Source organism: Calidifontibacillus erzurumensis (assembly GCF_013303125.1).
GTDB lineage: Bacteria > Bacillota > Bacilli > Bacillales > Bacillaceae_J > Calidifontibacillus > Calidifontibacillus erzurumensis.
Map to the genome: position 1 here is coordinate 1 of NZ_JABTTE010000029.1, position 40,541 is coordinate 40,541.

Consider the following 40,541-nt stretch of genomic DNA (forward strand, 5'->3'; position numbering starts at 1 on the left):
AAATTTGATGTAAGACAAATCGTTTTTAAGTTAAAACTAGTAAATACACCACGTTCATTCCTTTTACTAAAAAAAGAAAAAGTACCCACTCTTATGACCTGCATATTTCAACTGGCTTAGGAGGATTTTCATGGATGAGGATGTTTTGCTGCAAACATTCAAAGTGAAGGAGCGAAATTTTTTTGAGCAGCCTACACTAGAACTTGCTCAAAGTTTGCTAGGATGTTTATTAATTAAAAAAACAGTGGAAGGCATTTCAGCCGGCTTCATTGTCGAAACTGAAGCATATATTGGACCCGAGGATCGGGCCGCCCATAGCTATCAAAACCGACGCACAAAAAGGACGGAAATCATGTTTCATGAAGCAGGTCATGTCTATACGTATCAAATGCACACCCATTGTTTAGTCAATGTTGTCAGCGGTAAAAAAGATATGCCCGAAGCTATCCTTATTCGTGCGGTAGAGCCTTATCATGGCATCGACCTAATGAAAAAAAGAAGAAAAATAGATGATTTGAAAAATTTAACGAATGGACCAGGAAAATTAACGAAAGCACTTGGAATAACAATGGAAGATTATGGTCGCACTTTTTTACAGCCACCGCTAATGATCGCTGATGGTTTTACTCCCGATTCTATTTCACAAGGAAAAAGAATTGGAATTGAAAATACTGGCGAGGCAAGAGATTATCCTTGGCGCTTTTGGGTTACAGGAAATCCGTTTGTATCAAGGCATAAATAATTATTGTAGGAAGCGTGTTAACAAATCCCTGCTTGCAAATCTTATAGATTTTAATTACTTTTAGGTTAATGAAAGAAAGATCGCATGTTCTTATATGAAAATTAATCATTCAAACTATAAAAGACTACTCTTTCAAGTGGAGTAGCCTTTTATTTATGTTTTCCTCTATTGTTGATATTCGCTTTTCCCCGCTATCTTTTAAACAAATGTTTAATAATTGAAATAAAGCTACAATTTTTTGTGAATGCGGCCACTTTTTTGGACAAATACGCCGATTTTTTGGCGTAAAATTCTCTTTCCCCTCCCCCCTATGTATAAAGAAATTTTTAAAACCTGCTAGAAACGCCTAGTAATTCTAATGTTTATTTTTTATTTTCTTATTTTTTCGAATTTTGGCATGATTGTTGCATCTATATTTAGCGAATTCAAAAAAATTTATTTTTTTAAGGGGGAGACTTTTCTATGGCAAATCAAAAAGTTTATGGCTTCTTTATGCCAACGGTCAATTTAATGGGAGTTGGAGCAATCAATGAAGCTGGGCCAAGAATCAAAGCACTAGGATGCAACAAATCTTTACTCGTAACTGATAAGGGGTTAAGCAACTTAGGTATCGCAGAAGAAATTGCATCTATCATTCGTCGTGCTGGTGTCGAAGTTGCTATTTTTGATGGTGCTGAGCCAAACCCAACAGATCTAAACGTAGAAGCTGGGTTGAAAATGTATCGGGACGAAGGATGCGATTCTATCATTTCCTTAGGTGGCGGAAGTTCACACGATTGCGCAAAAGGTATTGGACTTGTTGCATCTAACGGCGGAACCATCCATGACTACGAAGGAATTGACAAATCAACAAAACCGATGACCCCGCTAGTTGCTATTAATACAACAGCAGGTACTGCTAGTGAAATGACTCGTTTCTGTATCATTACTGATACTGCAAGAAAAGTCAAAATGGCAATTGTTGATAAACATACAACTCCATTGATTTCCATCAATGATCCAATGTTAACTGTTAAGATGCCTGCATCATTAACAGCAGCAACAGGTATGGATGCGCTTACTCATGCGATTGAAGCTTATGTTTCTACAGATGCTACACCAATTACAGATGCTTGTGCTTTGCAAACTATCCGTTTAATTAGCCAAAATCTTCGAGCTGCAGTTGCAAACGGTGAAGATATTGAAGCTAGAACAAACATGAGCTATGCACAGTTTTTAGCTGGAATGGCATTTAATAATGCTTCTTTAGGTTATGTTCATGCTATCGCTCACCAATTGGGCGGATTTTATAACTTACCGCACGGGGTTTGTAACGCTATTCTATTACCGCACGTTGAACGTTTTAATTTAATAGCTAAACCTGAACGCTTTGTAGATATTGCTGTTGCTTTCGGTGAAAATGTAAGCGGTTTATCTACACGTGAAGCTGCAGAATTAGCACTGACAGCGATCGAAACTCTTGCAAGAGATGTAGGTATTCCAGAAAACCTAACAGTGCTTGGAGTAAAAGAAGAAGATATTCCTGCTTTAGCTGAAAATGCGATGAAAGATGCCTGCTCGTTTACAAATCCTCGTAAAGCAACTTTAGATGATGTACAAGGAATGATTCGTGCAGCAATGTAATATATCTTAAATGAGCTATAATTTTTCGCTCTAACTTACCCACTGTAATAATCTTCGGTGGGTAAATCCTATTAAACTATAAAGGGGAGAGTAATCTGTGATTTATGCAAATCCAAATACAAACGGAGCTATCGTACATTTTAAGGAAAAATATGATAACTATATTGGAGGCAAATGGACTCCACCAGTGAAAGGGCAATATTTTGAAAATATCACTCCTGTAACTGGAGAAGTGTATACGATGGCTGCCCGCTCTACTGTTGAAGACCTTGAGCTGGCTTTAGATGCAGCCCATGCAGCAAAAGACTCTTGGGGAAAAACTTCAGCAGCAGAACGCGCCCGTATTTTAAATAAAATTGCTGATAGAATTGAAGAAAATCTAGAAATGCTCGCAGTTGCTGAGACTTGGGAAAATGGTAAAGCAGTGCGCGAAACGTTAAACGCTGATATTCCATTAGCAATTGACCATTTTCGCTATTTTGCCGCTGCCATTCGTGCACAAGAAGACCGAATTACTCAATTAGATAATGATACCGTAGCTTACCATTTCCATGAGCCGATCGGTGTTGTTGGACAAATTATTCCATGGAATTTCCCAATTTTAATGGCAGCATGGAAATTAGCGCCAGCATTAGCTGCAGGCAATACCGTTGTTTTAAAACCTGCAGAGCAAACACCTACTTCTATTATGGTTCTCATGGAACTCATCGAAGATTTACTTCCTCCTGGTGTTGTTAACATCGTCAATGGCTATGGTTTAGAAGTGGGCAAGCCACTTGCAACAAGCCCGCGGATCGCAAAAGTTGCCTTCACTGGTTCAACAGCTGTTGGCCGTCAAATTATGCAATATGCATCTGAAAATCTAGTCCCAGTAACACTTGAACTAGGTGGAAAATCTCCAAACATCTTCTTTGAAGATGTCATGAGTGCAGATGATGAATTTTTAGACAAAGCCATCGAAGGATTGGTAATGTTTGCCCTTAACCAAGGTGAAGTTTGTACTTGCCCTTCCCGTGCGTTAATTCAAGAAAATATTTACGATCAATTTATGGAGCGCGCTTTAGAACGTGTAAAAGCGATTAAAGTCGGAAACCCGCTCGATACTGAAGTTATGATGGGTGCACAAGCTTCCTTGGAACAAAAGGAAAAAATCCTATCCTACATTCGTTTAGGTATTGAAGAAGGAGCGCAACTATTAATTGGTGGTGAGGAAAATCGACTTGGCGGCCATCTTGACAATGGTTATTATATTAAACCAACCATTTTCAAGGGCAATAATAAAATGCGAATCTTCCAAGAAGAAATTTTTGGACCTGTTCTCAGTGTGACTACATTCAAAAACTTCGATGAAGCCATTGAAATTGCAAATGATACGATGTATGGCTTAGGTGCTGGCGTATGGACTAGAAATGGCGATTTAGCTTACCGTGCTGGTCGGGCCATTCAAGCAGGCCGTGTATGGACAAATACTTACCATCAATATCCGGCTGGTGCTGCATTCGGCGGTTACAAAATGTCAGGTATTGGCCGTGAAACTCATGCGATGATGCTTGAACATTATCAACAAACAAAATGTATACTCGTCAATTATAATAAAAGTCCCCTTGGTTTTTTTTAAATTCGAAAGGGTGTCATAAAAATGGTAGAACGTGTTGTTGCAACAGACAATGCACTTAAATTAATAGAAAAAATCCGAAAGAAACATGGTGATCTTCTATTTTATCAATCAGATGGTTGTTGCGACGGTGCTGCACCAATGTGTTATGGAAAGGATGATTTTTATATAGGAGATTCGGATCTATATCTTGGATCCATTGGAGGCGTTCCTTTTTATATTCATAAAAAACAATATGAATATTGGAAACATACACAGTTGATTATTGATGCCATACCCGGTAGAGGTGCAACCTTTTCTCTTGATAGCGTGGAAAACATGCATTTTATTACCCGTTCCCGTGTATTCTCAGAGGAAGAATACAATGAAATTAAAAAACTGTCATAATTAATGAATAAAACACCCCTTAAGTCCTTGTTGTCAAAACTTAATTATATTTTAGGACATAACATATTTTATTCGCCTAATATGTTATGTCCTTTTTTTCAACTACCACCTTCGTTTATATTAAAAGGTTACCTAGAATTGAAATTATTTCTGATTGTTACAGTCATCCTCACCTGTGAGACTTGATCCCGTCAACTCCCCCATACTTATAGAAACAAAATGGAGGCTGATTGGGACTCTGATCTCGTATAACAAACGAAGCTATGAAACTGTTTGCAGATTTATATTCTGTTGTTTCATTCCTAACTTTATATGGTTCACGACCTTAGGAAGACATTTCTAATCCTGTTTGTTATTTAATAACTTTTCCACTTTCCTTTCTAAATCTTCAATTCTAGATACCAGTTTTATAAAAATTGTAACTATCACTGCTAACACGAATGCAATAAAAATTATTAAAACCCAAGCATTTTCTACTATAAATCCGATGAAGAAAATGGCAAACATCCAACAAATAATTATAGAAACTAAAAATATTCCAATAAATTCTTTCAATTTTAAATACCTCCTTCATTTAAAAATGTTCATTTCAGATTTTCTTACTAATGCGCACAATCTTCAGATAATTTTTGTTTTACTTCCGAAACATTTTTATGCCTAATTATATTTTCAGCAATGAACATTTCTTTTTTCCTCTGATTGAATAAATCTTCTTTGATTATAAAAAATGATTGCCAAAGCAATATCTCCGTTACTACTCTTAAAATATATCTTTTCACAATCTAATGACGAATCAGAAACAATAATACTATAATCCAATAGATTCGTATTTTGCCCTCAACATGATTTCTTATTAGACAACCTGCTCCGTTTGGTAAAATAACTACCATGATCTTCCGGCCACAACCCAGAATGAAATTACTTTCCGTCAACATTTTCACAGAAAAAGCAATTTCTTTATTTAAGCATATCCATTGGTTAAACTTTGTTCCATACACTACTCAATGGAAAATACTATTTTTTGAATCCCTAAGTTATATTGATCAACTGCTGGGGATACAGTAATTTCATATGTCCCCTTTGGGTAGCCACTTAAATGCAACCTATAGTCGATTCGTTCATTTGGTTTTAATACTAATTTTCTTGGTCTATTTCTCTTTTTTAAGTCTACATGTTCAGTTGTTCCATCGGGGGAAACTTCTTCTTTGTATGTCAAATACTGTAAAGAGTAATTATATTCCAGCCAAGTGAGGAATTGTAATTCAGCTTCATTTTTGCCTATATTCTCAAGACTGAAAATAAATTCTCTTTTTCCCTCAATAATACCGTTATCCCTTAATTCGGTTAATATTTTTGGAGTTTCTTCAGTTTGTTTATCATTTTTAATTATTAAAATAGAAATAAATCCTATAATAAAAATAATCGAAAACAGTGCTAATACCTTTTTCAAAAGGCCCTTCCCCTTTAACTAATTTTTTTTAACCAAAATCTCCGATAACCATATTTTACCATAAATACACTTTCGGTAATTTAATAATTTTTTTGCCATAAACAAACAAATATGTTATGTTCTTCTTGTTCTAATTACGCATGCCGGTTGTTTAAATATATTCCGTAACATTATTTATACTTGTAAAGGTGGAGAATTCATTGAATAGACGAAAGGGAATTGTTCTTGTTATAACGGGAGCAATTTTTTGGGGGATTGGTGGCACAGTTGCAAATAAGCTTTTTCAACAGTTTCCAATCGATGTAGATTGGTTAGTAACAATCCGATTGCTAATAGCTGGTTTTTTACTATTAACTGTTCAATTTTTCGGAGAAAACCGTTCCCAAATACTAGGTGTTTGGAAAACTCGAAGGACAGCCACTCAATTGATGATCTTCGGGTTACTTGGTATGCTTGCCGTTCAATATACCTATATGGCTTCCATTAAACATGGAAATGCTGCTGTTGCAACACTATTACAATATTTAGCACCTGTTATGATCATCGTATACTTAATTATCCGAAAACAAACGGTTCTCACAGGAAAAGATTTGTTAACTGTTACTCTGGCTTTAGTAGGTTGTTTTTTCTTATTAACAAACGGCTCTATTTCTCAATTATCAGTGCCAACACTTGCAATTATTTGGGGTGTTCTATCTGCAATAACTTTAGCATTTTATACTCTATATGCAGTTCCGTTACTGAAGCTATACGATTCTCTTGTCATTGTCGGATGGGCTATGATCATCGGTGGTTTCGCGCTAAGTTTTATCCGTCCACCTTGGCAAATGGATTTTAATAGCTTAACTTTAGAAGCTTATTTTTATTTAGCCTTCGTCATCATAATTGGTACGATGCTTGCATTTTGGTTCTTTATGAAAAGTTTACAAATACTGTCAGCTAAAGAATCAAGTCTATTAAGCAGCATAGAGCCACTAGCAGCTGTTCTGACAACGGTCTTTTGGTTAAAAGAACCGTTTGGTTTTTTTCAATGGGTTGGTACAGCTTGTATCATTGGAATGATATTATTGTTGGCTTTAAATAAAGAGTCTTCTTCAAGAACTACCCAATCTAAAAAAGAAGAGCCCCTCAAAGTTAGTTGATGAGAGGGGCTTTTTCCAATAATGCACTTAAACATCAGCCAACATAAGTGTAAATGATTCTTTATTTTTCTCATTGCGTGTAGTGTTTCTTTTCCGTTAACAAATAACGTAATTGGCGTGGTGTTATTTTCAAGAGTTTCGCTGCTTCTTTTCGATTTCCCATTGTGCTAATTAAAGCTTTTTTTATAAAAGCTTTTCCAGTTACATTCTCTAATTCTTTTATTTTCTCTTTTATGATTTCTAAAGGAATTGTCTGTTCACTTTGCCAATATAAAAGCAATTCAGCATTCCATTGATCTAAATATTTTTTTAAATTATTGAAATTAGGATCTTTCCAAGTTTTTTCGCGACTATTTATTGGATCAAGAAATGATTTTTTTACTTCTATTTTTTCTTCAATTTCTGTATTTTGGGCATTTTGTATAGAACGTGGCAAATAATCTTTCGTAATTTGTGTTGTTTCCCCTTCCGAAAGGGTAATCGCCCGCGTGACTACATTGACAAGTTCCCTGATATTGCCTGGCCAATGGTAGTTCTCTAAAAGCTCCATAGCCTCATTTGTAAATGTTAAATGTTTGGCATCATATTTCTCTAGGAAATAGTTTATTAATAGCGGAATGTCCTCTTTCCTCTTTCGTAATGGTAATATTTCCAACTTCACAACATTTAACCGATACAATAAATCTTGGCGGAATTTCTTTTCTATAACAGCTTCTTCAAGATTCACATGGCTGGCTGCAATGATTCGAGCATTTGTCCGAAATATTTTTTCACTGCCAACTCGCATAAACTCGCGTGTTTCCAAAACGCGGAGCAATTTTACTTGAATGGCTGGCGACGCTTCAGCAATTTCATCTAAAAATAACGTTCCGGAGTTAGCTAGTTCAAACAAACCTTTTCGAAGCTGCGTTGCACCGGTGAACGCTCCTTTTTCATGACCAAAAAGTTCACTTTCCAACAAAGATTCGGATAAAGCCCCACAGTTTACCCCAAGAAATGTTTCATTCGCACGGCGACTTGCTTCATGAATATATTTTGCCAAAACTTCCTTCCCTGTTCCTGTTTCCCCTTGGATTAGGACGTTAATATTTTTCTTGGCAATCTTGTATGCAATTGTAATTAAATGCTCCATCTCTTCATTATTGCCTGTAATAAAACCAACTTCTTGCGCGAGGCGCTTTGCTTCATTTTGAACTATCGATACATCATTAGAGAGCATTTCATCAATTAAAGCTTCTAACTGATCAAGATCATCAAACGGTTTTTCAATGTAATCATTAGCACCAAGTTTTATAGCTTCAACAGCTGTCTTTACTGTGCTGAATCCAGTCATAACAATGACTTTGCAATGAGGCTGCTTTTCTTTTAATTTTTTTAAAATCGTAAAGCCGTCCGTATCCGGTAATTTCACATCAATCATTGCCAATTGAAACGTATGTTGATCGATTAATAAATCACTTTGTTGCCCGCTAAAAGCTGTTTTTACAGTAAAACCTTTACTGGATAAAAAGTATTCTAAAAATGTGCATACTTCCCTCTCATCATCGATAATAAGTACATGTGTCATACAATCATTCCTTATCCATTATGGTCTTGATTACGTACAGGCAATAATAATGTAAAGGTGCTGCCAACACCAACTTGGCTTTCTACCTCAATCGTACCTCCATGCATTTTGGCAATCCCTAGGCTAACAGATAGCCCCAGTCCTGTTCCCTTGCTTTGCTGTTTTGTCGTATAAAAAGGCCGAAAAATTTCAGATAGATCGTTCTCTTTAATCCCGATGCCGTTATCTTCCACTTTTAAAGTAACAAAATGTTCTCCATCATTTTCCGCTATACCCGTTTTAATTAAAATTCTCTTATCGCGATTTGAAGTGGCTTCTACTGCATCTTTTGCATTTAATAGAAGATTAATAACGATTTGTTCAATCTGCTGTAAATTACCATCAATGGCTGGCAAATTATCAGCAAGATCAGCCACAATCTTTATATTATGCCTTTCAATTTGATAGGATATTAAACTTAATACTTGTTTTACAGCATCATTAATAAAGCATTCTCTCGGTAAATACTCATCCTGTCTAGAGAACGTTAATAAGTTCCGAATAATATTTTTGCAACGGTCGCCACAATTTTTTATGTCTTCTAATAGCTTAAAGGAAGGGTCATTTTTATCTACTTTTCGAAGTAATAACTGGGAATTTCCTAAAATGGCTGTTAACGGACTGTTTAGTTCGTGTGCTACACCAGCGGCCATTTCACCCAACGCAGCAAGTTTCCCAGATTGAATTAATTGGGCTTCGGCATGAAGTTTTTCTGTAACATCTTTCATATATAAAATGACGCCATACTTTTCATTTTTATCATTATAGACGGGATACATATAAATATCGCAAATCCGATCATTATTTAATTTAACTTGTGCATAAGTAGTCGTGTTCGTTCGCAAACTTTCTTCCAGAAGATCTTTCTCTTCCTCACCAAAAAGTTCAAAACATTTTTTTCGATAAATTTGAGAATCGGTCAAATTAAAAAACTTGCATACTGAGTCATTAAATCTTAAAATCGTACCGTCCATATCTACTACTATGATCATGTCTAAAACAGACCGAAATGTTTCTTCCCATTCTTTATTTCCGCGTAAAACTTCATTATAAAGCCTTGAATTTTCAATACAAACCGCAAGTTGATCAGCCAATTGCTGTAAAAATAAAATATCATTTTCTTCACATTCGATTACTTTTTTACTTCCGATGCTGAGGACACCAATAATTTTCTTTTTACTAATAAGAGGAAATAAAAAAACACTTTTTATTTGCAATTTCGAAAAAGTTTCTTGCTCTATAGAAGAAGCAGAATCGTTTGGAAAGCGGATTTGAGCAGCTTTTCCGGTTTCAAAAACTTTCCAATACGATGAAAATTCTTTTGGTAACGCTTCCCCAACTTTAACTATAAATGAATCTGAAGGAAAAACATTGGACAATATTAATTGGCCGTCTTCATATAGAGATAAGCTTAAACGGCTAAAGCTGTACAGCTCTTTTAACTTATTCAAAATATTTTTAAACATATCATCCAAACACATGTCTACATTAAAACTTTTCATGACATCATTAATAATTTCAAGCATCATGTTTTTCTTTTTTAGCTTCGCATTTATTATTTTTAATTCTGTATAGTAGCTCCGTTTCGATGATTTAACGCCAGTCAATAGGTCAATCATCTCTTGTTTACTTTTTAACATATTCTAAGACCCCCCACCCGGCAATTCCCACTTACGAAGTAATACGAATTTTAATCTATAGAAATTATAAGGCTAGCCTAAATAATTGCTCGATATCCTCTAATGTTACATCCCGTGGGTTTGTAATCATGCAGGCATCCTCAAGGGCAATTTTACTCATAGCATGGATATCATCCTCTTTCAAACCCATATCGGAAAGCCGCTTAGGAGCACCTATTTCCGAGGATAATACCCTTACTTTTTCAATTGCTTTTCTCCCAGCCTCCGACGGATCCATACCGCGTACATCTATTCCCATCATCGCTGCAATATCCATAAAGCGTTTTGGTGTTGCAATAAAATTAAACTCCATAACATGCGGCAACAAAATGGCATTAATATCCCCGTGCGCTAACGGAAAACGTCCTCCAATCGCATGTGACATCGCATGAACAGCACCTAGTATAGCATTCGAAAATGCCAACCCAGCTTGGAGACTTGCCATCGCCATCGCCATTTTAGCTTCCATATTTGTTTTAGAGGCAACGGATGGCCGCAAATATTCTGATACGAGTGAAATTGCGTTTTTCGCTTGAACATCTGTTAAAGGATTTGCTGCAACACTAACATAAGCTTCGATCGCATGAGCAAGGACATCCAAGCCAGTGGATGCCGTTAAGCCTTGATTTTTTGTAACTAATGTATTAGGATCTACAATTGCAATATCTGGAACTAATGATTTTGAAATGATCGTCATTTTCTTCTGTCTAATTGTGTCGACAATGACAGAAAATTGCGAAACCTCAGAACCTGAACCCGCTGTCGTGGAAATCATCACCATCGGTGGCAACGGCCGCTTAATTTGGTCGACCCCTTCATAATCAGAAATATGGCCGCCGTTTGTTGCTACAATGGCAATAGCTTTCGCAACATCCAAGGCACTGCCGCCACCTACACCAATAATAGAATCACAATTATTACACTGGTAAATTTCCTTCCCTCGTTCAACTTCAAAATCTTTTGGGTTCATAGTAATATTAAAAAATGTTGCGTAATCCAAACCTACTTGACGACAATTATGAATGACTTTTTCCACCCATCCTGCTTCCACAACACCTACGTCACTTACAATGAGCACTTTTTTCGCTCCAAGTCTCAAACAACTTTCACCAACTTGATCAATGGAACCGATACCAAAAATAATTTCAGGAGTTACAAATTTTCTAATTCCCATTCCAAAACTCCTTTTTATTAGATTAATATATCTTTTCTGTTAATCTACAAAAAGAATCTATAGAATTATCATATAAAAAGATTACTATTTTTACAAATGCGAATTTTCAGACGTTTGATAATATAGAGCATTTTTACTATTATATTCTGTTCAAATCGTATACACTTTTTTAGGCACCCTAAATTGAACTTTCGGGAAAGATGATTGAAATAGAGACAACTGTCGAAAAAATATTGTAGAAACACATCATTTGGAGAGAAAAATAATTCTTTTGTGCAAGTGAAGATTTACTTAGGAGACGGAACAATTCACCCAAATAACTCCTTCATACTATCTATTGGCTATTTCCTTATAAAAATCAATGTAACTTAAGACATTTTATAAATAGAATTTTTTACATTCCACCGTTTAATAAATTACATTTAATGTTAATAAGTTACAATTTTAAAATTATCTCTAACAGGAACTTCAGTATTCATGTATTCAAGAGATTCTATAACTCTAAAAACATCCGAGTATATACGTAGTTCATCAGCTTCTCTACTAAGATTTTTAATACTATTTCCATAACAAAATTTCCAACTTTGTAAATAATCTTCTGTATACAATATGCCAACCACAAAATTTTCATCATCATTAATTCTTTTTACATAATCCTCATAGGAAAGTTCGTTCTCACTTTCTGTAAAAGTTATAAAAGGTAAATAGGAGGCTTTTGTTCCTATAAAAAAGATAGGAATTTTACTTTGTCTATAAATTTTTTTGTTCTTGATATTTGCCGCTTCTGATAAATAATCTGGCATGATAAAAACTGCATCATAAGAATTTAAATCAGCATTATATAAAGATTCAAATGTCATTTCCTTAAATCTCACTTGTTCTTCACGTATAACAGGCATATTTCCAATAACAATAATACGCAAAGCTTTTCCCTTATATAACGTTGCATCTTTACTAATTGGTTGTTCACAGGCACTTACAAAAAAGAAGGAGGTTAAAAGAATAATTGTGAGAATTCCGCTCCATTTCATTTTTTCTTCTCCTTAACTGTTTTATAAAAAGGAAGGGAATTTATGTAACTCGTTTGAAAGTTCTTTAAAAAGTCTTTAGGTTATGCAAAACCACAATCAAAATGTTATTTCCACTTCATAACATTTAAATATAGGTGACGATTATGTGAAGGTTCCCTCCCTATATCATGCCCTTTTATACTATAAACACTAGATCGTTATTACATCCAAATCTACTAAAAACAAATTTTTTATATAAAACTATTACTAGAATAATAATGAAACCTTGGATGAAGGATTTAAAGAAAATTTTTGAAGGCTTCTCCTTTGTTTGTTCAAAAAATTTATTAAATAAAAGATTTAGAAGAAACAAGATCATAACTACTATTAAAAATTCAATAATCAGCATCGTTTGCTCCCTCCATTTCATGAAATATCTTCCAAAAAATATTGGATTTTAATTATATATGAATATTATTTTTTAGACAAACAGAATGCGTTCTATATTGAATAAAATACATTCGAATTTATTAATGGAAAATATTAACATTAAAACCATATCATAATATAATATCTTTTACTAGAACATATTTAGATAATTAAAAAAAAATTCCAACCAAAAGGAAGAATTAGCTTTTTAAAAGTTGTATGTAGGATTCTGCGGATTGATAAACTTTTTTCCAGATAAGTATATTAGGGGAAAATGGTTTCAAATACCCAAGACTACATGTAAAAGATACCGATATATATTTTTTTAAATAGAGGGAACACTAAAAACACATCTCTTCATTAGGAACTTCACGGGGGCGCGGTTCCCGTTAGCGAAAAAAAACCACTTCACAAATTCATGTGAAGTGGTTTAAGAATTGGAATTTATATTCGGCAATGATTAGTTTTCAATTTGTTTCATTGAAAACTGTTGGGATTACATCATTCCCATGCCGCCCATGTCAGGCATTCCTGGGTTATTTTCTTTTTCAGGAATGTCAGCTACAACTGCTTCAGTAGTTAAGAACATAGCAGCTACAGATGTTGCGTTTTGTAATGCTGAACGAGTAACTTTAGTTGGGTCAACGATACCAGCTTCAATCATGTTCACCCATTCACCAGTTGCAGCATTGAAACCAATGCCAAGTTCTTCTTTCTTTAGACGTTCAACGATTACAGAACCTTCGAGACCAGCGTTTGTTGCGATTTGACGAACTGGCTCTTCTAAAGCACGCAATACAATGTTCTTACCAGTTTCTTCATCGCCTTTTAACTCAAGTGCAGCAACTTTGTTGTATACGTTAACTAATGCAGTACCACCGCCAGCAACGATACCTTCTTCTACTGCAGCACGAGTAGAGTTCAATGCGTCTTCGATGCGAAGTTTCTTTTCTTTCAATTCTGTTTCAGTTGCAGCACCAACTTTGATAACTGCTACTCCGCCAGCTAATTTAGCTAAGCGCTCTTGTAATTTTTCTTTATCAAACTCAGAAGTTGTTTCTTCCATTTGTTTGCGGATTTGATTTACACGAGCTGCAATAGCTTCAGAATCGCCAGCGCCTTCTACGATTGTAGTATTTTCTTTAGTTACTACAACTTTAGAAGCACGACCTAATTGTTGGATAGATGCAGATTTAAGCTCTAAGCCAAGATCTTCAGTGATTACTTGACCGCCTGTTAAGATCGCAATATCTTCAAGCATTGCTTTACGACGATCACCGAAGCCAGGAGCTTTAACAGCAACTGCAGTGAATGTACCACGAAGCTTGTTAACAACTAATGTAGCAAGAGCTTCGCCTTCTACGTCTTCAGCAATCATTAATAATGGTTTGCCTTGTTGTACAACTTGTTCTAATACAGGCAAGATTTCTTGAATGCTAGAAATCTTCTTGTCTGTAATTAAGATATATGGATTTTCAAGAACAGCTTCCATTTTTTCAGAGTTTGTTACCATGTAAGGTGATGCATAACCACGGTCAAATTGCATACCTTCTACTACTTCTAGTTCAGTAGTGAAACCTTTAGATTCTTCGATTGTAATAACGCCGTCATTTCCTACGCGTTCCATTGCTTCTGCAATTAATTGACCGATTTCTTCGTCAGCTGCAGAAATAGCTGCAACTTGAGCGATAGAAGATTTGCCTTCAATTGGTTTAGAAATCGCTTTTAATTCTTCAACAGCTGCTTGTGTTGCTTTTTCAATACCTTTGCGGATTCCCATTGGGTTAGCACCAGCTGTTACGTTCTTTAATCCTTCACGAATTAAAGCTTGAGCAAGAACTGTTGCAGTTGTTGTACCGTCCCCAGCAACATCATTTGTTTTGCTTGCTACTTCTGCAACTAATTTTGCACCCATATTTTCAAATGGATCTTGTAATTCAATTTCTTTTGCAATTGTTACACCATCGTTAGTAATTAATGGAGAACCAAATTTTTTCTCTAAAACTACGTTACGTCCTTTTGGTCCAAGGGTAACTTTAACTGCATTAGCTAATGCATCCACACCACGAAGCATCGCACGACGTGCTTCTTCACTAAACTTAATTTCCTTTGCCATGCTAGTATTACCTCCTCAAAGATTTTCTTCTGTCTATTTTCATGCCGAAAAGGATTGGAACCTAATCAAATATGCCCGCTTATTTCCGTTTGCCTCTACGAGAAGCAACTGTACTTCACATTACTAACAGTGGATTGAGGGCGGATAATATTTGTTTACCTACGATGGTGATCTACTATGTAAAAGACTAGTAGATCTCTCTTGCGAAAAATGAATCAAAAGTGAGGTGACACACACTTCCAAATATTTTTCCGCGTCAAGACCATTAGCCTATAACTGCTAAAACGTCGCTTTCACGAATAATTAAATATTCTTTGCCGTCGTATTTCACTTCTGTACCAGCATATTTAGAGAAGATGATACGATCGCCTTCTTTTACTTCTGGCGCAACTCTTTCACCGCTGTCTAACACGCGGCCAGAACCTACTGCAATAACACGGCCTTCTTGAGGTTTTTCTTTTGCAGTATCCGGTAAAACGATACCGCTTGCAGTTTTTTCTTCAGCTTCAACAAGCTCAATAACAATACGATCACCTAATGGCTTTAACAAGTGAAACACCCTCCTAATATAAAATTTTATAATTCGACTCATTATTAGCACTCATCAATCATGAGTGCTAACACATTTATAATAATATAAAAACAATTACAATTTTGCAAGCATTAACTATAATTTTTTGTAAATATTCCCCTAATTTTTATATAGAAAAACTTACATTTCTACTATAAAAAAGAAAAAAATAGACGATTCTACTTTTTTATGCTCAACTCCAATTTCAGTATTAACAAAATTACAGAAAATATATCATCATCTTATAAGTTTTCATATATGTATGTTAAAATACAAAGGTGGATTTTATTAGTATTGGTTATGAAAAAGAAAAAGGAGTATAGGGCATTGAATAGCAGATACTTGCTTACAATTTTCGTTTATATTTTGGTTCAATTTTCTGGAATGATGTTTGGCTACGATCTTTTGCTAGCCAGTGGCGTTCCCGATGAACATGTATTGGCAATCTGGACTGTCATTAGCTTCTCGGTTGGTCTTACAATAGCTATCCTCCTTTTATTGCCTGAAATAAAAGAGCGGCATCAGACCATTGGCAGGGTATCTAGACTTAGAGCAGCAGGTTGGACCATTTATGGGATTTTTTTAGCGTTTTTTGCACAAATTATAGCTGCACAAATTGAAATGATGCTAGGCATTGAAATGGGGTCAGAAAATACAGAAGCATTAATTGAAATTGCTAAAGTAACACCTGTTTTCATGGTTGTTACTTCAGTAGCAGGACCAATTTTTGAGGAAATTATTTTCAGGCAAATCATCTTTGGCAGTCTATATAAACAATTTAACTTTTTGATTGCAGCCATCAGCAGTTCATTAATTTTCGCAGCTGTTCATTTAGATTTTAGTCATTTAATCATCTATACAGCTATGGGTATTGTTTTTTCTTATTTATATGTTAAAACCAAAAGAATTCTTGTGCCGATTATAGCTCACGTTACAATCAATACGTTTGTCGTATCAATCCGCATTCTATTTGCCGAACATTTAGAAAAGCTCGGACAACAACTTGATCAGATCCAAAGTATTATTGGAGGATTTTAATTATGAAGACAACACCTTTTACGATGGCGCTGATCTATGGACTAATGGGTGCGCTTTTTACATACTTAGCGATTAAAAGTGTACAAGATACGATATGGAATTTTTATACTATACTTCTTATGATCATCGCGACATTCGATTTTACAACTGCGCTTAGGTTTCTCTTTTATAAAAAATTTATAGAAAAACAAAAATAGCGACCGTTCCATTTTATGCGGCCGCTATTTTTTATGTGCATGCATGAGCATATATTTTCAATTAAAAATTGAATGATGCCAATTTTCCACTCAGAGTCGTCTGCTTGATAAGCATCCGTAAATTTTGAAAACCATCATCTTGCGGCAATTACAATTGCATTATTCTAAAGGATAGTGTTTTAAAAAATAAATCAGTGCTTGCAATTCCACTGCCAAATCAATATGATGAATCCGGATCTTTTCCGGAACATTAATACGAGCAGGAGTAAAATTTAATATTCCTTTAATGCCTGATGCAACAAGGCGGTCGGTTATTGGTTGAGCAACTTGAGCTGGGACTGTTAAAATGGCTACCTCTAATTCACCAGTAATTTTTTTTTCTAATTCATCCAAGTGATATACCGGAACCTCACCAACAGTCGTGCCCACTTTTGCAGGATCAATATCAAAAGCCATAACAATTTTTGAGTTATTATTTTTTAGAAAATTGTAATGTAAAAATGCTGTACCAAGATTACCAACGCCTATTAAACAAACTTTTACGATTTCATCTTGGTTTAAGGTTTGCCGAAAAAAAGACAATAAATAATTCACATTGTATCCATATCCTTTTTTCCCAAGGGCTCCGAAATAAGAAAAATCACGGCGGATCGTAGCTGAGTCAACTTTTACAGCATCACTTAATTCTTTTGAAGAAACACGTTGTTTTCCTGAAGCGTGTAAATTAGCAATAAACCTGTAATATAACGGCAAGCGTTTGGCAGTTGCTTGCGGTATTTTATTTTTATCAAAAGTCATACCATCCCCCCGTTTGTTTAATATTCTACTAACTCATTTCGTCGGTAGTCTCCGCTTTTTCCTCCAGTTTTTTCCACCAAATAAGTTGGACCGATGACCATTCCTTTATCAATGGCTTTACACATATCGTAGACCGTCAATGCTGTTGCGGTTGCCGCAGTTAACGCTTCCATTTCAACACCTGTGCTTCCCTTCGTTTTTACAGTAGCTTCAATATGCAAAATGTAGGCAGGTGATTTTTCCTCCCAAGAAAAGTTAATATCAACACCTTTTAACATGAGAGGATGGCACATTGGGATCCATTCTGATGTCTTTTTTGCCGCCATGATGCCTGCTACTTGTGCAACAGCGAGAACATCACCCTTTTTCATTTTATTTTCTTTCACTTTTGTATAAATTTCCTCATTCACTCGTATGCTTGAATGCGCGACCGCCGTCCGAACTGTTTCATTTTTTTCCGTTATATCGACCATTTTAGCACGGCCTTGGTCATTAAAATGTGTAAACGACATCAATTTCAACTCCCTAGTTCCTATTTTATAAAAAAAAAGCAGTGATGAGAATGAATTGTTTTCCTACGGGAGATTTATTGCTCGGTTTTAATCCGTTTTTTTGAAAAAAATTATACTTTCTCCTCAACATAAGATAAACTAATGACTTGAAGAGGTGAACGGATAATGATCATACTTCAAGTCAATCAACTTACAAAATATTATGGTGCTGACCTTATTTTATCCAATATTAAATTAGAAGTACAAGAAAAAGATAGGATTGCTCTTGTTGGCCGCAACGGTGCCGGCAAGTCAACATTGTTGAAAATTATTGCCGGACAAATGTCCTATGATTCCGGCGAAATTATTAAACCGAAACATATTACAATCGGCTACCTTGCCCAAGATACAGGACTAGAGTCAAACTTATCAATCTGGGATGAAATGTTGACGGTCTTTCAAGAACTTCGCCAAAAAGAAAAGAAATTGCGCGAATTAGAAGCGAAAATGGGCGAGCCGGAATATATTCAGGATGAGGAAAAATATAGTAAATTACTAAAAGAATATGATGAGCTGCAGGTTGCATTTAAAGATGAAGGCGGCTATCAATATGAAGCTGATATTCGCAACGTCTTGCATGGTATGAATTTTAGCGATTTTGATTATAATACACCGATCGCAACGTTAAGCGGTGGGCAAAAAACGCGTTTAGCAATGGCCAAGCTGTTATTGATGAAACCGGATTTGTTGATTTTGGATGAGCCGACAAACCATTTAGATATAGAAACGCTCACTTGGCTCGAAAACTATTTACAAAATTATCCAGGTGCAATATTAATTGTTTCCCATGACCGATATTTCTTAGATAAAGTCGTCACGCAAGTGTATGAATTGGCGCGGACAAACTGCCGGAAGTTTGTCGGAAATTATAGCAAATATTTAGAGCAACGGGCCGCTTTATATGAGCAAGAATTGAAACAGTTTGAAAAACAGCAAGAAGAAATAGCAAAATTAAAAGATTTCATTCAAAGAAACATTGCTAGAGCATCAACGACAAAACGTGCCCAAAGCAGAAGGAAACAACTTGAAAAAATGAAAATATTAGACCGTCCGCTAGGCGATGAAAAATCTGCTTCATTTTCATTTGAAATTGAAAAACAAAGCGGTAACGATGTATTAACAGTTGAAAATCTATCTGTTTCCTATTCCAAAACAGAAAAGCCAATATTGAAAGATATTTCGTTCCAGCTAAAGCGCTCAGAAAGCGTAGCATTGGTAGGTCCAAACGGCATTGGAAAAACAACTTTGCTGAAAACATTGACGAAAGAACTTGAGCCTCTTTCCGGTAAAATTACTTTCGGCTCGAATGTTACAATCGGCTATTATGACCAGCAACAAGCAAATGTCACATCATCAAAAACCGTTTTAAATGAACTATGGGATGAATATCCACTCAAACCTGAAAAAGAAATTCGAACTGTGCTTGGCAACTTTCTATTTAGTGGTGATGATGTGTTAAAATCCGTCTCATCATTGAGCGGCGGTGAAAAAGCACGCCTTTCATTGGCAAAACTAATGATGAAAAAAGCAAATTTGTTAATATTGGACGAGCCGACCAACCATCTTGATTTAGATAGTAAAGAAGTATTAGAAAATGCGCTAATTGATTATCCTGGAACGATTTTGTTTGTATCCCACGACCGTTATTTTATTAATCGGTTAGCAACAAAAATTATTGAGTTATCCACAGATGGGCTTGAAACGTATTTGGGTGATTACGATTATTATATAATGAAGAAAGCGGAAAAAGCTGAACTTGAAATGCTTGAAAAAGGTGCACAAGTACCTAATGAAAGTAAAGAAACAGCACCTTCATTGGAATCGGCTTCCGATAAAACGAAATTTGAACAAGAGAAAGAACAAAAGCGGAAAGAACGACAGCGACTTCGTCGGATTGAAGAAATTGAAAAACAAATTGAAGAACTAGAAAGAAAGATCGCCGAAAACGAAGAACGGTTATGCGACCCGGATGTCTATCAAGATTATGAAAAAGCAGCAGAATTACAAGAAGCAAACGATAAATACAATCGTGAACTGGAAGCACTCATGGAAGAGTGGGAACACCTTCAAATATGAAATTATAAATAATATTCTCCTAAAATATCATTTTCAAAATGGTAACATAGGAAAAGTTTGAAACAGATGTCGATCGTTTTAAATGGATATTCTCCCCCTTAAGGTAGGCAGATTAATTAATCAAATCTGAGTTACCTTAAGGGGATTTTTTATGGCAAATGAATATTTTCATTTAAGTTTTATGTTTGAAAGCCTTTTTTCTATTGTTTCGAATTTTCAAAACTATTCACACTATCCACAAGATTATTCACAGAAAAAATCAATTATAATCAGGTTTTCACGAATTTATTAACATTATCCACAAAATTATCCGATGTTATCCACATTTTTTTGTTAACAATTAGGAATCCAATTATAGTTGAGTTTATTAAAGTTATCCACTGATTTTGTTAATTGTGGATAACTTCTATCCACAGGAACGGAAGATAAATAGGAAAAATTGAACTTCCACTTTTGCATATCTATGAAGTTTTCCCCATATATTTGCAATATGAATAGGCTTGAAAAAATGAGTTTTATTAACATTTACCCCATCATATAATTCGTTGATTTCTAGAGATCTCTTTTAGACGAATGATCTTTAGATGGGAAGGCAATGAATGCCTTGATCCATAAATATTCTCATATTTACCAAGGGAGGGGGATCTTTTGCAATTTTACTACGGGCAGCAAATGCCGCTTCGAATACTTGATGAGGCTGAGTTTTGGAAACGTCAGGAAGAGGAACATACAGTTGTTATTCGGGAATTAGTTGATAATTTAGAAGAAAAATATGTTCAAGCTTTACAAGATTGGGAGAAGGTATTAGGAGAAACACGGCAACAAGTTCTACAATACATTCAAACGGTGATTCGCGCAGGCCATTATGTTCCCCAAGCTTTGCAACAGCAAGTATTGCAATTTGTTCCTTTTTGGCTAAAGCAAAGCTTGGGATTTATTGAACTATGCCGTCAAATCCAAAATCATAGTGAAGCTGTAAAAGGAAATATGACTGCAAAAGTCGTTCTCGATCATATTATCCGTGAGTCTGAGTATTTTATTGGAATAGCTCAAGCATTATTGTACAATCTGTAACAGTTATTTCCATATTCCTAGATTGAAACAGCATCGTTTGACAAAAAATCTTTGTAAGGGCGGGACGTATCGTTCATGGACTTACTAGATTATAAATTTAGACCTGGTGTCCCGTTTAAATCGAGTCCTGCTCTTTTTCCTTTTGCCAATTCAATACTTGCTGCTGCACCGATCATTGCTGCATTATCTGTACAAAGGTAAAGAGGAGGAATAACTAACTCAATATCTGTATCTTTAAATGCTTTTTCAAGCTCCGTTCTCAATCCCTTATTGGCTGCAACTCCACCGGCGAGTAAAACTTGTTTTACACGATTCTCTTTTGCAGCCTGCTTTGTTTTTGTCACTAAAACATCAATGACGCTTTCTTGAAAGCTTGCCGCTAGATCTTCTGGTTTTATTTCTTCGCCGCGCTGCTTCGCATTGTGGAGAGTATTGATTACTGCTGATTTCAACCCGCTAAAGCTAAAATCATAAGAATCTTTCTCAAGCCAAGCACGAGGCAATTCGATGGAAACTTGTCCTTTTTGAGCCAATCGGTCAATATGAGGTCCTCCTGGGTAAGGCAAATTTAACTGTCTTGCTACTTTATCATAAGCCTCACCAACAGCATCATCTCTCGTTTCCCCAATCACTTCATATGATCCGTGCTCTTTCATTAAAACAAGTTCGGTATGTCCGCCTGAAACAACTAATGCTAATAATGGAAATTCCATTTCCTTAACAAACCGGTTTGCATATATATGTCCTGCTATATGATGAACGGATACGAGCGGAATATTATGGGCAAAGGCAAGTGCTTTTGCTGCGTTTACACCTACGAGCAGAGCCCCTACTAATCCTGGTCCTTCCGTTACAGCAATTGCATCAATATCCTTAATGGTAATTCCCGCTTGAGCAAGTGCTTCTTCGAGTACGATCGTTATTTGCTCTACATGGTGCCGTGAAGCAATTTCCGGTACAACACCACCAAACCGTTTATGGCTTTCAATTTGTGATGCTACAACATTAGCAAGAATCTCTCTTCCGTTTTTTATGACTGCTGCTGCCGTTTCATCACAGCTTGTTTCAATCGCTAAAATAATTTCATCTTTTTTACAATTCATCTAAATTCACCCACATTACTAAGGCATCTTCATTGTTATCTATATAATAATTTTTTCGGATTCTCCCCGCTTGAAAGCCGAATTTCTTATATAAATTTTGGGCAATTTCATTTGATACGCGCACTTCAAGCGTTAATGTTTTTAAACCTATGGCCTTACTAAATTTAATCACTTGATCTAACAATGCTTCTCCATACTTTTTGCCGCGATAATCTGGCAATACGGCTATATTTGTAATATGTCCTTCATCAATAATCGCCCATAATCCGCAGTAACCAATCAATTTATCGTCAAGTTCCATGACGATATATTTGGCATACTCATTTTTTGTCATTTCATTATAAAAAGCTTCTTTACTCCAAGGCAAAGTAAAAGAATTAACTTCAATCTCATAGACTTGATCAATATCATTCACAGTCATTAACCGAAAATGAATCGATTTCTCCATCGGTTGTTCTCCTCAATTGAAAATTGTTGCATCAAGGCATCGGTTGCACGATTCCATTATTGCGTTGATTGCTTTGACAGAGAGGTTGTTTCTTTTTCCTTTTTCAAGGCATTTTGAGCAGCCAGCCACTTAGCTTCTGCTTCCGCCAAGCGGATATAATTCGGGACAAAAGAATGAACCTCTTGCGGCTCCTTCTCCATTCCAATGATTGCAAGTTCTGATGGTCTAGGATTAAATAAAGATGGAGAAGCAATAACCGCTTGATCTTTTAATATTTCTTTAATTGTTGCCATATGCAGTACGACATCATTTCCTAAAAACAAGACTTTATCTCTTTGCTGTTTAAGCTCCTCCAACCAGTCTTTCAACAATATGATGCGGTCATCTTGAATCGCTTGGAACTTCTCTCCACTCATGGCGTAAAGTCCGGTATAGACTTGTCCGCGACGGGCGTCAAAAATCGGAGATACAACACCGTTAAATAACTGACCGTTTCGTGCCAATACTTCAAGACTGGAAACCCCAACAATCGGAATATTTAAAGTCCAAGCTAATGTTTTGGCAACAGTAACCCCAATTCTTACCCCAGTATATGAACCGGGACCATGGGCAACAATGATACGATCTAATTGATTCGGCTCTATTCCAAGCTCTGTCATCAAATCAGAAATAGCTGGCATTAATCGAATGGAGTGGTTTTTATTTAAATTCGTAATGTATTCACCAATAATCGTCTTTCCGTCAATGACAGCTACACCCATTACGAGATTCGACGTATCAATCGCTAATGCTTTCATCCTTCCATAACTCCTCACATATCTCGACATACTGTATTCCATTAGGTTCAAGAACTATTTTTCTTTCTTGTTCATTTTCATATTTTATACTTATTTGTAGCAATTCAGGCGGCAATTGCTCTCGAATAAACTGTGCCCACTCCACCACCGTTACTCCATCACCATGGAAATATTCATCAAAACCTAAATCTTCATCACTTTCTTCCAAACGGTAAACATCCATATGATAGAGCGGCATAACTCCATCAGTATATTCTTTAATAATAGTAAAAGTCGGACTATTGACCGTACGCTTTACACCTAGGCCAAGCGCAAGTCCTTTTGTAAAAGTCGTCTTCCCAGCACCAAGATCTCCTTCAAGTGTTATGACCGAACCAGGTCGAAGTTTTTTCGCAAGCTTCATAGCAAAATCCATCGTTTCATCAGCTGAATGACTATTAAAAACAAATGGCTCCATTCAACCTTCCCCCCATTTCATTGGAAGTGTTTTAAAATATAAAAATGACTAATAGCAATAAGTCTACCAATAACCTAATCCCTAAAATGATTAAAACCTAATTTTTCCAATAAACGGTATGTCTCGGCTTCCTTTAACAACACTTTTGATGGACCGTTTTCTACATAGCCGATCTTTGTTATCAAAAAGCCTTTTTCCTTACATTTTTCTTCAACGGAAGTCCAATGTTCCTGTGGAATCGTCCCAACCAATTCATAATCTTCGCCGCCATATAACATCCATTTAAGTTGCTCTTTTTCGTCAAAAGCCTCCAGCCCTTCGCTTTTCGGTAGAAAGTCTCTTTCAATAACGATCGAAACATTGCTTGCTTCAGCAATTTCGTTCAATTCACTAGCGATACCATCGCTGACATCATTTAAAGCAACCCGAGGGTAATCAGCTAACAGTTGCCCAATTTCTATCCTAGGCTCCGGAAGTTGGTGTTTACGAACAAGAGCAAGTTCATCTTTTGTAAATGAATAATCAACTCCATACTGTAATAGGAGATGTAAACCAGCTGCAGAATCACCTAATGTCTCGGTTACAAAAACAATATCGCCTGCCTTTGCATTTTTCCGTAAAAGGTGCTTTCCTTTTTCGATTCTCCCAATTACAGTAACAGTAATGGCAAGACTATCTTTCGTTGAAACTGTATCGCCACCGATTAAATCCATTTGGAACCGTTCCGCAAGATTCTCCATTCCTTTATAAATTTCTGCAAGTTCCTCAGCCGACCAATGTTTCGGAATGGCAATCGACACTAAATAAAAGATGGGTTTGCCCCCCATCGCTGCTATGTCACTAATATTCGAAGCTAATGCTTTATAACCGATGTGAAATGGCTTCATCGTCTTTTTTGAAAAATGAATATCCTCTATCATTGTATCCAAACAAATAATTTCTTCAACATTACTATCTCCTCTATAAAGAGCAGCATCATCACCAATACCTGCCACTAAGTGCGGCTGCCTGTAAGTTTTTGGAGTAATACTTTTAATAAATGAAAATTCATCTTGAATCGTCATCTTAATTTCCTCCGAAAAAATCCTTAGGAATGGCTCCTAAGGATTGGGTTTCGTCATCTATTCCATTTTCGCATATTGTTTTCTATTTTACAAAATAGATTGATTTAATGCATCTTGAAAAACAGCTAAAATATCTTCAGCATCTTCAATACCAACGGAAATCCGGACAACACCTTCGTTTATTCCAAGTTGTTCTCTCAATTCGTTCGTTAACGAGCGATGTGATGTACCTAGAGGATAAGAAACTGATGTTTCTACACCAGCTAATGTTGGTACAATTTTAACCCATGAAAGTGATTTGAAAAATTTTGAAACATCACATTTCCCTGTAATATCAATCGTAACGATTGCTCCGTTGCCTTTTTCTGACACAAACTCCGGATAGTAAACTTTGCGAATACCAGGGTGGCCTTTTAAACCGTTTGCCAATACTTGGGCATTTTTTACATGACGCTCCATGCGAACACTTAAAGTTTTTATCCCTCGTGTACCTAACCAAGCTTCAAATGGGTTAAGATTTAATCCTAGATTAACAACTTTTGTCCGTGCTTTTGCAATTAAATCCTCATGCCCCACAAGCACTCCAGCTGTTACATCACTATGGCCTCCGATATATTTTGTCGCTGAATGGACGACAAGGTCGACGCCTTTAAGATATGGATTTAATAGATACGGAGTGGCAAACGTATTATCAACCATAGAAATTAAGTTATGCTCTTTTGCAATTTCAACAAGCTGTTCCAAATTTTCAACTCTTAATAACGGATTGGTGATTGACTCTGTATAAATAAGTTTCGTATTTGGTTTAATTTGTTTTATGATTTCTTCTCTATTTTCAAAAGATACAAATGTAACGTCAATACCAAAGTCTTTCAACTCATGTGCTAATAGAGTATATGTACCTCCATATATGTCATTTGTTGCTACAATATGATCGCCAGCTTTCACAACAGATAGGATACCTGCAAAAATGGCTGAAAGTCCGGATGATGTTGCCACCCCAGCTGGTGCCCCTTCTAAATTTGCAACAGCAGCTGCTAATTCATCTGTATTTGGATTCCCAGTACGCGTATATAAATACTTGCTTTTTCCTTGATAAAAACCTTCCAAATCTTCCAAATCGGAAAAGGTAAAGGCAGTCGTTTGATAAATTGGATTGATTTTGCTAGAACTAGTGACAAAGTTACCTTCTGACAAATGTACAGCTTCTGTATCAAAATGATGTTTCATAATTTTTCGTCCCCCTTTATTTACTATATATCATTTTAAACCTTTAATAGGGTAAAGGACAATTGATTTTTCCGTGTTTTTCTATATGATAGAAAAGGTTATTATTGTGATAAAAACGATGACGATGAAAGGACTATAGCCATGAATAGAAACACAATCCTAAAAATATTGATCATTGTTTGTGTAACGGCATTTTTAGGAGAACTAAAAATTACACCGTTTAATAGCTCTTTTCGCATCGCCTTAGGCAGTGCCGGCTTTTTCTTTTTGTTGTTATATTATAAAGATGTTCCTTATCTTTTGACAGGCTTTGTTACCGGTGTATTAACAACATTATTTCGAACAGGTCTGGATTCATTTTATTTTAACGATTTTTCTTTTATAGGAAGTTTTTTGACCCATAGCCCAATAATCGGCTATTATTTAGTATTTGCAACAATTCTTCAATTTACAAAGCGAAAGTGTGGGTCCATATCGCCACTAATGCTTGGTTTTTTCGGGGTTTTAAGCGATGGGATTGCCAATATTGCTGAACTATTGCTGCACTCTGCTATTAATGGTGTCCCTTTCATGTTTTCAAATATCGGTTATGTTTTCATAGTTGCTGTTTTTCGAAGTTTCTTTGTCATCGGCTTATATAATAGCATTGAATCGAATAAACTAAAGGCCATTTATGTGGAACAACGGAAGAAATTTGAGGAAATCCAGACGATTTTGTCCGAATTATATATTGAAGGTTTTTATCTAGAAAAAACATTGACTGATATTGAAACAATTACGAGGAAAGCTCATGACTTATATCAAGAACTGAAAAAACTAGAAATGCCCGTAGAATTAACAAGAAGTGCACTTTTAATTGCCCAAGAGGTACACGAAGTCAAAAAAGATAATCAACGAATTAAAGCCGGCCTCGAGAAATTGATCGCTGAAGGACATATCGTTAAACCTGTATCATTAAAAGAAATTGTGAACGTCAGTCTTAAAGCAAACAAAAAGTATAGCAAATCGCTAGGAAAAAATATTGAAATAGAAGCATCTGTTGACGTTGATTTAAAAGTTCAATCCATTTATCCACTTCTCATAATCTTAAATAATTTGATTACCAATGCAATTGAAGCAATCGATGAAACTGGATTCATTCAAGTAACTGTGAGGATGTTGGATTCAAATATTATAATTGAAGTGCTTGATAACGGTCCCGGCATTGATCCAGATGAACAAGATGTCATATTTGAACCAGGATTTACAACAAAATTTACAGAAACAGGCAAACCTTCCACTGGCATTGGCTTATCACATGTAAAATTAATGGTAGAGAAACTAGACGGTTCTATTCAATTACAATCATCACCAGTGCAGACTGCTTTTACAATTACATTACCAATCAAAAATCTATAAATCGCGATATGGTGTCTGACCCCACAGGCGTTACATCTGTGGCACCTTCTACAGTGAGGGGTCAGACCCTTCTGGTGTTCCGTCTCCGGCACCATCTACGGGGCGGTTCCTGACCCCTCTGGCGTACCGTCTCCGGCACCATCTCCGGAGCGGGGTCAGACCCTTCTGTGGCACCGTCTCCGGCACCATCTCCGGGGCGGTGCCTGACCCCTCTGGTGCACCGTCTCCAGCACCACTGCGGTCCCGGACACCTCTGGGGTTACTTTTATCTAAGATGCTTAGCATCTACCAAAAGGAGTGAATTTAGATGAATTTTTATATTTTGGATGATGATATTTCTACAAGAAAAATGTTGCAACGGATTATTCGTGAAGAATTATTAGGGGATGTTATCGGTGATGGAGAGGATCCGATAGAAGCTGAAAAAGAAATTATACACCTGCAGCCTGATGTTGTATTGGTCGATTTATTAATGCCTCTTCAAGACGGTATTGAAACAGTCCAACATTTAATAGAAAAACGCTTTCAAGGAAAGTTTATTATGATTTCACAAATTGAGAACAAAGAGATGGTTGCTCGTGCCTATCAAACAGGAGTTGAATATTTTATTCATAAACCAGTAAACCGTATAGAAGTGACTGCTGTCATTAGGCGTGTATTAGAAAGGATTAAAATGGAACAATCATTGCTTAAAATTAAAGAAAGTTTGAACCTCCTTCCCATTACTAGCGAAGTTAAGCAGAATCGTAAACCAAACACAATTCAACTCACTCAAGAAATTTTGTCCGATTTAGGAATACTCGGTGAAACTGGAAGCAAAGATATGATTGAAATAATGGATTATCTCCTCCACCATGACATCGACATAAAAAATATTTCATTAAAATCTTTATATATGCAAATCCTACATAACTATAATATTGATCCAAATGAAAAAAACATTAAAGCGCTTGAACAACGGTTGCGTCGTGCCATTAACCAAGCGATGACAAATTTAGCATCATTAGGTTTGACTGATTATGCCCATCCAAAGTTTGAGCATTTCGCCACAAAATTTTTCGATTTTCATGAAGTACGACTAAAAATGAATGAAATTGACGAAAAGAAAACTCCAAGAACATCAAGGGTGAATATTCGAAAATTTTTACATGCTTTATATGTAGAAGTTAAAAGCCGATTATGAAAGAAAGTTTTTTTCTGTAGTTTTCTGTTACTTTTAGTTATTAATCGTATATAGTTGAACTTGATTGTGAAAGTTTTTTGAATTATATCTTCAAAAAATTTTTAAAAGGAGGATTTCAATGAAAAAATTTCTAAGTTCGATTTTAGTTTTAACTTTATTATTCGCTCTTGCTGCCTGTGGAGGAGGCAATGGTGAAAACGCACAAAATGATGGAACAACTGAAACAGAAGAATATCTTCCTAGCCAAATCATCATTGCAACTGGAGGTACTTCTGGAACTTATTATCCACTTGGCGGTGGTATTGCACAAATCATTACTGACAACACAGAAGTAAGCGCTACCGCTCAAACAACTGGCGGATCTGTAGAAAATGTGCGTCTTTTAAACTCACAAGAAGTTGATATGGCATTCGTACAAAATGATATTGCAGATTATGCAGTAAACGGCACAATGATGTTTGATGGTGCAAAAACAGAAAACTTACTTGGACTTGCATCACTTTATAACGAAACGATCCAGATTGTTTTACCTGGCAACAGCACAATTACTAGTGTTGCTGATTTAAAAGGAAAAAGAGTTTCTGTAGGAGCACCTGGTAGTGGTGTAGAAGCAAACGCAAAGCAAATTCTTGAATTATATGGTTTAACATTTGATGATTTAAAAGCTGAGCGTCTATCTTTTGGTGATTCTGTTCAACAAATGCAAGATGGCAACTTGGATGCAGCTTTTGTTACAGCAGGAGCCCCAACTTCAGCAGTAACTGAATTATCTGCAACAAACGGTGTAAAATTACTCAATATCGAAGATGAAAAAGCTGATGAATTAATTAAGAAATATCCTTTCTATGTTAAAGAAACAATTCCAGCAGACACATATCCGGGTGTACCAGAGACAAAAACAGTTGCTGTAAAAGCAATGTTAGCAGTTTCAAAAACACTTCCAGAAGATTTTGTATATAATGTGACAAAAGCTTTATTTGAAAATGTTGATCAATTAATTGCTATTAACAAAAAGGCTGAATCTATCTCACTTGAAACTGCTGTAGACGGGCTAACAATGGATATTCATCCTGGAGCTTTAAAATATTATCAAGAAAATGGAGTAAAGTAAGATTTTTCACACTTAGTATCATGAAAAATCTATAAGTCTTTTTATGATGGCAAATTCTATACAACAACAAATAGAGAATAAAGCCCGAGGAATTGCTTAATCTCCTCGGGCTCTCATTTGAGTGTATTTTACAATTAATATTTTATTGTTAACTTTTATAAGTTTATGACCAGCTCTATAAGTTGAATAGAATATAACAACTTGTTGCTGGGTTTTAATAGTTCAAATAACTTTACATTGCAGTGATTTGACATAGTTCATAATCAACCTCGCAAACTAATATTTGGCGGTGCTTTGAATAACAATCTACTTTTTAAAGTAAAAACCACATCGCCAAAGATTCAGGAACTTTTCAAGTTAGGAGGTAAAACATGCAGAAGGAGAAAATAAATCAAGAATCTCTGCCAGAACAAGATCTGCAAGAGATTTTAAGTAAGTATGATAAAGAAGCAAGCTACCGAACTTTTACAGGAATAATGAAGTGGATTGTTACAATTGGTGCTATTTCTTTTTCATTGTTCCAACTATATACAGCAATATTCGGAAATCTTGCCTCTCAGCTCCAAAGATCCATTCACTTAACTTTTGCTTTAGGTTTGATTTTTCTTCTTTATCCAATTTCAAATAAATTAAGAAAGAAAAAATTACCAATCTACGATGTCATTTTAACAATTGTCAGCATTGTTGTAGGGTTATATTGGACCTTCCAATACGAAGAACTTATTAACCGTGCAGGCATGTATAATACGCTTGACTTTATCGTAGGTGGTTTAGCAATATTACTTGTCTTGGAAGCTTCTCGTCGGGTAGTAGGTGTTCCAATTACAATTATAGCGATCTTATTCCTGCTTTACGCTTTGTATGGAAGGTATATGCCAGGATTCCTTGAACATCGAGGAGTTAGTCTTGAACGTTTAATTAGCCATATGTATTATACGCTTGATGGTATTTTAGGTACTCCGTTATCGGTTTCTGCGACTTTTATTTTTCTATTTCTTTTGTTCGGGGCATTTCTTGAAAAATCCGGTGTAGGACAATACTTTAATGACCTTGCTTTACTTATTGCTGGGCGTTCGGTTGGAGGTCCTGCAAAAGTTGCAGTATTTTCAAGTGCCTTACAAGGGATGATCAGCGGCAGTTCCGTAGCCAATGTTGTAACATCAGGTTCTTTTACAATCCCTATGATGAAAAAATCTGGTTATCGCCGTGAATTTGCAGGAGCAGTTGAAGCTGCAGCTTCAACTGGTGGACAACTGATGCCGCCTATTATGGGTGCTGCGGCCTTTCTAATGGCTGAGTTTACTGGCATCCCTTATTGGGATATTGCTAAAGCAGCTGCTATTCCTGCTATTTTATATTTTACTGGTATTTGGATTATCGTGCATTTTGAGGCAAAACGTACTGGATTAAGAGGACTAACAAAAGAAGAATTGCCTGATAAAAAAGAAGTTTTGAAAAAACTTCATTTATTAATTCCAATTATCGTTATTATCGCATTAATGTCAATGGGCTTTACTCCGATACGTTCGGCATTGTTAGGGATTTTATCCATCATTGTAGTTGCAGCATTCCGAAAAGATACAAGAATGACAATTAAAGATATTTTTGAAGCACTTGCAAACGGTGCACGGACAGCTTTAGGTGTAGCTGCAGCCACTGCATGTGCAGGTATCATCGTTGGTGTTGTTACATTGACAGGCCTTGGACTTAAATTTGCAAATGGCTTAATTGATCTGTCTGGAGGAAATCTAATATTAACACTAGTCTTTACAATGATAGCTTCGCTAATACTAGGTATGGGGTCACCAACTACAGCAAACTATATTATTACATCTACGATGGCTGCTCCGGCAATTATATTGTTATTGTCTGACCCATCTGCATCTGAAATACCGGCAACAGTTCTATTGTCAGCCCATATGTTTGCTTTCTATTTTGGTATTATTGCAGATATTACTCCTCCTGTTGCTCTAGCCGCTTTTGCCGCAACAGGTATATCTGGAGGAAATCCAATAAGAACAGGGGTAGAAGCATCAAGGCTTGCAATTGCTGCCTTCCTAATACCATATATATTCGTATTTTCACCTTCCCTATTCTTAATAGATACTACCTTTGTACAAGCAGCAATGGTTATCATAACCTCCATCATTGGTATGACAGGTTTAGGGGCAGGTGCGATTGGTTACTTTAGATGTAACATGAATATCTTTGAACGACTTTTAGGAATCGTTGGTGGATTGCTACTAATTTACCCAGGCGGCTTCACTGATTTAATTGGATTAGGATTATTGGCCGTATTACTTGCAAGTCAAATAATGAAATCGAAGAAACAAAATTATTCACCAATGAATGCTTAAAAAGGTAAAAAGGGGCTCTCATATTGAGAGCCCCTTTCCGTTGTAGCTCTTCACTTTCTGAATTGCTATTCCCCTCCAACTTTTAACATAAAATCCCCATATTATGGGCAAATTATGAATAACCTACTTATTAAAAAATAGGTCGTTTTTTTTTTTTTTTTGACAACATTGACAAATAAAATTAAACCGCTTTTTTATGTAACCACTTTTCATGGAGCGTGGGAAATTAATTTTGTGCCCTTTATTACGCTGTAAAATGCCCTCAAATACTCTATGCCAAATAAAAAGTATTGAATATCTTAAATTGCCATATCATTCGATTTTATGACTAATAAAACAATCAAAACCTATGGAGAGAAAAAAATGATCCAAGCTGTCGCCATTTCATTTGACTTAAAAAAGCATTTTTTCAAAAACTTATATGATTTAGATATGACAAAATATAAATGGTGCTGGGTTGATTTTAATATACCAACGAATGAAGAGATTAAAGCTCTGAAAAGTTATTTTCACTTTCATACACTAGCCATTGAGGATTGTGTTCATCGCCTCCAGCGTCCAAAATTAGATTATTATGATGACTTTACCTTTTTCGTAACCCATGTAATCAATCCAGATAATTTTTCAAAAGAAGAAATTAACTTCTTCATTGGGAAAAATTATATTGTTTCTTTTCATCACCATAATTCAAACCAAATTAACCAAGTGTGGAATCGACTCATTTCTGCAGAAGAAATAAGTGAATGGGATCCATACCATTGTTTTTATGAAGTGTTAGATAAAATTGTTGATCAGTATTTTCCTATCATTTATAAAATTGAAGATGGATTAAATGAAATCGAAAACAATAGTAGAAAAAAGTCAATGGAACTCCTTTTAGAAGATTTATTTGCGATCCGCCATCAACTATTAACATTGAGACATACAGTTAACCCTATGCGCGACCTCCTTTACCGGATGTTGAACTCTCAACACTTAGAAGGAATCAAAAACAGACAGGAATATTTTTTAGATATTTATGATCATCTGCTAAAACTATCAGAAATGGTTGAGTCAAACCGGGACGTAACAACCGATATCCGAGACAGCTATATTTCTGTTAACTCACATCAAACAAATAAAATTATGCAAATACTAACAATCATCACATCAATTTTTGCTCCACTCACTTTTATTGCAGGAATATATGGCATGAATTTTACATATATGCCCGAACTTCACTGGAAATACGGGTATTATGTTTCTTTATTAGTCATGGGTGCCATTGCATTTTTAATGTTTCGGTGGTTTAAAAGAAAAGGATGGTTTTGATGTTTGCATGCATTTTAAGCAAACAATACGGAGAAGTACATCTAAATTTGCCTTTTTTATACAACATAAGAAACGAAAGATTTACCTATATGTGCTCTTCCTCATTCATAGATTATATTAGAGCCAAATGTATTTTTTTCTATGAAAATGTTGACGGAGATTATTTTCATTCTGGATTGTGGTCGAAAGATCATGGTAGTTTTCTGTAAAAATAAGCCGGAAAAGATTCTTTTCACATACAACTGTTAACGAAAGAATGTGATTATTATTTTTTGCAAAATTTTTCATTATCTATCCATAGTTTTTAGCTTCTATGTATAATTCCACAGGTATCTGAAGACCAGAAATCATCTAACTTCAATACAACCATTGGACATAAAAAGTTGTTTGCTCTTATAAAATTTGGAAAGCTCTATCGCTCATCTGCAGCATATAAGTTAATTGAAGCTTTCAGTGAATTTCAAAACACTTTTTTGAGAATATGCACCTCTTTGATAGGATTGGCGGGCACGATTTATCGCTTATTTATTTGATAGCTTACACTGCTATTAATTCAATAAGATTGTACAACTTTTATTCCAGGCATATAATTATGTAATGATTTCTTCTTTTATTCATAAATGGTACGAAAAGATTCAGTGCCTGCCCTCATTATTTATCATTGATAGGTACTCTTTAATGCTGAAGGCTTTTTCGCACCAACTCTATTATTCATGTTTCATCAAGTCCCCTATTCCTTTCATTATCCCCAGCTACCTTTACATTGTACTAATGCATTTTTTGTCTTCCATCCTTCGTTTCACCCACCAGTATGAGGTGATATAATTTTACTTTCCGTTGAAAAGCTATTGATTTTTCCCTTGTTTATGAAAAAGTAAAAGATGACTTCCAGGAAATAATTTGCAATGTACAACGTAATGATTTTTTACAAATTACCTATTTAAAGACTGGAATTTTCCATTAAATGTTAATAATTTACCCTAATCTTAAAAACTGTCAACCTCACATTTTTACAAAAATTTTGGAACCCGTTCATGATACATCCGTTTATGTATAAAATACCCAAGTGCCTGAAAACCCAATGATGACAGTACTTTTCAGCGTTTATTATCCCACCTCTAACGTAGAAAAATCAGTGAATGTAAATGCTTTCCAAAATATTCGCAAAAATCGTATGTTATTATTAATTTCGCAAGGCAGCAACACTACAAATTATATTTCAACTTCTAGGAGGTACCAAAACTATGAAAAAGAATAAAAAATTATTCGTATCTATTGCTGCAGCTGCAACTCTACTAGTAACTGCACCAGGAATAAGTAAAACAGAAGCTGCAGAACCTGTAAAAGTACAAATAAATGCATATGCTTATAAAATAAATAATGTAAATGATATTAATAGCATTTTTAATCAATTAAACTGTCAAACTAATCAATTAACTCAAAAACAAGTAAACGATATCATTTCTAAATTTTATCAAAATCTTGGAAACACTCAGTATAAAGTTCAAACACCAGTAACGCCTAAAGTAGTCCAACAACCAAAACAAACGGCAGTACAGCAGCCTGTTAAGCAAACACAGCAAGCAAAACCAACACCACAACAACCAGCAAAAATTGAGCAACCAGCTAAGCCAGCAACTCAACAACCTACTAATACGCAACAACAAGCGAAACCGACAACACAACAAACTACACCAACGACAACTTCAGTATCTTCAGCGGTTAGTGCGTATGAACAACAAGTTGTTGACCTAACAAACAAAGAACGAGCAAAAGCTGGCTTAAAACCATTGCAGCTTGATGTAGCATTAAGCAAAGTCGCACGTGAAAAATCTCGTGATATGCAGGCAAAGAACTACTTTAGCCATACAAGCCCGACTTACGGCTCACCATTTGATATGATGAAACAATTCGGTATTACGTATAAAACAGCTGGTGAAAATATTGCTATGGGCCAACGTTCACCAGAAGAAGTTGTTAATGCTTGGATGAACAGTGAAGGTCACCGTAAAAATATCTTGAACCCTAACTTTACACATATCGGAGTTGGACATGTAGCAAACGGAAATTACTGGACTCAAATGTTTATTGGAAAGTAATAGACTTTTACTGCTAAAAATCAGAAAGGGCTGTCCAAAAATAAAAAACCGCTAAATTGCGACGACCAAAGTGTTGATCCGCCAAGGGTTAAAGATGTCGAAAATACGACGTCTGGACAGCCCTTCTTTTTATATTCCCTCATTAAAAGTTTATTATTTATCTGTCTTTATTAAATTGAACGCAAAGCTATTAATAGTGCTTCTGGCTGCTTATTTTTCGGTGAATTTTTTTGGAATTATTCAAAATTTGTTCAAGTTATAGAAGAATGAACAAACAGCATCTGCAAATATTTAGTCCCATATCATTATTCAGGGATGAACAATCTCTAAAAATAGATTTGGAAAATTGATGTGTTTAGTATCACCGAATATGTTAAGCACCTCTTTTTGAATTTGGAAAATAAAAATATACTGAGTTTTTCCTTAAGCATTTGCATTAAAATAAATCTCTGATTCTGAAATTTTAATATCCTCAATTTTTATCTGCTATTATTAAAAATTCCGTTAGAGCGTTATTCCGAATTGTAGAATGTATTTAATATTTATCCTCGGCGTTGTTTTTTCTAAATTTGCCTTTTATTTTTAGAAATTAGAAATACTTTTTAATTTTCTCCTTAGCGTTTTATTACTTTTACTTTGGATTATTTTCATTGCTTTATACTTTCAAAAATAAAGTATTATCAAGGGTTCCAATTTGATTAATTAAACGTTTATTTAAACAAAAATAACCGAAACTACGAAACGGTTGGTACGTAATCTTGGTTTTTCTTTATGTTTGTGTTTAAAAAGAAAATACATATTTTACCAGAATAAATTTTCCAATTGACATTTAGAAACGAGAGTTTTTGTTTCTACGTTATAAAATTCAGCGATAAAGTTATTGTTATCTTGCTTATTTAATTCTTTCAAAAATGATTTATTTATAATAAAAGATCTGTGAGCTCTAACGAAATTACTTGGTAAGATGCTTTCAAAATATTTTAGAGAGGTACGTACTGGAATTAAGTCATGTTTACATACTATATAAGAACATTGATTGATTCTTTCAATATATAAAATTTTGTTAATAGGTACAAAAATCGTTTTGTTTCTTTTCGTAATAATAATTTTTGAAGAGTAAACGGCCACATCCACCATACTTACAGCCTCTCTGGAAAAAATATTTACAATATTTTTGGAAGAAAGCTGAATCTGTTTTTTTCATATTCGTTAATAGCTTCTTGATCTAATAAAGTAATGTCGATATCGTTTAGACCGTGCATCAGTCTATATTGAGTGAATGGATCCATTTGAAAATGAAATTTCATTTCTCCACAAGTGACGGTTTTTTCTTCTATATCAATTTCTAAATTCGTTTGAGGGTTTGATTTTACGATTGATATGAATTCTTTTACAATTGGATCTTCCAATTCAATCGTTACTAATCCGACTTTTGAGCAGTTATTTTTAAAAATATCACCAAATGAAGGTGCAATAATTGCTTCAAATCCATAATCTTGAAGGGCCCACGGTGCATGCTCCCTACTTGAACCACACCCAAAGTTTTCGCCAGCTAAAAAGATCGTAGAATCTTTAAATTCCGGCAGATTTAAAACAAAATTTGGATCTTCCCGCCAATCTCTGAATATATAGTCAGCCATATTCGTACGTTTCGAAAATTTCATTGCATCACTCGGTGCGATTTGATCAGTGTCCACATCGGAAAAACCTAATGGCAATGCTTTCCCAATAATTTTTTTGATCATTTTCATTGTGTAACCCCCTTAATAATATCTGAAGGTGAAGCGAATTTTCCCATGATCGCACTGGCTGCTGCTACGGCTGGACTCACCAAACGTGTCCGCGCTCCTTTACCCTGTCGTCCTTCGAAGTTTCGATTACTTGTAGATGCACATCTTTGACCAGGTTCCAATACATCGTCATTCATACCTACACACATGGAACATCCGGAAGCTCTCCATTCGAAATCCGCATTAATAAAGATGTTAGCTAAACCTTCTTTTACTGCTTGATCTTTCACTTTCATGGAACCAGGCACAACCATCGCTTTGACACCATCTTTTACTTTGTGCCCTTTCACGATTTCTGCCGCAGCTCTTAAATCTTCTATTCTAGAATTTGTACAGGATCCAATAAAAACTGCATCAATATTGATTTCTTTCATTGGTGTACCTGGCTTTAGTCCCATATACTCTAATGCTTTTTCTTCGTTCGGATTTTTTGGCATTGGTACTTCACTGTCTATTGAAATCGCTTGGGCAGGCGTAGTTCCCCAAGTTACATAAGGTGTTAAATTGGTTACGTCAAGTACAACTTCCTTATCAAAAACAGCCCCCTCATCTGTATAAAGCTTATTCCATTCCTGAACAGCCTTCTCCCACTCTTCCCCTTTTGGTGCATAAGGTTTGTCTTTTAAATATTCGAACGTAATTTCGTCTGGTGCAATCATACCTGCCCTTGCACCGCCTTCTATAGACATGTTACATATAGTCATACGACCTTCCATTGAAAGTGCTTTTATTGCTTCTCCCCTATACTCAATAACATGACCAACTCCACCATCGGTACCAATATTTTGTAAGATAAATAAAATTAAATCTTTCGCAGTCGTACTTTCTGGCATTTTCCCTTTTAAAATTACTGAAATTTTTTTGGTTTTTCCTGATGGAGTGTTTGAGTAGCTAATACATGAGCAACTTCACTAATTCCTATACCGAATGCTAAGGCGCCGAATGCTCCATGTGTGGAGGTATGGGAATCCCCGAATACAATAACCATCCCAGGTTGTACGAACCCTTTTTCAGGTACAATGACATGGATAATTCCTTGATCTTCTGTTCCCCAAGGATACAATTGGATGCCAAAATCTTTGGAGTTCCGAATCAAAGCGTTCATTTGTTCAGCTGCAATAGGGTCTTTAACAGGTTGATCTAAATCGATCGTAGGCACTTGGTGGTCCATTGTGGCGACCGTTAAATCAGGTCTGCGCACTTTTTTTCCATGTCTCTTAGCGTATTAAAGGCATGTGTAGAAGTCACTTCATGCATCAATTGAAAATCTACGTAGAGCAACTCTGAATTCCCCATTGAACTTTTAATGAGGTGTTTCTCCCAAATCTTGTCAAATAAAGTCTTTTTTCAGACATTTATTCGTATCCCCCCATTTAAGACTTGAAAAATCCCACAATGTGGGATATATTATCCATATAATGGATAATATAATTATAAATGACCAAGAAAAAAGTTTTAATAATAGTGTGGGGGTTTTAACCAAAATTGTTAAAATTATGGATTTTTTAACACAAAATGAGAAAGGAGATTTAAATTCCATTAGTAAAGGCACCAGGATTCCTCGTTCTACTACTCATCGATTACTAAGTGCATTGGAGGGACATCATTTAATTACCAAAACAGCGGATGGATACGTTATTGGATCAAGAATAACGGTGTGGAGTGATGCTTCTTTCTCAAAATCGATCGTTGAAGCAGCTAGACCGATATTAAAAAAATTAACGGAATCAACAAATGAAAGTAGCCAGATCTATATAAGAGAAGGTGCAAATAGGGTTTGTGTGGCTTCCGTCATTAATAGTTCGGGTTTAACAAATACGGTGCCAGTCGGTTCGATTTTTCCGATTGAAGTAGGTTCAGCTGGGCGAGTATTCAAAATATGGGGAGAAGAACTTTTAAATAAGCAATATGACGCGATCCGCAGCCAAGGTTGGGTTGAAAGTGTAGCAGAAAGGGAAGAAGGTGTAGCGAGTGTCAGCGCACCAGTATTTTCTTTCAATGGAAAACTGATAGCAGCTATCAGTGTTAGCGGACCTATTTCTCGTTTAGGGGAAAAGCCTTCTGAAAAATTAGCTAGCTATGTCGTAGAAGCAGCTCAAGAATTAAGTGGAAAACTTTAAAAACGGATTGAAAATCCAACAAACAGCTTTCAACCCGCTGTTTTTAAATGCCCTAAGATGGCTTAACTTATATGTAAAATGAGTTCGGAATGGTGCCGAACTCATTTTTATTTTGCTCTTACGCGTTTTGTGTAATACAAATATTTTCTGGTTTTTATTAAAAAATCCCGATTAATAAAAACTGCTGTGTGTATCCAACAATACCAAGGTCGCGATTGCCCTTCAGGCAAAAGAAAAAATTTGTGAAAAAGATATTGCCAAAAATCACAATGTTTCTCACTCCACTGTCATCAACAGTTTTTATGAATGCTACAAGCCAAATTATAACAACACCATTTGATAAAGAACCCACAAATAAAGATAGGATAATGGGGCAAGATTAATTGCTCCATTATCCTATCTTTTTGTGTGTTAACGATCAAAATATTTTAAAATAGGAAAGAAATAATTTTTTAATACTTATATTACAAAAGGAGCAACACGTTAGCTACTCTATTAATCCGTTTGGCAACGTCCTACTCTTGCAGGGGGAAGCCCCCAACTACCATCGGCGCTGAAGAGCTTAACTTCCGTGTTCGGAATGGGAACGGGTGTATCCTCTTCGCCATCGTCACCAAACAATGTATTCAATTGAGGTTTGTTCCCTCAAAACTAGATAATCTTCATTCACATTTACTGTCCAGCTCCGGCCTTCAACTCTCGATCACTTCGCTTTCTCCTTTCGAAGTCTGTCGACTTCTCCAGTCAAAAGCTCCAGTGCTTGTCGAGGTGATGCCTACCAGCACTGGCCTACGC

34 protein-coding genes, 1 rRNA gene and 1 pseudogene are annotated in these 40,541 nt (G+C 35.7%); 16 read left to right on the plus strand and 20 right to left on the minus strand.

The window, feature by feature from the left end:
* The first annotated feature begins 130 nt into the window (after nt 1–130).
* From HR057_RS15335 to HR057_RS15350, 4 genes are all read left to right on the plus strand, one after another.
* A complete protein-coding gene (locus tag HR057_RS15335; protein ID WP_173732320.1) occupies nt 131–742 on the plus strand; it encodes a DNA-3-methyladenine glycosylase in 612 nt (203 codons plus the stop codon).
* A 462-nt stretch (nt 743–1,204) separates the two neighbouring features.
* Complete coding sequence (locus HR057_RS15340) at nt 1,205–2,365, plus strand: iron-containing alcohol dehydrogenase (RefSeq protein ID WP_173732321.1); 1,161 nt, start codon at nt 1,205–1,207, stop codon at nt 2,363–2,365.
* A gap of 97 nt (nt 2,366–2,462) precedes the next feature.
* Complete coding sequence (exaC, locus tag HR057_RS15345; protein ID WP_173732322.1) at nt 2,463–3,983, plus strand: acetaldehyde dehydrogenase ExaC; 1,521 nt, start codon at nt 2,463–2,465, stop codon at nt 3,981–3,983.
* A gap of 21 nt (nt 3,984–4,004) precedes the next feature.
* Nucleotides 4,005–4,367 carry a DUF779 domain-containing protein gene (locus HR057_RS15350; protein WP_173732323.1) on the plus strand — a complete coding sequence of 121 codons (363 nt, stop codon included), beginning with the start codon at nt 4,005–4,007 and terminating at the stop codon, nt 4,365–4,367.
* 339 nt (nt 4,368–4,706) lie between these two features.
* Here the strand turns inward: HR057_RS15350 and HR057_RS15355 are convergent, their stop codons facing one another.
* Nucleotides 4,707–4,922: a hypothetical protein gene (locus tag HR057_RS15355; protein ID WP_173732324.1), complete on the minus strand. Its 216-nt coding sequence runs from the start codon at nt 4,920–4,922 to the stop codon at nt 4,707–4,709.
* A gap of 442 nt (nt 4,923–5,364) precedes the next feature.
* Nucleotides 5,365–5,817 carry a hypothetical protein gene (locus HR057_RS15360; RefSeq protein ID WP_173732325.1) on the minus strand — a complete coding sequence of 151 codons (453 nt, stop codon included), beginning with the start codon at nt 5,815–5,817 and terminating at the stop codon, nt 5,365–5,367.
* Between the two features lie 200 nt (nt 5,818–6,017).
* Here HR057_RS15360 and HR057_RS15365 point away from each other — a divergent pair, with 200 nt between their 5' ends.
* Nucleotides 6,018–6,959 (plus strand): EamA family transporter, encoded by a 942-nt coding sequence (locus HR057_RS15365; protein WP_173732326.1) that lies wholly within the window; start codon nt 6,018–6,020, stop codon nt 6,957–6,959.
* A gap of 70 nt (nt 6,960–7,029) precedes the next feature.
* Here the strand turns inward: HR057_RS15365 and HR057_RS15370 are convergent, their stop codons facing one another.
* The 6 genes from HR057_RS15370 to groES form a co-directional block, all read right to left on the minus strand.
* Nucleotides 7,030–8,526, minus strand: a complete 1,497-nt coding sequence (locus tag HR057_RS15370; protein WP_173732327.1) for a sigma-54-dependent transcriptional regulator — start codon at nt 8,524–8,526, stop codon at nt 7,030–7,032.
* A gap of 11 nt (nt 8,527–8,537) precedes the next feature.
* Complete coding sequence (locus HR057_RS15375) at nt 8,538–10,205, minus strand: ATP-binding protein (protein WP_173732328.1); 1,668 nt, start codon at nt 10,203–10,205, stop codon at nt 8,538–8,540.
* 64 nt (nt 10,206–10,269) lie between these two features.
* On the minus strand, nt 10,270–11,418 hold the full coding sequence (locus tag HR057_RS15380) for an iron-containing alcohol dehydrogenase (protein WP_173732329.1): 1,149 nt from the start codon (nt 11,416–11,418) through the stop codon (nt 10,270–10,272).
* A 428-nt stretch (nt 11,419–11,846) separates the two neighbouring features.
* Complete coding sequence (locus tag HR057_RS15385; protein ID WP_173732330.1) at nt 11,847–12,449, minus strand: hypothetical protein; 603 nt, start codon at nt 12,447–12,449, stop codon at nt 11,847–11,849.
* Nucleotides 12,450–13,353: 904 nt separating this feature from the next.
* Nucleotides 13,354–14,973 (minus strand): chaperonin GroEL, encoded by a 1,620-nt coding sequence (gene groL / locus HR057_RS15390; RefSeq protein WP_173732331.1) that lies wholly within the window; start codon nt 14,971–14,973, stop codon nt 13,354–13,356.
* A 265-nt stretch (nt 14,974–15,238) separates the two neighbouring features.
* Entirely contained in the window at nt 15,239–15,523 is a 285-nt protein-coding gene (gene groES / locus HR057_RS15395; RefSeq protein ID WP_173732332.1) for a co-chaperone GroES, read from the minus strand.
* 348 nt (nt 15,524–15,871) lie between these two features.
* Here groES and HR057_RS15400 point away from each other — a divergent pair, with 348 nt between their 5' ends.
* Nucleotides 15,872–16,582: a CPBP family intramembrane glutamic endopeptidase gene (locus HR057_RS15400; protein WP_407926131.1), complete on the plus strand. Its 711-nt coding sequence runs from the start codon at nt 15,872–15,874 to the stop codon at nt 16,580–16,582.
* A 2-nt stretch (nt 16,583–16,584) separates the two neighbouring features.
* Nucleotides 16,585–16,779 (plus strand): YdiK family protein, encoded by a 195-nt coding sequence (locus HR057_RS15405; RefSeq protein WP_173732333.1) that lies wholly within the window; start codon nt 16,585–16,587, stop codon nt 16,777–16,779.
* A gap of 159 nt (nt 16,780–16,938) precedes the next feature.
* Here the strand turns inward: HR057_RS15405 and HR057_RS15410 are convergent, their stop codons facing one another.
* Both HR057_RS15410 and moaC read right to left on the minus strand, forming a co-directional pair.
* Nucleotides 16,939–17,577: a redox-sensing transcriptional repressor Rex gene (locus HR057_RS15410; RefSeq protein WP_173732334.1), complete on the minus strand. Its 639-nt coding sequence runs from the start codon at nt 17,575–17,577 to the stop codon at nt 16,939–16,941.
* A 17-nt stretch (nt 17,578–17,594) separates the two neighbouring features.
* Complete coding sequence (gene moaC, locus HR057_RS15415) at nt 17,595–18,092, minus strand: cyclic pyranopterin monophosphate synthase MoaC (RefSeq protein WP_173732335.1); 498 nt, start codon at nt 18,090–18,092, stop codon at nt 17,595–17,597.
* Nucleotides 18,093–18,254: 162 nt separating this feature from the next.
* Here moaC and HR057_RS15420 point away from each other — a divergent pair, with 162 nt between their 5' ends.
* Both HR057_RS15420 and HR057_RS15425 read left to right on the plus strand, forming a co-directional pair.
* Nucleotides 18,255–20,204: an ABC-F family ATP-binding cassette domain-containing protein gene (locus HR057_RS15420; RefSeq protein ID WP_173732336.1), complete on the plus strand. Its 1,950-nt coding sequence runs from the start codon at nt 18,255–18,257 to the stop codon at nt 20,202–20,204.
* Between the two features lie 648 nt (nt 20,205–20,852).
* Complete coding sequence (locus HR057_RS15425; RefSeq protein WP_173732337.1) at nt 20,853–21,278, plus strand: DUF2935 domain-containing protein; 426 nt, start codon at nt 20,853–20,855, stop codon at nt 21,276–21,278.
* Between the two features lie 89 nt (nt 21,279–21,367).
* Here the strand turns inward: HR057_RS15425 and tsaD are convergent, their stop codons facing one another.
* The 6 genes from tsaD to HR057_RS15455 all read right to left on the minus strand — a co-directional run bounded on the left by tsaD (nt 21,368) and on the right by HR057_RS15455 (nt 26,377).
* Entirely contained in the window at nt 21,368–22,381 is a 1,014-nt protein-coding gene (gene tsaD, locus HR057_RS15430; protein WP_173732338.1) for a tRNA (adenosine(37)-N6)-threonylcarbamoyltransferase complex transferase subunit TsaD, read from the minus strand.
* Nucleotides 22,371–22,829 carry a ribosomal protein S18-alanine N-acetyltransferase gene (rimI, locus tag HR057_RS15435; RefSeq protein ID WP_173732339.1) on the minus strand — a complete coding sequence of 153 codons (459 nt, stop codon included), beginning with the start codon at nt 22,827–22,829 and terminating at the stop codon, nt 22,371–22,373. Before rimI ends, tsaD begins: the two co-directional genes overlap by 11 nt.
* 56 nt (nt 22,830–22,885) lie before the next feature.
* On the minus strand, nt 22,886–23,626 hold the full coding sequence (tsaB, locus tag HR057_RS15440) for a tRNA (adenosine(37)-N6)-threonylcarbamoyltransferase complex dimerization subunit type 1 TsaB (protein WP_173732340.1): 741 nt from the start codon (nt 23,624–23,626) through the stop codon (nt 22,886–22,888).
* On the minus strand, nt 23,607–24,083 hold the full coding sequence (gene tsaE, locus HR057_RS15445) for a tRNA (adenosine(37)-N6)-threonylcarbamoyltransferase complex ATPase subunit type 1 TsaE (RefSeq protein ID WP_173732341.1): 477 nt from the start codon (nt 24,081–24,083) through the stop codon (nt 23,607–23,609). Before tsaE ends, tsaB begins: the two co-directional genes overlap by 20 nt.
* Nucleotides 24,084–24,157: 74 nt before the next feature.
* Nucleotides 24,158–25,147 carry a thiamine-phosphate kinase gene (gene thiL, locus HR057_RS15450; protein WP_173732342.1) on the minus strand — a complete coding sequence of 330 codons (990 nt, stop codon included), beginning with the start codon at nt 25,145–25,147 and terminating at the stop codon, nt 24,158–24,160.
* A gap of 87 nt (nt 25,148–25,234) precedes the next feature.
* The gene (locus HR057_RS15455; protein WP_173732343.1) at nt 25,235–26,377 is read right to left on the minus strand and encodes a trans-sulfuration enzyme family protein; all 1,143 of its coding nucleotides are present in this window, start codon (nt 26,375–26,377) and stop codon (nt 25,235–25,237) included.
* Between the two features lie 141 nt (nt 26,378–26,518).
* On the opposite strand from HR057_RS15455, the gene HR057_RS15460 reads away from it, so the two are divergent.
* The 6 genes from HR057_RS15460 to HR057_RS15485 all read left to right on the plus strand — a co-directional run bounded on the left by HR057_RS15460 (nt 26,519) and on the right by HR057_RS15485 (nt 35,836).
* Nucleotides 26,519–27,775: a sensor histidine kinase gene (locus tag HR057_RS15460; protein ID WP_173732344.1), complete on the plus strand. Its 1,257-nt coding sequence runs from the start codon at nt 26,519–26,521 to the stop codon at nt 27,773–27,775.
* A gap of 307 nt (nt 27,776–28,082) precedes the next feature.
* The gene (locus HR057_RS15465; RefSeq protein WP_173732345.1) at nt 28,083–28,958 is read left to right on the plus strand and encodes a response regulator; all 876 of its coding nucleotides are present in this window, start codon (nt 28,083–28,085) and stop codon (nt 28,956–28,958) included.
* Between the two features lie 118 nt (nt 28,959–29,076).
* The gene (locus tag HR057_RS15470; protein ID WP_173732346.1) at nt 29,077–30,069 is read left to right on the plus strand and encodes a TAXI family TRAP transporter solute-binding subunit; all 993 of its coding nucleotides are present in this window, start codon (nt 29,077–29,079) and stop codon (nt 30,067–30,069) included.
* Nucleotides 30,070–30,440: 371 nt separating this feature from the next.
* Nucleotides 30,441–32,426, plus strand: a complete 1,986-nt coding sequence (locus HR057_RS15475; protein ID WP_173732347.1) for a TRAP transporter permease — start codon at nt 30,441–30,443, stop codon at nt 32,424–32,426.
* A gap of 363 nt (nt 32,427–32,789) precedes the next feature.
* The gene (gene corA, locus HR057_RS15480; protein ID WP_173732348.1) at nt 32,790–33,737 is read left to right on the plus strand and encodes a magnesium/cobalt transporter CorA; all 948 of its coding nucleotides are present in this window, start codon (nt 32,790–32,792) and stop codon (nt 33,735–33,737) included.
* A 1,244-nt stretch (nt 33,738–34,981) separates the two neighbouring features.
* Entirely contained in the window at nt 34,982–35,836 is an 855-nt protein-coding gene (locus tag HR057_RS15485) for a CAP domain-containing protein (RefSeq protein ID WP_173732349.1), read from the plus strand.
* Nucleotides 35,837–36,637: 801 nt separating this feature from the next.
* Here the strand turns inward: HR057_RS15485 and HR057_RS17430 are convergent.
* From HR057_RS17430 to leuC, 3 genes and pseudogenes are all read right to left on the minus strand, one after another.
* Nucleotides 36,638–36,973, minus strand: a complete 336-nt coding sequence (locus HR057_RS17430) for a LytR/AlgR family response regulator transcription factor (protein WP_173732350.1) — start codon at nt 36,971–36,973, stop codon at nt 36,638–36,640.
* Between the two features lie 26 nt (nt 36,974–36,999).
* Nucleotides 37,000–37,587 (minus strand): 3-isopropylmalate dehydratase small subunit, encoded by a 588-nt coding sequence (gene leuD / locus HR057_RS15495; RefSeq protein ID WP_173732351.1) that lies wholly within the window; start codon nt 37,585–37,587, stop codon nt 37,000–37,002.
* Nucleotides 37,584–38,922: pseudogene (gene leuC, locus HR057_RS15500) on the minus strand (3-isopropylmalate dehydratase large subunit). Before leuC ends, leuD begins: the two are co-directional and overlap by 4 nt.
* 122 nt (nt 38,923–39,044) lie before the next feature.
* Here leuC and HR057_RS15505 point away from each other — a divergent pair.
* Complete coding sequence (locus tag HR057_RS15505; RefSeq protein WP_173732352.1) at nt 39,045–39,746, plus strand: IclR family transcriptional regulator; 702 nt, start codon at nt 39,045–39,047, stop codon at nt 39,744–39,746.
* A gap of 502 nt (nt 39,747–40,248) precedes the next feature.
* On the opposite strand, the gene rrf is transcribed toward HR057_RS15505, so the two are convergent.
* Nucleotides 40,249–40,364 (minus strand): 5S ribosomal RNA (rrf, locus tag HR057_RS15510).
* Nucleotides 40,365–40,541 lie beyond the last annotated feature (177 nt).

Excerpts from the sequence above, each read along its gene's own strand:
- HR057_RS15335 (WP_173732320.1), top strand. The coding sequence starts at position 131 with ATGGATGAGGATGTTTTGCTGCAAACATTCAAAGTGAAGGAGCGAAAT.
- HR057_RS15340 (WP_173732321.1), top strand. The coding sequence starts at position 1,205 with ATGGCAAATCAAAAAGTTTATGGCTTCTTTATGCCAACGGTCAATTTA.
- HR057_RS15350 (WP_173732323.1), top strand. The coding sequence starts at position 4,005 with ATGGTAGAACGTGTTGTTGCAACAGACAATGCACTTAAATTAATAGAA.
- HR057_RS15370 (WP_173732327.1), bottom strand. The coding sequence starts at position 8,526 with ATGACACATGTACTTATTATCGATGATGAGAGGGAAGTATGCACATTT.
- HR057_RS15375 (WP_173732328.1), bottom strand. The coding sequence starts at position 10,205 with ATGTTAAAAAGTAAACAAGAGATGATTGACCTATTGACTGGCGTTAAA.
- HR057_RS15380 (WP_173732329.1), bottom strand. The coding sequence starts at position 11,418 with ATGGGAATTAGAAAATTTGTAACTCCTGAAATTATTTTTGGTATCGGT.
- HR057_RS15385 (WP_173732330.1), bottom strand. The coding sequence starts at position 12,449 with ATGAAATGGAGCGGAATTCTCACAATTATTCTTTTAACCTCCTTCTTT.
- groL (WP_173732331.1), bottom strand. The coding sequence starts at position 14,973 with ATGGCAAAGGAAATTAAGTTTAGTGAAGAAGCACGTCGTGCGATGCTT.
- HR057_RS15405 (WP_173732333.1), top strand. The coding sequence starts at position 16,585 with ATGAAGACAACACCTTTTACGATGGCGCTGATCTATGGACTAATGGGT.
- HR057_RS15410 (WP_173732334.1), bottom strand. The coding sequence starts at position 17,577 with ATGACTTTTGATAAAAATAAAATACCGCAAGCAACTGCCAAACGCTTG.
- HR057_RS15420 (WP_173732336.1), top strand. The coding sequence starts at position 18,255 with ATGATCATACTTCAAGTCAATCAACTTACAAAATATTATGGTGCTGAC.
- tsaD (WP_173732338.1), bottom strand. The coding sequence starts at position 22,381 with ATGAATTGTAAAAAAGATGAAATTATTTTAGCGATTGAAACAAGCTGT.
- rimI (WP_173732339.1), bottom strand. The coding sequence starts at position 22,829 with ATGGAGAAATCGATTCATTTTCGGTTAATGACTGTGAATGATATTGAT.
- tsaB (WP_173732340.1), bottom strand. The coding sequence starts at position 23,626 with ATGAAAGCATTAGCGATTGATACGTCGAATCTCGTAATGGGTGTAGCT.
- tsaE (WP_173732341.1), bottom strand. The coding sequence starts at position 24,083 with ATGGAGCCATTTGTTTTTAATAGTCATTCAGCTGATGAAACGATGGAT.
- thiL (WP_173732342.1), bottom strand. The coding sequence starts at position 25,147 with ATGACGATTCAAGATGAATTTTCATTTATTAAAAGTATTACTCCAAAA.
- HR057_RS15455 (WP_173732343.1), bottom strand. The coding sequence starts at position 26,377 with ATGAAACATCATTTTGATACAGAAGCTGTACATTTGTCAGAAGGTAAC.
- HR057_RS15460 (WP_173732344.1), top strand. The coding sequence starts at position 26,519 with ATGAATAGAAACACAATCCTAAAAATATTGATCATTGTTTGTGTAACG.
- HR057_RS15465 (WP_173732345.1), top strand. The coding sequence starts at position 28,083 with ATGAATTTTTATATTTTGGATGATGATATTTCTACAAGAAAAATGTTG.
- HR057_RS15470 (WP_173732346.1), top strand. The coding sequence starts at position 29,077 with ATGAAAAAATTTCTAAGTTCGATTTTAGTTTTAACTTTATTATTCGCT.
- HR057_RS15475 (WP_173732347.1), top strand. The coding sequence starts at position 30,441 with ATGCAGAAGGAGAAAATAAATCAAGAATCTCTGCCAGAACAAGATCTG.
- corA (WP_173732348.1), top strand. The coding sequence starts at position 32,790 with ATGATCCAAGCTGTCGCCATTTCATTTGACTTAAAAAAGCATTTTTTC.
- HR057_RS15485 (WP_173732349.1), top strand. The coding sequence starts at position 34,982 with ATGAAAAAGAATAAAAAATTATTCGTATCTATTGCTGCAGCTGCAACT.
- HR057_RS17430 (WP_173732350.1), bottom strand. The coding sequence starts at position 36,973 with ATGGTGGATGTGGCCGTTTACTCTTCAAAAATTATTATTACGAAAAGA.
- leuD (WP_173732351.1), bottom strand. The coding sequence starts at position 37,587 with ATGAAAATGATCAAAAAAATTATTGGGAAAGCATTGCCATTAGGTTTT.
- HR057_RS15505 (WP_173732352.1), top strand. The coding sequence starts at position 39,045 with ATGGATAATATAATTATAAATGACCAAGAAAAAAGTTTTAATAATAGT.